Here is a 57,671-nt window from a genome sequence, read left to right as displayed (position 1 = left end):
TGTTACGTACTTTGATGTCAACAAAAATGGGACCTATCTTAATCAGGAATGGACACCTGATAAAGATCCTTTTACCGGCGACGCGATGAATGCTTATAATGATGGGTCTTTAGCCGATGGTAGCCAAATGGGGCCATTTTATGAAATAGAGAGCGTATCGCCGGCCGCATTTTTGAAACCGAAGGAAGAAATGAGTCATCAACACTATGTTTTCCATTTTACAGGTGACGAACAGGCTTTGGATGAAATTGCCCAAAAAGTGCTGGGGATTTCTTTGAAAGAAGCACAATTTAATTAGCCAATTAATCAATTAGCCAATGTAGGTTTAAAAGAGACATAAGACATAGTTAGCAAGACGTAAGACTGCTGAATTCATCCGTTGGTTTTTAAGAATGTCTTGATACTTGATACTAACATCTTGATACTAAATTTTAAATAAATGAATAAATATCCCAAAATAGGAATTCGACCTATTATCGATGGCCGTTTAGGAGGAATCCGTGAATCATTAGAAGATACTACTATGAAAATGGCGCAGGACGTTGCCGCGCTGTTCCAGTCGGAACTGCGTTATCCTGATGGAAGCCCGGTGCAGTGCGTGATCGCAGATTCTTGTATAGGTGGGGTACAAGAGGCTGCCGATTGCGCGGAAAAATTTGATGTAGAAAACGTAGGGGTTTCACTATCGGTTACTCCTTGCTGGTGTTATGGTTCAGAAACAATGGATATGAATCCTTTAATACCAAAGGCCATTTGGGGCTTTAATGGAACGGAGCGTCCGGGAGCTGTTTATCTAGCAGCAACATTAGCGGCACATAACCAGAAGGGTCTACCTGCTTTTGGTATTTACGGCGAAGATGTGCAAGATATGGGTGATCGAGCAATTCCTGATGATGTAAAAAATAAACTGCTAACATTTGCTAAGGCGGGTTTGGCTGTTTCGTTGATGCGTGGAAAATCTTATTTGGCCATAGGCTCCGTCTCAATGGGTATTGTTGGTTCTATTGTTGATCCAGACTTTTTCCAATCTTATCTGGGTATGCGAAACGAATATGTAGACTCTTCCGAAGTTTTAAGGCGCATTCAGTTGAATATATATGACCAAGAGGAATACGGAAAGGCATTAAGCTGGACAAAGAAATATTGCCTGGAGGGTGATGATTTTAATCAGAAGCACAAAGTAAAATCAAGGGAAGATAAAGATAAGGATTGGGAATTTGTGGTAAAGATGACGCTTATCATACGGGATCTCATGATTGGGAACAAGAAATTAAAAGATATGGGTTTTGCAGAAGAAGCGCACGGACATCATGCACTTGTTTCGGGTTTTCAAGGGCAGCGGCAGTGGACCGATTTTCTACCCAATGGCGATTTCTCGGAAGCCTTGTTGAATTCATCTTTCGATTGGAATGGCAAACGTGCCCCATATATGGTTGCGACGGAAAATGATGCCTTGAACGGGGTTTCTATGTTATTTAATTATTTGCTCACTAATAAAGCACAAATATTTGCCGACGTGAGAACCTTTTGGAGCCCGGAAGCAGTGGAACGCGTTTCGGGATGGAAACCGGATGGTGTTGCAAAGAATGGGTTCATTCATCTTATTAATTCCGGTGCGGCTACTTTAGATGGAACAGGGAAACAAAAGCTGCATGGAGAATCTGTAATGAAACCATTCTGGGAAATAACAGACGCTGAGGTGGACGCATGTTTGGAAGCGACTACCTGGCACCCGGCAAATCTTGATTATTTTAGGGGTGGTGGATATTCTTCAAAATTTTTAACCGAGGGAGGGATGCCTGTAACGATGTGTCGGTTAAACTTAGTGAAGGGGATTGGTCCGGTTTTACAGCTTGCGGAAGGGTGGACAGTTGAATTGCCCGAAAATGTGAATAAGCTATTAGATGAACGTACCGACCGTACGTGGCCAACTACTTGGTTTGTCCCTAAAACGACTGGGAGGGGGGCGTTTCGAGATGTGTATTCGGTGATGGCCGCATGGGGTTCCAATCATGGCGCTATTAGTCACGGTCACATAGGTGCCGACTTAATTGCGCTTGCTGCTATGTTAAGAATACCGGTTTGTATGCACAATGTTGAGGAAGATAAAATATTTAGGCCGAGCGCGTGGAACGCCTTTGGTATGGATGGTGAGGGGGCTGATTATAGAGCCTGTGCGAGTTACGGACCTTTATATAAATAGCTAGACATGAAGCAAAAAAAAGTAGCATCTCTCTTTCGCGCCGATGGCCGGAATTATCTAATTCCTTTCATTTTTATCTGCAGCCTTTTCTTACTATGGGGTTTCGCCCATGGACTATTGGATGTGTTGGATAAGCATTTTCAAGATACACTTCATGTTTCCAAGGCGCAGTCAGGCTTTGTTCAATTTTCACTTTACATTGGATACTTAGCTATGGCTGTTCCTGCGGGTCTATTCATGAAACGTTATGGTTATCAGAAAGGTATCATTTTAGGATTGGTCATTTTTGCGATAGGGGCTTTTCTATTTTATCCTGCAGCCAAATTCGAAGCTTTTATTCCCTTTTTATTAGCCTTATTTGTCATCGCTTGTGGTTTGGCATGCCTAGAGACGGCTGCTAATCCTTATTCAACGGTATTGGGCTCACAAGAAGAGGAATTTGCGGCAAGAAGAATTAATATTTCCCAATCGTTTAATGGCCTTGGCTGGATATTAGGACCATTAATGGGGGGACTGTTCATTTTTGGTGCAGAGCAACAGGATGGTGCTGAAAAATTTGACTCACTGGTTAAACCCTATATGGGTGTAGGTTGTGTAGTGGTGGTGGTAGCCATTATTTTCATGCTAATTAAATTGCCCGACATTGAAGAAAAAAGTGAGGAAGAAGCAGAAGATAATCCTAATATGGGCAGGCTGTTAAAACATCCGGCGTTTATTGCGGCTGTCATTGCTCAGTTTTTATACGTCGCAGCGCAGACCGGTGTAAACTCTTTTTTTATAAATTATGTTACAGAGGAAATTCCGAATGTAACTGCACCCGTGAAGGATATCATGCAGCACTTAGGGTATTTAGGGGAAGTCTTTATGCCAAAAAATGCCGAACAGGCAGCCTCTTTAATTTTGGCTATTGGTGGTATGGGGCTATTTTGGATTGGAAGGATTTCTGGTTCTTATCTCATGAAATTTTTTAAACCAAAACGCCTACTTGCAGGCTATGCTATTATCAATACCATCTTAATGGTATTTGTGCAATTAGCACTTGGCTGGGGGTCTGTGATTGCGCTCTTTTCTTGTTACTTTTTTATGTCGGTTATGTTTCCAACCATCTTTGCCTTGGGTATTCATGGCTTGGGATCACTCACTAAAAAAGGATCTTCTTTTTTGGTGATGGCCGTTGCTGGTGGAGCATTTTGTCCGCCAATTATGGGTGTAGTAGCAGATCATTCAAGCATGTCGGTAGCCTTCTTTATCCCGATGCTATGCTTTGCTTTCATTGCCTGGTATGCCATCTGGGGAACAGGAAAGATAGAACATGACAATAAAATAGTGTTACATCATCATTGATACGTTAATAAGTGAAGTAGTTGAATTGTTAAATAGTTGAATTAGCCAACTGGACAATGTTGAGTCGTCGAATCGTCAAGTAGTCGAATCGTCAAGTTTTAAGTAGTGGTCAGTAATTTTAGGACTTAAAACGAAGATTTTAATACTCACAACTCGCAACTCACAGCTCACAACTAATATAGTCTTGCTACTAACAACCAATAACTAACAACTAAATAATGAAAACTGATTACTGCATTGGAGTGGACTTCGGTACAGATTCTGTCCGATCAATTATAGTCGATGCCCATACGGGTGAAGAAAAGGCTAGTGCAGTACATTTTTATGCACGCTGGCGGGATGGGTTATACTGTGATCCTACAAAGAATCAATTTAGACAACATCCACAAGATTATGTTGAAGGACTGGAGCAAAGCATAAAGAAATGTTTAGCGCAAGCGGGTAATACCGTGCAGGCTAATATTGTGGCCATATCTGTAGATACAACAGGTTCGACACCCGTTGCCGTGGATGAGTCAGGAACACCACTTGCGTTATTGCCTTCTTTTTCTGATAATCCAAATGCCATGTTTGTGCTCTGGAAAGATCATACAGCGGTGAAGGAAGCCGCCGAAATTAATGAACATGCCGCGCAATATGGCGGGGATTACCTACGATATGTTGGAGGGGTATATTCCTCTGAATGGTATTGGGCAAAACTATTGCATACATTCAGAGTAGATGAGGGCGTTTATCAGGCTGCGTATAGTTGGGTAGAACATTGTGATTGGATTCCCTTTTTGCTTACCGGTGGGCAGCATGCCAACACGATAAAAAGAAGTGTGTGCACCGCGGGGCATAAAGGTCTATGGGCAAATGAGTTTGGCGGGATGCCACCTAAGGCATTTTTTTCATCTCTGGACCCAAGATTGAATAAGATAGTAGAACGCTTCCCCAAAACTGTTTATGCCGCTAACCAACCTGCTGGAAGGATTAGTAAAGAGTGGGCTGAACGACTGGGAATCCCTCGCACGACTATAATTGGTATTGGAGCGATGGATGCCCACATGGGCGCGGTTGGAGGGCAGATAGAATCGTATTATTTAAGTAAGGTCATGGGCACGTCCACTTGTGACATGTTAGTTGTGCCCAAAAATGAATTCGGAGATAAGATTGTAAAAGGTATCTGTGGCCAAGTTGATGGCTCTATTATTCCAGGTATGGTTGGTTTAGAAGCGGGGCAGTCTGCCTTTGGAGATATTTACGCTTGGTTTAAACAATTGCTGTCCTGGCCTTTACAGCACATGCTTATCAAGTCGGATATAGCGGATGCGGAGGTGACCAAGAAACTGATGGTAGATATACAGAATGGCCTATTGCACGAATTAAGTAAACAGGCAGCGGCATTGCCCTTATCTGAGCATGCCGAATTATCTGTGGATTGGCTGAACGGAAGAAGAACACCCGATGCGAACCAAACATTAAAAGGTATGATCAGCGGTTTAAGTCTGGGGAGCAATGCGCCTAGTATATTTCATTCACTAGTTGAATCAACTTGCTTTGGCGCACGAAAAATTGTAGAACGATTCCAGGAAGAGGGCGTTCCGGTAAAAGGTTTGATAGGAGTGGGAGGTATTGCGCAGAAGTCACCATTTGTGATGCAAATGCTGGCCGATGTGATGCAGATGCCTCTTAAAATACACAAATCGGAACAGACTTGCGCACTAGGAGCAGCGATGTTTGCGGCAACCATTGCAGGAGTCTATCCATCGGTAGAGCGTGCTATGGAAACGATGGGGCCCGGTTTCGGACAAGAATATTATCCCAATAAAACTAGAAAAGAGCTATACGATAGGCGATACCAGTTGTATAATCAATTAGGGGATTGCTTAGAGAAGAACTAAAACCAATAGTATATAAACCTAAAGTATGCACTATGCAACAGAAAAAAGATAGAAGAAGTTTTATACGAAACTTAACCCTCGGAACTGTCGCCGCCACTACTGCCCCCTCAGCACTTTTTGCCTCTTCTCAGGCCCAAGATGTAGAAACGACGAAAAAGATTCAAAGTAGCGAAGAGGAGGGGGCTTCAGCAAGAGCTTTTAATAGCGTTTACCGTGGTGAACATCTAAGTAAAATTGCCTTTCCAATAGGCGGAATAGGCGCTGGGATGTTCTGTTTAGAAGGTTCTGGAGCCATATCGCATATGTCAATCAGACATAAACCCGAATTATTCCATGAACCCACTACGTTTGCGGCGATAGCGATTAAAGGTATGGCAAATGGGGCCAAAGTGCTAGAAGGCCCAGTACCTGAGTGGAAACTTTTTGGTTATAAAGACTATGGTGGCGGTGGTTCTGGTACAACGTACGGATTGCCGCGTTTTGAACAAGCTGCGTTTACTACAAAATTTCCATTCGCATCGATCGAATTGACGGATAATGATTTCCCCTTAAAGGTGACTATCGAGGGCTGGAGCCCTTTTATCCCTACCGACGAGGACAATTCCAGTCTGCCTGTAGGCGCGTTGGAGTACAAATTTGTCAATACGGGTAACGAAAGAGTAGACGCCGTTTTTTCCTTTAATAGCCGGAATTTCGTGGTGCAACCTGATGGGGTAGGTGTTATAAAAAAAATGGACAAAGGGTTTCTCTTATCGCAGGATAAAGTGGAAGGAAAACCCGTATTAAAAACAGATTTTGCCATTTTTACGAATAATGAAGATGAAGTAATAGCCGATTATTGCTGGTTTAGAGGAGCGTGGTTTGATCCTTTAACCATGGTTTGGAATACCATTAAAGATGGTAAAAGCAAGGCAGTGGATCCTGTTGATAAGGACGCACCGGGTGCTTCTCTCTTTATTCCAATTCAACTAGATGGGAAAGAGGAAAAAACAGTTCGAATTTTAATGGCGTGGTATGTGCCCGAATCCAATGAAAAAGCTGGAAAGACAGCGCCGGATGATAAGCAAGGAAAAGAAGCCTGTTGCACAACACCTTCTGCCCTTGGTTTGAGTGAATCAATGGCGATTCCCGAAAACTACAAGCCCTGGTATAGCGAGAAATTTAAAGATATTAACGAGGTGAGTGCTTACTGGAAAGAACAATACAGCCTGCTACATAAAAATTCATTATTGTTTAGAGATGCCTTTTATACTTCCTCTTTGCCTCCAGAAGTCATGGAAGCTGTTGCCGCCAATTTAAGCATTCTTAAAACACCTACCGTAAGACGACAGCACGACGGACGATTATGGGCCTATGAAGGTATTTTTCCACATAATGGTTGTTGTGATGGCTCTTGTACGCATGTATGGAACTACGCGCAGGCATTGCCACATCTTTTCCCTGCATTAGAGAGAAGTTTGCGTTTAACCGAATTCTGTGAAAACCAAAATATTGAGGGACATCAAGGTTTCAGAGCAAATCTACCTATTAGTCCCTTAAAGCATGATTTTCATGCGGCCGCTGATGGTCAGCTTGGCGGGATTATGAAGGTTTTTCGGGATTGGCGGATTTCCGGCGATGATGAGTGGATGATAAAGTTATACCCCATGGTACAGAAAAGCCTTGATTATTGTATTCTTACCTGGGACCCAAAAGAAAAGGGTATTGTGGAAGAGCCGCACCATAATACGTACGATATCGAGTTTTGGGGTCCAAACGGTATGTGTACCAGTTTTTATTTGGGGGCTTTAAAAGCGCTCATCGAAATGGGAACCTACCAAAAGAAAGATATGAAACGCTATGTTTCACTGTATAAGAAAGGGAAGAAATATTTGGAGAGCGACTTATATGATGGGGAATATTTTATTCAGAAAATCCAATGGACCGGCCTGAAAGCACCAGATCCCACTAAAGCGCAATCTTTTCATACGCAATATACACCCGAGGCAGTAGAAATACTTAAAAAAGAAGGGCCTAAATATCAATATGGTACAGGCTGTTTGTCTGATGGTGTGCTAGGATCTTGGATGGCTACGATGTGTGGATTAGAAAACCCACTCGATCAGGAAAAAGTAAATAGCCATCTAAAAGCTGTACATCAATATAATTTGAAAGATGATTTGAGCGATCATATTAATCCCCAACGTCCTACTTACGCAATGGGGCATGAAGGCGGTTTGCTTTTATGTACCTGGCCCAAAGGCGGTATGCTTTCTTTACCATTTGTTTACAGTAATGAAGTCTGGACAGGAATAGAATATCAGGTTGCTTCGCACTTAATGCAGATTGGTGAAGTAGAGAAGGGCTTGGAAGTTATTCGTGCCTGTAGAAAAAGATATGACGGGCGTGTAAGAAATCCTTTTAACGAATACGAGTGTGGTAGTTGGTATGCACGGGCAATGGCGAGCTATGCTTGTTTACAGGGACTTACAGGCTTACGCTATGACGCCGTAGATAAGATATTATATATCGATTCAAAAGTTGGTGATTTTTCAGCTTTCTTGTCTACGAATACAGGTTTTGGTCAAGTACACCTGAAATCAGGAATACCGAGCTTAGATGTTGTTTATGGTAATATTCCTGTGAATGATGCATTGGTTTCGGGTAAAAAGCAAAAGCTAAGCTAGCGAGGAAGTGCCAATGGTAAAGCTATAAATATCCATTAAATAAAAAGAGTATGCACGTAAATATTTTGGGAGGTTTTTTAGGAAGCGGAAAAACAACTGCCATCAATCAGGCTTGCAAGTTATTGCAGTCGGAAGGCAAACGCGTTGGTGTTATCACCAATGATCAGGGAACGCAGTTGGTTGATACCGCATTTATAAATCACAATGGAATCGCTACTAAAGAAGTAACGGGGAGTTGTTTCTGCTGTAACTTCGAAGCCTTTGAAAGGAATATTGCCCAATTGGCAGAGGGCTTTCAGGTTGACGTGATTTTTGCAGAATCCGTTGGCTCCTGTACTGATTTAGTTTCCACTATTTTAAACCCATTGAGCATATATCATCAGGAGTTAAAGGTAACGCTCTCCGTCTTTGCTGATGCGGCAATGCTGCCTGTACTAATCGGCCAATCAAAATTATTCAAAGACAGTGTGAATTATATTTACCGGAAACAGTTGGAGGAGGCAGATATTATAGTCGTAAATAAAATAGATTTATTATCAAGTGATAGGCTCCTCGAGCTACAATATTTAATAAAAAATAAATTCCCTCATAAGGAGATCATTTATCAGAACTCATTGGACGAAAAATCGATTTTGCAATGGTTAGACCAAATAGGGAAATTTAATTACACGGCCGAGCGAACATCATTAACGATTGATTATGATCTCTATGGTGAAGGAGAGGCGGCTTTGACATGGCTAGATTATTTACTGATCATTGAGTCAGATGATAACACGCATAAAGCTTGTGAACTCCTCATGGAGCAGATCTACAAGCAAGTAAATAGCTACGCGCTTCCTATAGGTCATCTTAAATTTTTAATAACGGGGAAAGATCTGGTGCGAAAAATCAGTTTTACTGCACGGTCTTCTCAAGAAAATGAACAGAAGATTGATAATTGGCAGGAAAACAGCGTCGAAATGTTAATAAACGCTCGAATTCAATGTGATCCGATCATTTTGAAAACCATTGTAAACGATGCTTTATCAACTATTGAAATGGAAACTAACGTGCGCATTGAAATAAAGGCAGCTGACGTTTTTTTGCCAGGTTATCCGAAACCTACACATCGTATAATTACTTGACCATGAACCGTCTATGTTTATCCGCCAGCTGGCGGATTCATCACACAAGGAAATGTAAATTTTACACATGGTAAGTTCCATCTGACCGATGGATTAGAATTATTTACAGATGAAAAAGTCTCTTAATATCAAGAAATATGTAGCGGAGTTTATAGGAACATTTATGTTGGTCTTTTGTGGGACGGGAGCCATTATTATTAATCAGCAAACGCATGGGCTTATTACACATGTAGGCATAGCGATTACGTTTGGTCTTGTTGTGATGGGGGTTATTTATGCATTTGGCAATTTATCCGGGGCTCATATTAACCCAGCAGTAAGTATAGCTTTTGCGGTGAACGGTTGTTTCTCCAAAAAATTAATCATCCCTTATATTTCTAGTCAATTGGCCGGAGCATTTGCGGCAAGTTTAGTCTTGAAATTTTTATTCCCTGCTGATGAGATGCTTGGTGCAACCGTTCCATCAGGTTCTTCCTTACAATCTTTTACAATGGAATTTTTGCTTACTTTTTTTCTAATGATTGTTATCATGCGCGTTGCCAAAGGAAATAAAGAACAAGGAATGTTTGCTGGATTAGCAATAGGAGCAGTAGTGGCACTCGAAGCAATGTTTGCCGGCCCTATAAGCGGGGCTTCTATGAACCCTGCGAGGTCTTTGGCACCGGCTGTCATTTCTGGTCATTATGAACATATTTGGGTATATGTGATAGCAACGATATCGGGAGCCTTGGTAGCGGTTCCTGTAGTTTCTTTTATGAAAACAGGGGTTGTAGAGAAAGAAGAAGAAATACCCCGCATAAAACGAGCGATGTAATGCGGATAGAGTCGGATAAAGTAGTAACACTACGTTATAGCATGTTTAACGGTAAAGACGAGCTAATTGAAAATATGTTAGCGGGGCCTGCTATACGTTATATGCATGGAGCTGGTAAGATTTTACCCGCATTAGAAGATCAATTGAATGGAATGCTAGCAGGAGAAGAGCGCACGATCTGGTTAAATAAGGATGATTATCCTGGTGAACTTGATGATGATTTCCGTGTGGAGATTATTATAGATGAGGTAAGACCCGCTACAGATGAGGAGTTAAAAAATGGAATAGCCGAACAGACTGTTAGGGAAGATGTTTGTGGAGACGATTGTATTTGCTGACGCTCAGTATCATAATCCAATATGCTTCTTTTAAACTGGAAATTATAAATAACCTAAATAATAAAAAGAATGTTACGACTTGAGAAAATTCAATTTGTATTAGTATTGTTTTTTGCCTTTTCTTTATTTAATCAAGTAATAGCAAAAGGACAAAATAAGGCAGAGGAAAATATGCAAGTATGGCTAACAACCTCTTTAAAGCGTATTTTTCCACAATCACCGGCGGATAATTCTCCCATCTTGGAACTTGATGTAGCGCGAAATAGTAAAATTTCCTTTCAGGTGGGTTTTCACAGCAATATGAAGGATCAAACGCAGATTGCATGTACCATTGAAGCAAAGGAGCTCAAACCTTTGGTACGTTACGTAGGTGTCGTGCCGCTGCGCCATTTTAATACGGATGTTAGACAAGAAGAACTGGATGGCATAGGATATCTGCCAGGCTTGCTGCCTGACCCGCTGTATCCATTAACAAAGGTAGATGCTAATCCTTTTGCCAGTAGATCGTTTTGGATAACCTTAAACATTCCATCCAATATGGAGCCTGGCGAACATAACTACGGGGTTAAATTAAGTTGGAAAGAGGGTAAAGAAGATAAAACAAAAGACTTGACACTTAAGCTACAGGTAAGTCCTTTGGTTATTAAACCCCGACAAAATTTCCATGTAACACATTGGTGGCGTGGTGAGGCGACTTCTCTTTATTACAAAACTGATCTTTATAGTGAGCGCTGGTGGCAGTTGACAAGGGCACAAATGAAAAACCTAATAGAACATGGTAATGACGTGGCATTTATCCAGAATTTATTTGAATTGAGAGAAGTCTTTAAAAATCCTTGTCAGATGCTAATTGTTAATGAAACGAGCCCTGGTAAGTACACTTTTGATTGGTCTATTATAAAGCGGTTTGTAGGTATGTGTAAGGAGTTGGGATTTAAAAAGTTTGAATGGGGCCATTTGTGGTTATATTGGGGGGTAGAAGATGCGATGCATGTGTATACAAAACGAGATGGGGAGTATAAACTTTTATGGGATAAAGACTTAAAAGCAACCTCACCCACTTACATCAACTTTTTGGAGCAATATTTACCGGAGCTTCACCGCTTTCTACAAAACGAAAAGATATTAAAGGATTCCTATTTCCATCTTTCTGACGAGCCCTGGTCGGAACATGTGGCCAATTACAAAAGGGCAAGAGATATATTGCGCAGGATAGCACCTTGGATGAAGGTGATGGATGCGTTAAGCGATGTGCGATATGGAAGAGAACATTTAACAGATATTCCAGTACCCATCATCAGCTCTGCTCAGGATTATATAAAAGAAGGAATTCCACATTGGGTTTATTATTGCACGGGTCCGCGCGACAAATGGCTGAATAGACTATATGACACGCCTTTAGCGAAGATAAGAATGTCTGGCTGGTTATTTTATCGTTTTAAGGCACTTGGATTTCTACATTGGGGATATAATTATTGGTATAAGTTAGATAAGGAAGAGGCATTGGATCCCTTTCAAGAAGGGGCAGGCTACGCCTATCCAGGAATTGCGGCGGGCGACCCTTTTATTGTTTATCCGGGCCCCGATGGACCATATGACTCGGTTCGATGGGAAGTTTTTGCTGAATCGTTACAGGATTATGCGATTTTACAAAGTGCGGGAATTGATCCGAATGATTTACTGCTAGACCCCTTAAAATCTTACGCAGATTTTCCAAAAACGGAAGATTGGATAAAAGAGGCACTAATTAAAGTGTTACGCAAAAATTAATAGCATGTATAACAGGCAATTTGTTAAGAAGATATTATCGATTATGGTAATAACGATTGTTTGGTTAGTGATATCGTGGCCACCTGTGTTTGCGCAAGAACAAAGTAGCGAACATGCCTGGATCCGACCAGAAAGCGACAAGGATGCTGCTCTTTGGGGTATACGCAACGGAATTGTATTTAGCCTTTGGCCTTACGGAATTGAAACAAATAAAGGTTTATTTGGTGGCGGTCCTAGGGGCTTAATCCGATTGGGGATCGAACGAGGGGGTAATATGTACCTTTTAAATTTCTTAGCGATTGAACCAATAGTAAATGGAAAGATCGAATTTAGTGAAATATCGCCTTCGCAAATTGATGAGAAATGGGGGAAACTGATGTGGGCCAGTAGTGAAGAAAAAGAGAACTCGTTTTATCCAACTGCAAATACGAGCGGCATCATTTCACATCCCGATCCCAACCATCCGAAGGTTGAAGAACTTTCTTTATATGTGTTCATGGAGAAGTTTATTTCTGGTGCACATCCTTATCTGAAACTTTCCATTCGAAGCGATCGTCCACAAGAGATTTGCATACAAGTTTTCAATAGAGCGGATAGTGAGCAGATGGATTATTGCAACATAACGGCCACGATGGGAAATTATGCCCGTTTACGTCAACTACATTTTAACGATGAGGTTATTGACGCCAGAACACTTTATAAGGGTTATGAAGGAATTGATTTCATTGAAAAGGACACATATCCTGCAGCAAGACTTCTGCGCAGCAAACGTGGAGATCGTTTTGCATTTGCCACTACTAATGAAAATTTAGAAGAGTTGGGGAAATGGCCTACAGATTCACTGGCAAATGTGAAAAGGAACTGGTATTATAGGATTCCGGTTAAATTAACACAATATTGGCGCAAAGAACAAGTTGCGGAAAATGCGCAGTGGCGTGTCAGGGTAAATGGGCGTGCAAAATATTGGAGTGGAGGAAGCAGGGATGCTAATAATTATCTGGCAATTCCCGGAGGACCAGCATTTGAAAATTTCGAATTGCAAGAAAAATATTTACCGGGACAAAAGTCTTTTTTTGGTATTACAGAAATGTCTCCAAAAGAAATTATGGATGTATTTAATAGCCAAACTTTTTAAGTGTTGTTTTCGCCTAATTAAAATTTTAACTTAATCGTTTAAACATTATATTGCGAACAAATAAATGATGATTATAGGATTTATCTAGAACGTCATGTAGAGCGTTCAGTTTTTTGCAAACATATTGTAGAGTTAATGACATACAAGATACCCGTCATATCGAGTGGAGCGAAGCGGAATCGAGATATCTTAAGATCTGTCCAAACATAATTCCGTAGAAAAAAAACGAATAAAATAGACAAATGAATAAAAAGGTTTCACTAAAGGATATAGCAAAAGCTGTAGGTGTATCAACAGCTTTGGTTTCTTATGTGCTAAATAATAAAGAAAAGGAAGCCCGGGTGGGAAAGCAGATAGCAGAAGTTATCCGGAAAAAGGCAGCAGAACTGAACTATCAGCCAAACCAGATCGCAAAAAGTTTAAAAAGTGGGAAGTCATTTACTATCGGTTTAATAGTGGCTGATATATCCAATCCCTTTTTTGCCAATATTGCACGAACAATTGAAGACGAGGCAAAAAAGAACAATTATACGGTGATTTTTGGTAGCTCGGACGAGAATGCGGAAAAATCACAGGATTTAATGGATGTATTGATTAAGCGACAAGTTGACGGATTTATCATTGCTCCAACCGAGCACACCGAAGCGCAGATAAATTACTTAAATGCATCGAATATCCCCTTTGTGTTAATTGATAGGTATTTTCCAGAGATCAAAACAAATTATGTTATTACCGATAATTTCAAAGCAGCTTATCAGGCTACTAGCCATTTAATTAATAATGGATATAAGCGGATTGCGATGATTGCCTACAAAAGCAATTTGATCCACATGCAAGAACGCATTAAAGGTTACACAATGGCAATTAAGGATCATAAAGTGAAATCAGTTAAGCCCCTACTATTTGAGGTTGCATATGATCACGCTGAGCTAGAGATACAAAAACAGATAGAATCATTAATAAACGGGGGACAGACAATTGATGCACTGTTTTTCGCTACCAATACGCTTTCCATATACGGTCTGAAATTTCTAAACAACAAACGTTTAAAGATACCTGATGACGTTGCCATTGTTTGTTTTGATGAAGGTGACGCTTTTGATTTTTTTTATTGCCCGCTCACTTATGTGAAACAACCATTGATTGAAGTAGCGCGGCAAGCCGTGAAAATTTTAGTAAATCAGATAAGTCATCCGAAACAGGACGAAACACAAGTTTTGCTAGACTCTGACCTTATTATAAGAGAATCTAGTCGAAAAACTAAATAGTTACTTGTCAAAATAGCTCAATACTATGCTAAAATAACTACATGTAATATAGGTTGGGATGCGTAATTATGTACAAACTAAATTATGTTATGAGAACCTGTATATTATATCTGTTATTGATGACGTGTTTATCCTTAGGGAATGCACAAGCACAAAGTAACGCTCCGGAGTGGGCGAAGGAAACCAAAGAACAAAAAGATAAGCGGATGGCCTGGTGGAGACACGATCGCTTTGGTATGTTTATTCATTGGGGGCTATATGCAGTACCCGCACGGCATGAATGGGTGCAGCAGCAAGAACAAATTAGTACCGAAGATTATAAAGCGCGCTATTTTAATTTGTTCGATCCAGATCTATACAATCCGAAAGAGTGGGCAGCTTATGCTAAAAGGGCCGGAATGAAATATGTGGTGATTACGGCACGGCATCATGAGGGATTTAGCTTATGGGATACCAAAGTAAGTGATTATAAAGCGCCGAATACGCCGGCAGCGAGAGACTTATTGAAACCATTTGTGGAAGCTTGTCGCGCTGAAGGATTAAAGATAGGTTTTTATTACTCCTTAATAGACTGGCACCACCCAGATTTTACTGTTGATGGTACGCATGCTATGCGTAATAATAAAGAAGCAAGGGAATCTAATAGTAAACGTGATATGAATAAATATCGTCAGTTTATGAAAGATCAGATTACGGAGCTCTTAACGAACTATGGAAAGATAGATTTATTGTTTTATGATTTTTCATACCCCGGTAAAGATGGAAAGGGACATGAAGATTGGGACAGCGAAGGGATCCTTATGTTAACCAAAAAGTTGCAGCCAGAGATCATTGTTAACGATCGGTTAGACTTAAACGAGGGTGATTGGGGATGGGATTACCGAACACCAGAACAATTCATGCCAAATAAATGGCCAGAGGAAAACGGAAAACGGGTTGCTTGGGAAACTTGTCAAACTTTCTCAGGATCGTGGGGATACCATAGAGATGAAAACACCTGGAAAAGTACCAATCAGCTAATCGCCATGTTAATAGAAGTGGTAAGTAAAGGTGGAAACCTACTCCTAAATGTCGGACCGACTGCTCGAGGTTATTTTGATGATAGGGCGACTGAAAGACTGGAGGGTTTAGGAGATTGGATGAAGTACAATAGTAGATCTATTTATGGTTGTACAGCTGCTCCTGAAGAATTTAAAAAGCCAGACAATTGCTTTTTAACCTATAATCCTGATACGAAACGTTTATATGTTCATCTTTTACAATGGCCATTTAAAACGCTGTACCTTCCGGGGCTTAAGGGAAAGGTGAAATACGCGCAGTTCTTACATGATGGTTCTGAAGTCAAGTACACGTCGAGAACGGAACCTGGCTCACATATGACCATTACCGCTGGAGAATCGGATCTGATTATGGATTTGCCGGTAGTAAAACCCAACGTTGAAATTCCGGTTATAGAATTGATATTAGAATAAATAGGCTGTCTCAAATTTGCTTCTTTACGTCACCTCGACTTAAATGGAGAGGTCTATATGTCTGCACAGCAATGAAATAGATTTGTAATAATGAGCCCGATATCCCGTCGGGCTCGTTATTACCGAATACCCCTTCTTTTTTATCTCCTATGTCCGTCTTCCCTGTTTATAGCAAAAAATGAAGTCTTTTGTTGGAATAATTCTATGAGACAAATTGACGAACTATTGACACAAAAACAGCCTAAAATCTCGTTGCTAAATCGTTTTCTTTGAATTGCTAAGAAAAAACTAATAAATAACTGAATATGATGATCTGCCTTGCTAAATCGTTTTTCTAAAAATGCGTTAGAACAAGCTGACTGATTAATAAAAAACCAATTAACTTATAAATTCTTATGACGAGAAAGATACGTTATCATGCACGTAGTTTATTCTACAGATGGTGTTCTTTAAGAAAGCCTCCCCTCATTTTTCGATTTTTTAAATTTAGTATTTCTGATTTTGTACAAACCAGAATGAGTGAGTGCATTTTTTTACAAAAGGGGCTTTCCTTAATGCCAAGTTTAAGCAGTCGACTATGTAAATTTTCCTGCCTGCTTATATTTTTAATAGGGACGAATACAGGTGCATTCGGATATGCGACTTCTATTGAGCTAGCTCCCGCGGACGAACGTCGGCTGCAACAGCGAGAAATAAAAGGTGTAATCTTGGACGAAGCAGATCAGCCCATCATAGGGGCGAGCATTAAAGAAAAAGGTACCAATAATGGAGCGACCACTGATAGTAATGGTGCGTTTATCTTGACTGTTAGTACGAACGCTATATTAGAAGTTACTTATATAGGTTATGTAGCACAGACGATTACCTTGGGAGAAAGTAATGAAGTAAGGGTTACCATGAAACCGGATAATCAATCTTTGGAAGAAGTGGTCGTTACAGGGTTTGGACTCTCTCAAAAGAAAGCCACTTTGACAGGGGCCATTGCAACAATCGGATCTAAGGATATTGCTCGGTCTTCTGCTCCCACCGTTTCTGGTGCCTTGGTAGGTAAGGTGGCAGGTTTAAATACACGGCAAACAGATGGCCGTCCGGGTTCTACAACGCAGATTCAAGTCCGAAATATGGGAAATCCCTTGTATGTAATCGACGGGATACAGTCCGACGGGGGACAGTTCAATAACTTGGATTTTAACGATATTGAGTCTATCTCGGTATTAAAAGATGCTTCTGCTTCTATTTATGGGGTCCGTGCGGCTAATGGGGTTATCGTGGTCACTACTAAGAAAGGAAGTACAAATTCAAAGAATACGGTATCCATCAACAGTTATTATGGTATGCAGGACAATTTTAAGTTTGTCGACCCAGCCGATGCCAAAACGTATGTACATAACTATGTGCAGGGAGAAACATTGAGAGGCGAACAGCGTAGCTATTCTCCGGAAGAATATGAAAAATGGATGGCTGGTACAGAGAAAGGATATCAGGGCTTCGATTGGTTAGATTATATCTGGAAGTCTGCACCACAATATTATTTAAATGCCAATTTTACTGGGGGCTCGGAGAAATCCAATTACTATATCTCGGTAGGTCGGCTACAACAGGATGCAACAATAAAAAATTATGGCGGCTTTGACCGGACGAATGCTCAGATGAACGTGGAATCGCGTATCAATGACCGTCTCAAGGTTGGTTTTAGAATGAACGGACGAATAGAGCAACGTGAAAACCCAGGTGTGCCAGGTGGTGACGACTATTGGTTACCTCGCTTCGCAGTGCTCAGGAATCTACCTACAAGAAGGCCATATGCTAACGATAACCCTCTTTACCCGCAACGTCCTGGCGATGATGTACAAACGAATTTCGGCGTTTTAAATTACGAAAACTCTGGCCGTATGACCGACACTTGGCGAAATATTCAATTGCAAGCAAATGCAGAATATGAAATTATGCCTGGATTGAAGGCTAAAATGTTAGGGGGTTATTATTATGCGACTAGAAAGTTTGATAATCAGGAATTTACATATAATCTCTATCGGTACGACCCGGCAACTGATACTTATCCTGTCGATTATACCATGTCGGATCCTTACCGGGAACGTATTTATGCGCAGGTAGAAGAAATCACCTCCAATATCCAATTAGCCTATGATAAAACGTTCGGAGGTCATGCCGTTAATGCCATTGTTGGTATGGAAACGATTAAGCGTAGTGATCCGGAGGGTAGGATCGTTAGTAGACCTACATCCAATAACCTGAACCTAATAAATTTTGATGAATTTAGATCATTTGATGATCGTGGTAATAATACGCAGGCACGTATCGGTTGGATGGGGCGCTTCAATTATAACTATGAAAGTAAATATCTATTGGAGTTATCTGGTCGATATGATGGCTCTTGGAAATACCCACCCAATGATCGTTGGGGATTCTTTCCTTCTGCTTCAGTTGGTTGGCGAATTTCGGAAGAAAAATTCTGGAAAGGACATGGGGTGAATAATCTAATTGATAATTTAAAAATCAGAGGATCTTATGGTTTAGTAGGGGATGATAACGTGGATGGTTATGACGCTTTTGATTATTTACCAGGGTATGATTATAGAGAAGGAGCCTCCGTAATTGATGGTGAATATGTCATCGGATCTAAACCTAGGGGCCTGCCTGTTACTACTTTATCTTGGACAAAATCAACCATATTAGACGTGGGATTGGATATCTCCATGTTTAAAAGTCGCTTAACTGGAGAGCTTTCTTTCTTCCATCGCAGAAGGAATGGTTTGCCTGCGGCACGTTATGATGTGTTATTGCCCTCTGAACTCGGTTTTCTATTACCTAATGAAAACTTGAATTCTGACGTAAATAAAGGCTTTGATGCCGCGATTCGTTGGTCTGATAATATCAATGAACTTAATTATAGTATTGGTGGAAATGTCACCTACGCGCGTTTCTATGATTGGAAGCAGTATGATAACCGACGTAGCAATTCTTGGGATGAGTACAGAAATAGTATTTATCAGCGTTTCGGCCACTTGAATTGGGGGCTGGAGGCAGATGGCCAATTCCAGAGCTGGGAAGAAATAGCAAATTATCCCATTGATAATGACCGAAAAGGAAATACCACTTTGATGCCTGGTGACATAAAATATAAGGACTTAAATGGCGACGGTGTGATTAATAGTATGGACGAAAGACCAATTGGATTTCGTGAGGATGCGACACCTATCTTAAATTTTGGTTTAAACTTCGCCTTTAATTATAAGGGCTTTGATCTGGCTTTCGACTTTTCTGGCTCAGCCCTTTCTTCTTGGTACCAACGATACGAACAAGCCGTACCCTTTCAGAATAATGGCAATAATCCTAAAAACGTATTCGAGGATGCATGGCATTTGGCAGATATATGGGATCCTAATAGCGAAATCATACCTGGCAAATATCCAATGGTGCGGTTGAACCAAGGTGATCACAGTAATTATTGGAATAGTACTTTCTGGAAACATAATGTTAGTTATGTCAAGTTGCGTAACTTGGAGTTTGGGTATAACCTGCCTAAAGATTGGTTAAATAGAGCAAAAATATCCAGCGTTAGGGTGTATGTTTCCGGACAAAATTTATTTGCTATTAGTAATGTACAAGGGGTCGACCCAGAGCAACAAGATCAGAATGGCTTGGGATTTCCTACCATGCGTATGTATAATTTAGGTTTGAACCTTCAATTCTAGAACAATGAAAAGAAAATATTTTTATATAGTGGGTTTAGCCTGCATACTTTTAGGCAACGGATGCAGTGATTTTTTAGAGCAAAAGCCAGATACAATACTTCCTAATGATGAAGTTTATAGTGATCCAAACCTCATCAAATCAGTCTTAGCCAATTTTTATGAGCGGCTCAGTCGTGGGTTAAAGCCCAATACGACCGATCAATATTATCAATGGGGGCAAAGAGCCGGTGGAGAACAATATGACTATACGACGATAGACGAGGCGATTAAATATGACTTCGATCAAGTGAATACTTTTGACCGTAACCGTTGGCGCGTATACGATTATGAGCTGGTTCGTAATATCAATCAGTTTTTGCAGGGACTGAATCAAACCACTGTCCTATCTGACACGGAGAAGGCTCCTCTACTCGGGGAGGCACGGCTGATTCGTGCTTGGTACTATTTTAATATGTGCCGAAGTTTGGGGGGAATGCCATTAGTTGGGGATGAAGTATTTGATTTTACACCAGGAGACGATGTAACAGCATTACAACGTCCGCGGGCCACAGAGGCTGCAACGTATGATTATATCATTAGCGAATGCCATGCTATCGCGAGTCTGATGACGAGCGAGAAAACTACCAATTCGGCTCGAGCTAATAAATGGACGGCTAAAATGTTAGAAGCGCGCGCTGCTTTATATGCTGGGTCGTTGGCAAAATACAACAGTCAGATGCCTGCACCCATACAGACCACCGGAAGAGAGGTAGGAATTGAGCGGAGTAAGGCGGAGAGCTACTATCAGCAGGCTTTGGATGCTGCTACAGAAGTTATCGAACAAGGCCCTTATGCTTTACAAGATAAACGCCCGGACGACAAAGCCCGAAATTTTTACGAAGCGGTTTGCATGAAGGATGCTAATACAGAAGTCATTTGGGCCAGAGATTATATTTTTCCTGGTCAGACACACGGCTTTACCACAGGCAACTTACCGGCATCCATGGCACAAGATGCGAACACAAGTTATTTATCCGTATTGTTGAATTTAGCAGAAGAGTTTGAACTCATTAACACGACAACTCCGGGAGTAGGTAGCAAATTTGATGTGGGAAGTCTTAGTGGGACACCAAAATTCTTCAATACAGCTAGTGAGTTATTTGAACAGCGAGATCCGCGTTTGGGTGGTACTATCTTGTATCCCGGATCTGTATTTGCGAATACCGAAGTGGTGTACCAAGCTGGTCAATTGAATCAGCAGGATGGTCAATGGATTAAACGCGAAGGGGCAGCAAATAGCAGTGATGCGCAAGGAAACTTAATCACTTCCGCCAATGGCCCTGTTTTTAGCTCATCGCTACGCTTAGTGAATAAAACGGGTTTCGGCATTCGCAAATTCTTGGATGAAACACCTGGCGCTGGTACGATCGGAAGAGGTTCTGAAATGTGGGAACCCCGTTTCCGTATAGCCGAGGCTCATCTCATTGCTGCAGAGGCCGCATTTGAATTGAATGGTGGAAGTAATGCTGTATCACTGGCAAATATTAATGCGGTACGGACGCGGGCCGGAGTACAGCCTTTGACGATACTGACCTTCGAAAACATTGTACATGAAAATCGAGTGGAATTTGCCTTTGAAGATCATCGCTATTGGGATATGTTACGTTGGCGTTTAGCTGATAAAACTTGGTCGGGTGGTTCAAGCAACGAAAAAGCTGGTCGCAGAGGCTTATGGCCTTATCGTGTGGTAGCTCCCGGAAGCCCAGAGAACGGTAAATGGGCTTTTGAGGTAAAAAACATGAACTTTATTTATCCGAATCCACTGAATTTTGAAGTCCGTCATTATTACAGTGAATTGGATAACAGCTGGTTAAACAACAACCCTAAATTAGTTAAGAATCCATATCAGTAATACGAATAAAATATGAAAAAGTACGTAATAAATTGGGTTTTCTGCATCGTGTTTTTGTCTCTGTTGGGATGCGGTAAGGATAACTACGAGGCACCGGAAGCTACACTCTCCGGAAGAGTGGTCTATCAAGGGCAGGCTTTGAATGTTAGGGGAACAGATGAGCGAGTACGTTTGCAGCTCTATCAGGACGGTTATGCCAAACGGGACCCCATAGAGGTCTTTGTTGGGCAAGATGGTAGCTTTTCTGCCAAATTGTTCGATGGGCAATATAAGTTAGTTACCAGAGATGGAAATGGACCATGGGTAAACAGTCGCGACACTACCGTGGTGGATTTAAGAGGATCTACATCCATTGATCTGGAAGTCACACCATTTTTTACCATCTCAGATGCAGCCATTTCGTTAGCAAGCAATACAATGAATACTTCTTTTACGATCAACAAGATTGTGGATAACGCCGAAATTGATCGCGTATTATTATTGCTTAATGCTACTGCTTTTGTAGATGATGGCTTTAATCTGATGCGAAAAGAATTTACAACTGATCTAACAACCGGTCCTGTTAACTTAAGTGCCGAATTTGCAGATAATGCGAAGGTTCTCGAAGCAAAAGCACTATTCGGGCGTGTTTGTGTTTGGGCAAAGGGAGCCGATCAAGGGATCTATTCGCCTGTTATTAAGTTGAAATAAACAATGGAATATTGATGGTTTGCATAATTTCGAAGCTTCCGCAAGCCTATATTTTTATCTTTGTAAGCATGTTGGATTTCTAATCCTCTAGGATTTTAATCCAACATGCTATCTGGTTCAAATTGTACGGCCGAAATCCTTATAACTAAAATATGATGTATAAAACGTTTTTTTCTTTAATAACCGCAATACTTGTTCTGAGCGCCTGCAGCAGTAATCATGAAGAGATCACGAATGTAGATCGTCCAGATACTGCTATAATCAACAGTAATTATGTAGTCAATAAAAAGCCTTTAAAAGCGCTGAATTTTATTAAACTGCCAGTAGGTAGCATTCAGCCTAAGGGTTGGTTAAAGAAATACCTATCGCTCCAACAGGAGGGGCTAACAGGTCACTTGGGCGAGATAAGTGCGTGGTTAGCAAAAGAAAATAATGCATGGTTAAGTAAAGATGGCACCGGTGATCATGGCTGGGAGGAAGTTCCTTATTGGTTAAAGGGTTATGCCAATCTGGGGTATATATTGAACGACAAAAAGATTATTGATGAATCAAAGGTATGGCTAAATGCTGCCTTGGAAAGCCAAAGGGAAGATGGTTATTTTGGACCGGAAGTACTGAAGAACGGCAAACCAGACCTTTGGGGTAACATGATTATGTTATGGTGCCTGCAATCTTACTATGAGTACAGCAAGGATGAAAGGGTACTGCCTTTCATGGAAAAATATTTTGCCTGGCAAAATCAATTACCCGATAGTTTGTTGTTAAAAGACTATTGGGAAAACAGCCGTGGTGGAGATAATCTATATAGCATTTACTGGTTGTACAATCGTACGGAAGGAAAGGAATGGCTCCTCGATTTGGCCAATAAAATTCATAAAAATACGGCCGATTGGCGTCAGCCAAATAATTTACCTAACTGGCACAATGTAAATATTGCACAATGTTTTAGAGAGCCGGCAACTTATTATTTGCAGACTGGAAACAAGGCAGATTTAGAGGCAACTTATAATGACTTCCGGTTAATACGTGCCAAATATGGGAATGTACCAGGCGGTATGTTTGGGGCAGATGAAAATGCCCGCGAAGGTTATACCGATCCACGGCAGGGGGTAGAAACCTGCGGCATGGTGGAGCAAATGGCATCCGACGAAATCTTAATGGGCATTACGGGTGATCCATTTTGGGCAGACCATGCAGAAGACGTGGCTTTTAATACCTATCCGGCTGCGGTAATGCCCGATTTCAAGGCCTTAAGATATATTACAAGTCCTAATATGTCTATCAGTGATAGCAAAAATCACCATCCGGGTATCGACAATAATGGTCCTTTTCTCATGATGAACCCTTTCAGCTCAAGATGTTGCCAACATAATCATGCGCAAGGTTGGCCTTATTATGCCGAACACCTCTTTATGGCTACGCCAGATAATGGCGTAGCAGCATTGCTCTATAGTGAAGCAAGTATACATGTTAAGGTTGCAAATGGTCAAGAGATAACGATAGACGCTACTACACATTACCCTTTCGAAGATAAGATTGATTTCACTATCCACACGAAGGATGAGGTGGCTTTCCCTTACTACCTGCGCATACCCACTTGGTCTGAAACAGCCAAAGTGATGATCAATGGAGAGGAAAGCAAAGAGACGTTTAAGCCTGGTTCGTATGCTAAAATAGTGCGAAACTGGAAAGATGGAGATCGGGTTACATTGATTTTACCTATGAAAATGAAGGTAAACACATGGGAGAAGAATAAAAATAGTGTGAGTCTCAACCACGGGCCATTAACCTATTCGCTGAAAATTAAAGAGAATTTTGTTAAAAAAGATAGCAAGGCTTCGGCAATTGGCGATTCAAAATGGCAAGAAACGGCTGACCCCGATAAATGGCCATCTTTCGAAATCCTGCCCGCCTCACCTTGGAACTACGGATTGCTTTTCGATCAACATAAGCCTGAAGATAGCTTTAAAATAGAACGTAAGGAATGGCCCAAAGATGATTTCCCCTTTTCGCAAGAAAATGTGCCGGTAAGCATCAAAGCGAAAGGGAAGCGCCTACCTGAATGGAAAATTGATCAATATGGGCTTACGGGTGTATTACCGCAAAGTCCGGTAACGTCAGCATCGCCTGAAGAAGAGATAACACTTATTCCCATGGGCGCTGCAAGGCTAAGAATCGCTGCTTTTCCTGTGTTAAATAACTGATTTTAATAATGAGGCTGATCAGAAAACATTTTTTAGGTTTTGTAACGTTGTTGATTGCGGCGATGGGCAGTAACGCGTATGGACAAGAAACGAATCATGTAGCACCAGCTCCTTTATTTCGTGATCCTATTACGGATGGTGTGGCAGATCCGACGCTCATCTACAATAAGGATGAAAAAGCCTGGTGGATGCTTTACACACAGCGCCGAGCGAATACAGATGCTGCCGATGTTGCATATTGCTATGGAACCGCTATTGGCATTGCTTCGACTTCGGATGAAGGCAAAACTTGGGTTTATCGGGGAACACTTGACCTTGAATTTGAAAAAGGCAAAAATACCTTTTGGGCACCCGATGTAGTGTATCATGATGGGAAGTATCATATGTACCTGGCTTACATAAAGGGGGTGAGAAACCATTGGGGTGGACAAGCAAAGATGGCTCATTACGTAAGTACAAATCTATGGGATTGGGAATTTTTAGATTTTCCAACGCTCACTTCAGAAAAGGTAATCGACGCTAGTTTGTTTAAAGATCGCACAGGCTTGTGGCGAATGTGGTATAAAGATGAAGCAAACCCCGCTGGAAATATGCTCATGGCAGAAAGTAGTGATTTAAAGACATGGAAGACAAATCGGAAGCCTATTTTTCCAGGAAAAGGCCAGGAAGGCCCGAAAGTCTTTGCGTATAAAGGCTACTATTGGCTGTTAACTGATGAATGGGCTGGAATGCGTGTATATCGTTCAAAAGACTTACAGCATTGGGAAAAACAGGGGAGAATATTGGATACGAAGGGAAGTAGGCCAGACGACACACCGACTGGGGCGCATGGTGATGTCATTGTACTAAAAGATAAAGCCTATGTCTTTTACTTTACCCATCCTGGAAGAAAGGAGCATAGAAAATCGGATAATAATGAAATCGGCGTGCTGCCTTACGAACTGAGACGGTCATCCGCCCAAGTAGCGGAGCTAAAATTTGAGAATGGAACATTGACTGTAAATAGAGATGAACCATTTGATTTTATCTTATCTGCGCCCACAGACTAGTTGGGTAAATGGGGCGAAAATAAAATAGGCTAATCAACAGGTACCATAAATTTACATGGATATAAAGATACTAAAACAAAAAAATGATGAATAAAATAACTTTTAGTTGCTTTTTGATAGGGCTAGGTGTACTCGTCAGTTGTACGAACAGCCCGACAAAACAATCTTCTGAGAAATCTGCAGAGTCTACGTTGAGAGCACCTGCGTATCCCTTGATAACGCATGATCCTTATCTTAGTATATGGTCTTTTGGTGATACCTTAAATACGCAGCAGACAAAGCATTGGACAGGTGCAGATCAGCCGCTAATTGCACTTGCTCAGGTAGATGGGCAAATCTATCAGTTGGCGAGCAAGCCACTTTCCGTAATAGAAGATATAGTGCCAACAGCACAAAAGAAGCCATACTCGGTACGTTATACCTACAAGCAGCCAGATGCAGGTTGGGAGAAGGGCGATTTTGCCGATCAGTCATGGAAACAAGGGGAGGCGCCTTTTGGCGATAATTCTGGTGATAATCCTATGAAACCTGCTTCTTTATATGATAAAGAGATTTGGTATCGTAGAGAGTTCACGCTGGCGGAGATCGAAAATGACGTGAAGCTTTTGATAAGTCATGATGATGCGGTAGAAGTTTTCTTAAACGGTGAGCGGATTTATGAAGATGAAAACTTTTTATTAGATTATACCCAAAAAGATATTAGTGAAGCAGGACGGAGAGCATTCAAAACAGGAAAAAATGTGCTAGCCGTTCATTGTAGAAATGATCGTGGAGGCGCATTCATTGATGTGGGATTGGTGCGCGAACGTCAATTACTAGATACTAAATTGGCGGCACAAAAAGCTGTTAAATTAACCGCAACACAAACGGCTTATACATTCGATGCAGGCGCCGTAACACTTGATTTAACATTTACTTCTCCTTTATTAATAGATCAAGTGGAAATACTTGCGAGGCCTGCTTCCTACGTTACCTTTAAGACTGCTTCTTCAGATGGTAAGCAACATGATGTAAAGCTCTGGTTTGCAATGTCGGGCCTGATTAGTTCAGACAAACCAAATCAGGAAGTGAAAACAGCTTTGGAAAATGGGGATAATCAACTGATACAATCGGTTGGAACCACCAGTCAGGCAATACTAGGCAAGAAGGGTGATAATGTACGGATTGATTGGGGTAAGGCTTACCTTGCAGTAGACAAGAAGCCAACGGTGAAAGCTATGCCTAATAACTTACAAGACTTTGTAGCGGCTCTTGCAGGTAAAGGAAATAAATCAGGTGCATCAAGCGGTTATGCGGGTGACATATTGGTTGGTGTAGAAATGGATTTAGGTAAAGTTTCGGATCCTATATCCGAACATGTTACGGTTGGTTATGACGATGAATATTCGGTACAATATTTCGGGAAAAACCTGCGGCCATGGTGGCGCAGAGATGGAAAGACGACCGCATTAGATATGTTGAATGCGGCACAGCAGGATTATGTTAAGCTCATGGAGGCATGCAAAACATTTGATGCAAAGTTAACGGCAGATGCCAAGAAAGCTGGTGGAGAAAAGTATGCCGACTTATGTAACCTGGCCTATCGTCAAGCGATTGCAGCGCATAAAGTGGTAGCAAATACAAATGGAGAGTTATTGTTTTTTTCCAAAGAAAATTTCTCCAATGGATCTATTGGAACGGTGGATATAACATACCCATCCGCACCGATGTTTTTATTGTATAATACTGAATTGGCTAAGGGGCTACTACGGTTTATTTACGAATATTCCGAAAGTGGGAAGTGGAGTAAACCTTTCCCCGCCCATGATGTAGGCACTTACCCACTGGCTAACGGACAAACGTATGGGGAGGATATGCCAGTAGAAGAGGCGGGCAATATGCTTACGATAACTGCTGCAGTTGCTGTTAGAGACGGTAATGCGGATTTCGCTGAAAAGCATTGGAAAACATTAACTACCTGGACCGATTTTCTTAAAAAGGAAGGGTTAGATCCAGCAAATCAATTGTGTACAGACGACTTTGCTGGTCATTTAGCAAGAAATGCGAATCTCTCCGTAAAAGCTATCATGGGTATTGCATCCTATGCCAAACTAGCCGAAATGCTACATAAAGACGATGTAGCGAAAGAGCATTTTGAACTAGCGAGAACCATGGCAAAGAAATGGATGGAACTGGCCAATGACGGGGACCATTACGGGCTTGCATTTGGACAGAAAGATACCTGGAGCCAAAAATATAACATGATATGGGACAAATTGTTGAAATTGAATATCTTTCCTAAGGAAGTAGTGGAAAAGGAAATTGCTTATTATAAAACGAAGCAAGAGCTTTACGGATTACCGCTTGATAGCAGAAAGACTTATACGAAATCTGATTGGATTTTGTGGACTGCTACATTAGCCCCCGATGCAGACTTTCAAACGTTCGTAGATCCGGTGTGGAAGTATGCTAATGAAACGACGGATCGTATTCCTTTGAGTGATTGGCACGAAACAACCGACGGTAAGTCGGTAGGATTTAGAGCACGCTCGGTAGTAGGTGGGTACTTTGTGAAGATGTTGCAAAAAGAGATGGAGTAAACTTTTTGATTGGTCAATTATAGGTAAGAAGGCGGTATTGTCAGGAATTTCCTAGGCAATCCGCCTTTGTTTATGGCTTTCCATTTTTGGCCGCAAAAATGGAGCAAAACTCGCTGCTGTACCTAGCTGCTACAACGGTAGTGCTTCCACCTGCACGCCGCAACTAGCTAAGGCAGCATTTCACCCGAAACGGAGTGCTATTGCGAGCAAGTAACCGTTTCGAGTCACGGAGTAGTATAAAGTTGCTACAGATCAGAAAACGGGGCTCTGGAGCGTAGGACAGGGTGGCCTCGCAGAATGAGCGGCGAAAAATGGTTTCGGTGGGTGAGGTTAGTTCTATGACAAGTGAAGCGTAGCGAAACGGCTCCATGGAACAAGTCGGGGAAACCATTTTTAGCTATTCTGTGTAGCCTTGATTTTTGCTCAACTTTTGATCAAGCAAAAGTGATAATAAAACGATATTGAGACAATATATAGAAAGATTGAAACGCTACATTTTTGTATTCTTTATCAGATTTGCTTTCTTTGAAAAAGTTGAGGTTCATTGAATGAACTTCAGGTCAATCGATAATCAATTAAAACTTTATGAGAATATCTGCATTAAAATTATGTCTTCTTATAGCAATTGGCATCTGTTTTATCCGTTGCACATCGCAAAGTGAAAAAAAGGCACATCAGAATGAAGACACGATAGCCCAACGTGTTAAATGGACGACCGAAGAGGCAAATAAATGGTACGGAGGGGAGGATTGGCCGATAGGCAGTAACTTTAGCCCGAGTACGGCCATCAACCAGTTGGAGATGTGGCAAGCAGAAACTTTTGATACCTTAACGATCAATAAAGAATTAGGCTGGGCTGCAGATTTAGGCTTTAATACCATGCGTGTATATTTACACGATCTGTTGTATGAGCAGGATAGTGTAGGGTTTCTAACAAGAATGGACGTTTTCCTAGAGATAGCCCATAAGCACAAAATTAAGCCACTTTTTGTGTTTTTTGACTCCTGCTGGGATCCTTTTCCAGCTTTAGGAAAGCAACGCGCCCCTAAACCTCATGTTCACAATTCGGGATGGGTACAAAGTCCGGGTGCAGATGTATTAAAAGATTCAACACAGTACCCCAGATTGGAGCGCTATGTTAAAGGAGTTGTGCAGCATTTTGCAAAGGATGAGCGAATTCTGGGATGGGATGTCTGGAATGAACCGAACAACCCGAACACAAGTTCCTATGGAAAAGTGGAGTTAAAAGATAAAGAGAAGTATGTACTTCCCTTACTAGAGAAAAGTTTCAGTTGGGCAAGGGCCGCAAACCCTATACAGCCACTCACTTCGGGCCTATGGGATGGTGGAGATTGGTCGGACGAAGCGTCTTTAACCGCTATACAAAAGGTACAGCTTAATGAATCTGACATTATATCTTTCCATAATTATGAGGATCCCGCTTCATTTGAATCACGCATCAAACAACTGCAAAAATACGGAAGGCCATTACTGTGTACGGAATATATGGCACGGCCAAATAAGAGCACATTCGAAGGCAGTCTACCAATAGCCAAAAAATATAATGTGGGTGCATACAATTGGGGTTTTGTGGATGGCAAGACGCAGACAATTTATGCCTGGGATAGTTGGAAAAAAAGCTATAATAGCGAACCTGCAACATGGTTTCATGATATTTTGAGAAAAGATGGAACACCTTTTAATGAACAGGAAGTTCAATTCATAAAGTCATTAGCAGCAAAGAAATAACAAACATATATACTCTTAAATAGATACAAGCATGATCCGGAAGTTACTGATGATAGTAGTACTGGCAGTACCATTTCAATTAACAAAAGCACAAACAACTACTTGGAAGCCTGTTGCTGGCAAAATTATGTCGCCTTGGGCAGAGCAGGTAGATCCTTCAAAACCTTTGAAGGAATATCCACGGCCGCAAATGGTTCGAAATAACTGGCAGAATTTAAATGGAATTTGGGAATATGCTATTACGCCTAAATCAACAAATAATTTGCCTGCCAAATTTGATGGGCAGATTCTAGTGCCTTTTGCTGTTGAGTCAGCCTTATCGGGTGTAGGGAAAACGGTAGGAAAAGAGCAAGTACTGTGGTATAAAAATACCATTGAATTAGCAAAATCTGTTAATAAAGATCAGGTTTTGCTGCATTTTGGAGCGGTAGATTGGCAGTGTGATGTTTACGTAAATGGCAATAAAGTAGGAAGCCATGAAGGTGGCTTTGATCCTTTTTATTTCGACATCACAAAGCAGTTAAAAAAGGGTAAAAAGCAAGAGATCGCTATCCGGGTCTGGGATCCAACAGATGACGGTCCACAACCAAGAGGTAAACAAGTTAAAAATCCTGAAGGTATCTGGTATACTCCGGTAACGGGTATCTGGCAAACTGTATGGGTGGAGAGCGTACCTAAAACCTTCATTGCTCAAACGAAACAAACGCCCGATGTTGATCAGCAGCAACTTAAATTTTCTGCAATTGTAGAAGGTGGTATGGCTGGCGATCAATTAAAAATAGTTGCACAAAACGCTGGGAAAACTGTAAGCGAAAAGACTATTGAAGTGGGTGCGGAAGCAAGTCTTCCAATAGCAAATGCTAAACTGTGGTCGCCTACCAGTCCTCACTTATATGATCTTAAAATCTCTTTAATAAGAAAAGGAAAAGTAGTGGATGAGGTAACAAGTTATTTTGCCATGCGGAAAATTTCTATGGCTAAAGATAGCAAAGGTATTCAACGTCTTTTATTAAATAACAAGTTTGTTTTCCAATATGGTCCGCTTGATCAGGGCTGGTGGCCAGATGGTCTTTATACAGCACCAACAGATGAAGCCCTTTTGTTCGATGTTATTAAAACGAAAGGGATGGGCTTTAATATGATCCGTAAGCATATTAAGGTAGAGCCTGCACGCTGGTATCGTCATTGTGATAGCTTAGGTATGCTGGTTTGGCAAGATATGCCAAGTGGCGACTTAGGAGGGAACCGTTGGGATAACCGTGTTGGTCAAATTTCTGGATTTAATTTAGACAAGGAGCGCTCTGCCGAATCGGAAGCCTATCATAAAAAGGAATGGAAATCAATTATGGAGGCTTTGCATAATTATCCGAGTATTGTTGTTTGGGTACCTTTTAATGAGGCTTGGGGGCAGTTTAAAACGAAAGAAATTACGGAGTGGACTATGCAGAACGATCCTTCTCGTTTAGTAAATAGTGCAAGTGGGGGTAATTTCCTAAAGACAGGACATATTTTAGATATACATAACTACCCTGATCCTTCGATGCCTGATCCCGAAATTTTTGGAGACAAGCAAGTATTGGTATTGGGCGAGTTTGGTGGTCTAGGATTGCCAGTGGAAGGGCATACTTGGCAACAGAAGGATAACTGGGGCTATCAAAATTTTAAGAATAATGACGAATTATTGAAACGCTATACCCGACTCATGGATGATTTAAAGAAACTTATTCCATTGGGACTATCAGCCGGTGTTTACACACAGACCACAGATGTGGAGGTGGAAACAAATGGAATGATGACCTATGACCGGAAGGTTATTAAAATACCGGAAGCAACATTGAATCAATTACATCAGTCACTTTATCAAGCGACACAATAAATTGATATGTAGGAACAGTAAAGCGATCGTTCGACCGAACGATCGCTTTACTGTTCCTACATATTTATGGTTGAAAACGATAAATACAAGCTATGAATAGTATTAAATTTTTGGGCTTAGCTGGAATAATTTTCCTTGCTAGCTGTAATGGGAGCAACGAAAGGAAAGAAAGTAATGACGACACAACGGCTACCGCATTAGCAACCCTAGACACCGCTAAATTTGGTGGGTCTTTTGATGGGAAAGCTGTCAAACTTTTTACGATCAAAAATAATGCTTTAACGGCCTTGATCACCAATTATGGAGGAAGATTAGTAGGGCTTACGGTTCCTGATAAAGAGGGTAAACCTACAGATGTTGTATTAGGTTTTACAAGCGCCGAAGGTTATAAGACTTCAACTGAACCCTATTATGGAGCAACTATTGGGCGTGTAGGTAACAGAATTGCCAAAGGCAAATTTACATTAGATGGTAAGGAATACACCATTTTTACCAATAATGGACAGAATGCCTTACACGGTGGAAAAAAAGGTTTCCAAGATGTTGTTTGGGATGCAGAACAAACGAGTGACTCCTCGCTGGTATTGACATATCATTCGCCTGATGGAGAAGAGAATTTTCCAGGTAATCTTGATGTCAAAGTTACTTTTACTGCAACGGCAAATAATGGAATACGCTTTGACTATGAAGCAAAAACAGACAAAAGGACTCCTGTGAATTTAACGAACCATGCCTTTTTTAATCTCAATGGGGAAGGTAATGGAAGTATTAATGGCCATTTATTACAGATAGATGCTGATAATTTTACACCGGTGGATAGTACGCTGATACCATTAGGAGAGAATAAATCGGTTGTGGGTACACCCTTTGATTTCACTAAGACCACGACGATTGGCAGTCGGGTAGAGGAGCGTAATGAGCAACTGACTTTCGGCGGTGGATACGATCATAATTTTGTGCTGAAGAAAGGTGCTCAATATGGCTTGGCTGCAACGGCGATAGGCGATAAAAGTGGCATTGTGATGAGCATTTATACTGACCAGCCTGGCCTGCAGTTTTATGGAGGCAACTTCATGAAAGGTGAAAATACGTTGAAAAATGGCGTGAAAGACGACTATCGAACGGCTATAGCATTGGAAACACAACATTTTCCAGATGCGGTAAACCAACCCGCTTTTCCTTCTATTATATTGGATCCAGGAAAAGTATATAAAACGAGTTCTGAATACGTCTTTTCGATTAATCAATAGTAAATATGGGCCTTCGTCAGAATAAGCGCTTTATGTTGTTGGTTCTTATGGGGTTTGGTATGGCTTGTAAAGCAGGAACTGTTGAGCATAACAACAAGCCCGATACTACAAATAAAACCTATACTAATCCCGTTTTTGAACCTGTTTTAGCAGATCCTTCTGTTATCCGTGATTTAAAAACGGGAATTTTTTATGCATTTGGTACTGCTGATGATTGGGGAGATGGTCAAGGTTTGCGTTTAGTACCCATGTTGAGGTCTAAAAACCTCGCGAGCTGGAGTTATGTTAAAAATGCATTGACCACAAGGCCCAAATGGAAAAAAAAAGGAGGAATCTGGGCTCCGGATGTGAATTTGGTGAATGGGAAATATTATATGTATTATGCTTATTCTACTTGGGGAGATCCTAATCCGGGAATTGGATTGGCAATAGCTGATTCGCTTAATGGAGATTTTATTGATCAAGGAAAGGTTTTTCTGAGTGCTGAAGTGAATGTGCCCAATTCGATCGACCCTTGCTTTTTTGAAGAGAAGGAGAAAAAATATCTTTTCTGGGGCAGTTTTAGTGATTTGCCTACCCAAGGGACGTACGCCATTGAGTTAACTGCTGACGGAAAGGCTGTTATTGATAAAAAGAAGAAAACTAAGATAGCAGCAGGTGATTGGGAGGCGGTTATGATTCATAAAAGAGGTCAATACTATTATTTCTTTGGATCAAAAGGCTCTTGCTGTGAGGGCATAAATAGTACCTACCACGTTCTTGTTGGACGTTCAGAAACGCTATTAGGACCTTATTTAGATAAGGAAGGTCATCCTATTACAGAAAGAGACAAAGGTACTTTGTTAATTAAAGGGAACGATAAATTTGTGGGTACCGGGCACAATGCGAGGGTTATTACAGACGATGAAGGCTCTGACTGGTTTTTGTATCATGGCTTTCGTGCAGATAAGGGGAATCTTTCGAATGGAACAGACAGACGAATTCTATTGGTGGATAAACTGGAATGGAACGATGGATGGCCTGAAATTAAAGGTAAAGGAGCCTCTTTTGAAGGGCAAAGGGCACCGGTGTTTAAATAAGAACTTTTTCGTGTCACTTTTATTCGTTAAATGCTTGTTTGAAGGCCCTCATGCTACTTTGTGGTTTCCGCAAAAGTAACGTAAAACCGAACCCGAGAATTCGGGGGAGCTCATGAATACCTTTAAAAATCAACAAAATGTGAATAACTCATCGCTTTGAACTTTGCTTCATCGGTAGTGCATCAACGTGCAAATCGCAAATTTCCTAGGTGATATTTTAAGCAAAACGGAGGGACTATCCGGGCAGGCTTAAAGGGTAGAGTGGAGGCAGAATGGCCTTGGAGTGTAGAAAGGGACGGCCTCGCAGAACGAGCGTTAATAAAATGGTTTCAGAGCGTGATGTTCGTTCTGTGACAAGTGAGCGTAGCGAAACGACTTCACGGAACAAGTGGGGAAACCATTTTTAGCGAGGGCTGTGTAGCCTTGATTCTTTGCTCCTTTCTTATCAAGAAGAAAGGAGATGAAATTAAAGCTTCTTTATGATACGCTAAGAATTATTGAGTATCTATAGTCAAAAAAACTAATTTTTTCGATGCTAATTTAAGATGATCTTCGGCCCCCTCTTTAATGAATTGTAACTTTACAAGAGCTGTTTTTCTTGGTGAAACCTTATCCTTCGAAGAATGTGTATGTAAAACGTATTGAAGCTGACCATTTTTGTCTGTAAATAGGTCGCCATGGCCTGTACCATTAACGCCCAAAAGTTTTTTGCTAATGAGGGGATTATTTGTACTCTTTTTCCAAGGCCCTAAAGGGCTTACAGCAGTTGCGTATCCAACAGCATAGTCTGGATTTCGAAAATCATTAGCGGAGTATAGAAGGTAGTAAAGGTTTTTATGTTTTATGACTGTAGGGCCCTCGGTGACCGGCCATGTGGCCTTGGCGGTATTCTCCCAAGGTTCAATTGCCTGTAAGCAAGGGGTAATGGTTTCTTCTTTAATTTCTTGTAGGTTAGCACTTAGCTCGGCAACGTATAAGCGATTTCCTTCTTTTAACTTTACAAAATATATATAAGCTTTTCCTCCATCAAAGAAAACATACGGATCGATCTGTTTTGTATCTCCATTTAACGCTCTTTTTTCGGCTTGTTTAAAAGGACCTAGCGGACTATCACTTTCTGCTATTGCTAGCTGTTCATCAGCCGTATAAATCATGTAGAATTTGCCTTGGTGCTTAAAAACTTGCGGAGCCCAAAAGCCATTCGTTCCAAAAGCATCGCTTTTGTGAAGAGCGTAGCCATCTTTTGTTCCGGCAGGACCTCGCCATGTTTTTAGATCAGATGAAGTGTAAACAGTGAAGCCATTCTTAGCCCCTGTTCCATATAGGTAATAGATGCCTTTATCAAAGAAGATGGTGGGATCAGCTAGGGTTAGCGTATCTAGCTTGTCGTGCTTAACCTTTTCTACTATAGTAGGCCAGCCCTTCTGATATACGATGGGTTTTATGAGCGCAACCCGCCCATAAGCATCGGGTTTTCCTGTATTTGAATTAATAGGTATAGCGTGATAAGCAATATAGGTCTGCCCATTTGCATCACGGAAAATAGAATTATGCCCTGGCGCCAGCCAGGCACTATCTTTTTCTAAAATCACACTACTGTTAGATGAACGACTGGCACCTAAACGTTCAAATGGGCCATTGGGATGCTTTGAACGAGCAACAAGGACAGCATAACTGGCCTCCACACCACAACAATTATCGCCCGAATAATAGAGATAATAATAGCCTTTGTGGAAGTCTACCCACGCACCTTCAATCAAATTGTCGTATTTTTTTTCCTGGCGAGGGTATACAATATCCTGCGCGAGGGAACCTTCTTTGAAAGCAGACCAATCATCTTTCATTTCCTGCACTTTGATTGCCTGATGATCAGAGCCCCAATAGAGCAATTTCTTTTTGCTATTAGGGTCAATAAATGCCATAGGATCTATATTGACGAAGCCGTCACCACATAACAATGGTTTCCCCATATCTATAAAGGGGCCTTCGGGTTTGTTTGCATAAGCAACGCCAAGACATTTTCCCTTGCCTGATTCTCCGGAATAAAAAAGCACATATTTGTTAAGAGCACTATCGTACAAAACATGTGGTGCCCAAAAATCACGGTTTGCCCACGTTGGTTTCGTAGGGAGTGCGTCTCCAAGGACGGTCCAATCCTGTAAATTTTCGGAGACCGCTACTTGTATATGCGCTAATTTACCGCGAACAGTACTGTTCGTGGCATAAGCATAGTACTTGCCATTAAATGGAACGATGGTAGGGTCAGGAAAGTCTTTATTGATGATGGGATTCTTAATATATGGAGGTGCCTGTGCTTGCAAATTTGCAGTTAACAGACATAGAAAAAGCAATGAAAGAAGTTGGCAGCGCATAGTCGACTATAATTGGTTCTTGAACGTTCAAATTACGACAATTCATTGTATTGTGGTTCTTAATAATGTATCAATTTTTCTCTTCTTTTTCTCAAGGGAATAAACAACGAGGGTTTTGATTCCAACTTACAGGCAAACAACATATCTATTAAATGTGAAAACAAATAAATCTTGTTCGTAAATAAATAGGAGTTTTTTCGCTTTTATCCGAACAAGGTCCGAATAAGCTCCGACTAATGTCCTAGTAAAATCCTATTTATTTTGCTCGTTGTTTGCCGATTAATAGCTCTTTAGGGCTATCAGGATGAATTGCTTTTGCGCTTGTTTAAAAGAAATATTATGTTTGATGATCCATTATGATAAAAGAGCTAATCTGTGTAATCTTTATTTGTTTTTTCGTAAAGCAAAGCTATTCTCAACCTTATTATTTTAAACACTATCAGGTTGAAAATGGACTGTCAAATAACGCGGTGATCTGTAGCTTGCAGGATAGTAAAGGGTTTATGTGGTTTGGAACGAGAGATGGATTAAATCGTTTCGATGGCTATACCTTTAAAGTATTTAGGCATGATACGAACGATTCTTTGAGTATAGGCCATAATTATATCCATAGCTTATTTGAAGATAAGCAAGGAAAGATCTGGGCAGGAACGGATTTTGGAATTTTTATTTACGATCCCATAACAGAAAGCTTTACGCATTTTCAGCACGATAGAGAGGCGGTAGTGGTAAACATCCAGTCGGATCAAGATGGAAATATATGGTACATCGCTAATTTCTCTTCCTTGATACAATACCGTCCGCAAACAAATGTTTATAAAGAATTTACTAACTTAAAAGTAAGTTCCATTGATGCGATGGTGTTGAGTAAAGCGGGGGTATGGATTGGATCCGGTACAGGCGAAATAAAATTCTTAAATCCGATATCAGGAGATATTAAATCCTATGATATTTTCAAAAATTCTCCTCCGCTTAGAACAAAATCAGTTATCTGTTTAACTTGGGATGAACAGTTCAACCGTCTTTGGATAGGCACTTCAAAACAAGGGGCTAAAGTATTGTATCCAAAAGAGAATCGTTATGAAGATCTGGTTACATTAAGTGACGACGGCCAGCCTCTCTTTGTCCGTGATATCAAAAAGATTGGAAGCAATCAGTATTGGTTTGCAACTGAATCCGGTGTCTTCATTTATCTGGAGGAAAAGAAGAAAATCCTACAGCTGAGAAAACAAGATAACAATCCGTGGACATTAAGCGATAATGCGAATTATACCTTGTGTAAAGACCGTGAAGGGGGCATTTGGGTAGGGTCATGGTTTGGAGGCTTAAGTTATTATCATCGTCAACATACCTTTTTTGAAAAATATTTTCCTTTGAATGAGAATAATAGCTTATCTGGAAGTGCCGTAAGAGAGATCGTGGAAGATGATGCCGGGAATTTATGGGTGGGCACCGAAAACGGCGGATTAAATAAATTTTCATCTAATCAGAAAAAAATTGAACATTTTACGGCCTCAGGAAGGTTAGGTGACCTTTCTGGTTCCAATATCCATGGGCTCTTGGTAACTGGAGATACGCTATGGGTTGGTACATTTCATCAAGGATTAAACTTAATGAGTATTGCAACTGGTAAGGTCTTTAAGCAATATTATGCGGGTAATGGTAAGCATAGCTTGAAAAGTAATTTTATCTATACCATGCTCCGATTAAGAACGGGAAAAGTCTTATTGGCAACAGATCATGGTATTTATCAATATTTATCCGAGGAAAAAGCATTTAAAAAAGTAGAAGGCTTTCCGGAGTATATTTTTTATACGAGTTTATACGAGGATAGCGACGGAACAATATGGGCAGGAACCTGGCGTGATGGTTTATATTTCTATAACCCAAATACAAATAAAAAAGGTTTGTATACACATATGGAGGGCAATGATAAGAGTTTGGCAAGTAATCGTATTACGAACATAAAAGAAAGTCGTAACAAAGAACTATGGGTGGGTACTGAGGAAGGATTATGTTATTTAAATAAGGAGAAGGATAACTTCATAAGATATAATTTTCAGCGGTCTTCAGAAGGTATACTGGTATGTGCAATTCTAGAAGATGAACAGGAAAGCTTATGGGTTAGCACTTCTAAAGGCTTAATCCAGTTTAATCCAAAATCTGGTTTCACAAGATCTTTTAGTATGGCAAATGGACTGCTAAGTAACCAGTTTAACTATAATGCTGCGTATAAAGCAAAGGATGGAATACTTTATTTTGGTAGTGTAAAAGGATTAATACGGTTTGATCCGGGTGGCTTAAAAGAAAAAAACTTTGTTCCACCAGTATATATAACAGGTTTCCAGGTTTATGATCGTGATCTTGAGATAAACGGACAAGGGTCGCCGCTAAAGAAATCAATTACATTTACTGATACAATTTTGTTAAAATATAATCAATCATCCTTTAGTATTGATTTTGCAGCTTTAAGCTATGTTTCCCCTAATATGACAGAGTATAGCTATAAAATGGAAGGTTTAGATCCTAACTGGACTTATTTACAAACTAATAGAAAAGCTTATTTTACCGAACTTTCACCTGGGAAATATACTTTTAAAGTCAGCGCAGTGAACAGTGAAGGAAAACGAATAGGGAAAGGGGCTGTTTTATTCATTCATATCTTACCTCCATTTTGGGCAAGTGGGGCTGCTTATGTCTTATATTTTATATTGTTGGTATGTTTGATATACTATATTATTAATACTTACCACCAGCGAGTCAAGGAGAAAAATCGTATAAAATTAGAACAACTTGCCCATCGCAAAGAAGAGGAAACTTATCGCGCTAAAATCGATTTTTTTACACAAGTAGCACATGAAATTAGAACACCATTGACCTTAATAAAAGGACCGATGGAAAAAATCATTAAACAGGTAGATGAAGTTCCTGCTATAAGGAAGAATCTGCTTATCATGGAAAAGAATACAGATCGCTTATTGCAATTGTCTGGGCAATTGTTAGATTTTAGGAAAACGGAAGAAAAAGGATTTCGTCTTAACTATCAAAAAATAAATATAACACAGTTTCTTAAAGAACAGATTGAACGGATAAAGCCAACAACACAGGAAAAGAAAATCAAGGTAAAAGCTGAATTTTCTAAAGAACCGATTTGGGCTTTTGTTGATGTAGACGCCCTTGATAAAATAGTTAGTAATCTTTTAAACAATGGATTGAAGTATGCTGCTAGTAAAATATATGTTGATTTGGAATTAAAGGATAGCAGTTTTCATATCGCGGTAGCGAGCGACGGCAACTTAATACCAATAGATTTAAGAGATAAAATTTTCGAACCGTTTTACAGGTTGCAAGGAAGTGAAAGGCATCTGGGTACCGGTTTGGGTTTAGCTTTAGCAAAATCTTTAGCGGAAATGCATGGTGGGCATTTGATTTTGGATACTGAAAATATGCAAAACTTTAATACTTTTGTTTTATCATTACCCGTTAACCAATAACAAATTCGAATGATGATGACCTCAACGCAAATATCTAGCAACAACAAACCCTGTGTGCTTTTAGTAGATGATCATAGTGAAATTTTAGATTTTTTAGCGGATGATCTTCACGAACAATACAACGTTTTTACGGCTTATGATGGGAAAGAAGCTTTGAGTAGGCTGGCTGATGAAGCTATACAGCTCATTATTAGCGATATCATGATGCCCGTTATGGATGGATACGCTTTGTGCGAAGCAATTAAATCTAATGTAGAATATTGTCATATACCGGTGATTTTACTTACGGCGAAAAACACGTTACAGTCCAAAATTTTGGGTTTGGAATTTGGAGCAGATGCGTATGTTGAAAAACCCTTTTCCCCACAATATTTACAGGTACAAATAGCGAACCTGCTTGCTAATCGTAATAAGATAAGAGAGTATTTCGCTTCATCACCCCTAGTACATATCAAAACGATGGCTCATTCAAGGGCTGACGAGCTCTTTTTAGAGAAACTGGATAACCTTATTCAGATGAAATTGGATAATCCAAATTTGGATGTAGAACATTTGGCGGAATTAATGTGCATGAGTAGACCAACTTTGTATAGAAAAATAAAGGCCATTTCTGATTTAACACCAAATGAGCTAATCAATATTGCTCGTTTAAAGAAAGCTGCAGAATTACTGGCCGAAGGATGTTTTAAAATTTATGAAATAGCTGAAATGGTTGGGTATAGTTCTCAAACGCATTTCGGCAGAAATTTCCACAAACAATTTGGAATGTCTCCTTCCGAATATATTGATGTTTTGAAAAAATAAAAAGTCATCATATTCCGTTCTGTTATTTTTTGGACTTCTTGCTTTTATTGTATTAAGCAGAAGAACGTACAAAATGTTCTTTGTATTATTTACGATACAAAACAGCGAAATATTGATACTTTACGTTTAGCTTCCCTTCGTATTCTACTACTACCTTTGATTCTATTATAGGAGCTCTTCGCTCTTAATATAACTAACCAATAGATTCTATGAGAGGTATTCAATTGTTTGCGGCAAATCGAGTTTTGCAAGGGATTATAACGACAATTTTCTTTTTTTTCTTCCTTATAACGTCCTTACACGCTCAGACCACCATTAGTGGTTTAGTCAAAGATGAAACAGGGGCGCCGATGCCCGCTGTTAGTATTAAGATACAAAATACAAATACGGGAGTTTCTACCGATCAGAATGGACGGTATCAAATTACCGTTCCAAACGCAACGGCAGTACTCGTGTTTTCTTACGTAAGCTATGTTACGCAAGAAATTAATGTTCAGGGTAGAACCACGTTGGATGTGGCCCTTCATCCGGTAGAAAATGCATTGGATGAAGTGGTGGTTGTAGGTTATGGAACCCAGCAGAAAAAAGACCTTACGGGAGCGGTGTCTGTCGTCAAGACATCCGAATTAACGAAGCGGCAGGTAACCACCATGGGCGAGGCCTTACAAGGCTTGGCTTCGGGGGTGAAGGTGCGTGGAGGAGGAAGGCCCGGCTCAGAGGCAAGGGTGGAAATCCGAGGATTGAAAAACTTGAGTGGTACGAATCCGCTTTATGTTATTGATGGTATGATTACGACTGCCAATCGGGATTTTAATCCTAACGATGTCGAATCGGTTCAAATTTTGAAAGATGCCTCAGCTGCGGCTATTTATGGGTCTAGGGCAGCAAATGGTGTCATTATCATTACTACGAAGAAAGGTGCAAAAGGACCAATGAAAGTGCAGTTCTCGGGAACCACCAGTATGCAAACTACACCGCGCTACAAATTGGCGCAAACAGAAGAATTTGCGCGGCTCAATTACATGGCCTATGACAATGCGGGGGCGGCACGGCAAGATTTGGATTTAAGTCAAAACACTGATTGGCAAGACGCGGCTTTCCGCACGGGGAACATGCAAGATTTGAACTTGACTTTCTCGGGCGGTGGAGAGAGCGGTAATTATCTAGTGTCCGGGAATTATTTCAAAAATGACGGGACAGTCATCAGCACAGGGTTTGATCGGATTAGTTTTAGGGTCAATACCCAAGGTACAAAAGGTATTTTTAGTATCGGTGAAAATCTAGCCATTAGCAATGGAAAAGCCGACGAAATATCTGGCAATCCCATTGCGGATGTCGTACGGCTTTTGCCAACAATACCAGTTTATGATGCTGCTAATCCAGGCGGCTATGGTTATGGAAACGAAAGAAGAGCGCGAACTTTTGGTAGTAATCCGGTCGCAATAGCGGATCTAAATGATAGTTATAACGAGAATCTACGAATAAGGGGGAATGTCTGGTCGGAACTTAAGCCGGTTGAGTTTCTTAAGTATCGATTTAATATGGGCTATGAAACCAGTAGCGACCACTATGCCCATCTGAGAAAAGAGGGTAATTGGTCATTAAACCAAGAGTTTCAACCATCAATTGCCGACGAAAATCGAGCACGTTTTCAATCGCTATTAATTGAAAATACCTTGTCATTTAATAAAGAGTTCGGGAAGCATGCTGTCAACGCGGTAGTAGGTCAGACCTATCAGCGGGATCTTTACGCGCGCATATCGGGTATGAAAAGAAACTTGGTTCCGGATGGAAAAGGCGGCTATTATAGCGAGTTGGACCAGGGGAATGAGCCTCAAGCAGGAGGTTACCGACAAGAAGCTATTATTTTATCTTATTTGGGACGTATTGAATATAGTTATGACAATCGTTATCTATTGAATGCAGTTATCCGTCGTGATGGGAGCTCACGTTTAGGTCGGTCCAATCAATGGGGAAACTTTCCCTCTATATCAGGTGCCTGGAGAATCAGCAATGAAAAATTCTTTCAGAAAAATTGGATCAACGACCTTAAGCTAAGAGCTAGTTACGGAAGGCTTGGGAATAGCACTACAAGTGCAGATCAAGTTGGAAACAGTAGCGCGAATTACTGGGATTACCTTGCGGTTATTAACACCTTTTCAACCATTGCTATGGGCAAAGATCAGTTAATCTATCCGGGTGCAACCCAGGTGGCGCTGGTTAATCCGAACCTTCGATGGGAAACATTGACACAAAAGAACTTCGGGATCGATGCAACCTTGTTCGATAATAAAATCACGCTAACGGCTGAATATTTTATTGCCGATACAAAAGATGTATTAACCGCGATGCCTATTGCATTGACAACAGGGCATGATGGTAGACCACCCATAGCGAATGCCGCGAGTCTTAAAAATACTGGCTTTGAGCTTTCTTTAGGCTATAACGAAAGTAGTCGCGAGTTTAAATACTATGTAAATACGAATATTACAACGCTTAAGAACAAAGTGACGAGCTTAGGTTATGGTCGAAACAATATTTTTGTAGGAAACACGGTAACTCAGGTTGGCCAGCCTGCGGGTATGTGGTACGTTTTGCAAACGGATGGGCTTTTCCAGTCACAGGAAGAAGTTGACAATTACAAGAACGCAGAGGGAACGGTTATACAGTCTTCGGCCAAACCTGGTGATATACGGTTTAAAGATAATAATGGCGATGGACAGATTACAAACGATGATAAAGTAGTAGTTGGCTCTCCTTGGGCAGACGTTGAATTGGGCCTTAATTTAGGTGCGTCCTATAAGAATTTTTCACTTACAATGAACTGGTTTGGAGCTTTCGGTGCTACGGTTTACAATGGTTACCATAGCTTGGTTGACCGTTTTGATGATAACTCAAATTATCGGGCAGGTATACAACCATGGACGCCTGAAAATCCGAATACCGATGTGCCAAGAATGTACTATGGCTCTACACTCAACTCACGTGGTGATACCGATCGCTGGTTGGAAAGCGGTAGTTTTATGCGGTTGAAATACCTTAGTTTATCATATACACTTCCGGAGAGTTGGTTAAAACGGGTTGGTTTTCAGAGTGGACAGGTGACCCTATCGGGACAAAATCTATTGACTTTCACTGGCTATAAGGGACTCGACCCGGAGTTCAATAATACCAACATATACGAACGTGGTTTTGATAATTTTAGTTATCCAAGCCTAAAGACTTATTCATTGGGATTGCAGTTTGGTTTTTAATTACATAAGGATAAAACAGATGAGACGTAATTTGCACTATATAATAATAATTTCCTTTTTTACCCTATGCACTGGCTGTAAAAAGGATCTCCTAAATATCGAAAATCCAAACACACCGACGACGGATGTGTTCTGGAAAACGGAAGATGATGCCCAACGTGGCGTTAACGCTATTTATGCCATGTTTTACAAGCCGGCCTTATGGTCTCGATGGATTTATTTTCGTTTGGATTTAACGTCTGACGAAGGGTTTAGTAAAAGTCCTTGGGTAGAATTGGGTGATTGGACGCGTTTTCAGTATGTGAATTATAATTTTGGTGAAGGGAATGTCTTTACTTGGAAAGATACCTATAAAGCTATATTTAGGTGTAATCAGGTGTTAGACAATGTGCCCAATATTGAATTTGCGAATCAGGAAGACAAAGATAAAATTCTAGGGCAGGCTAAGTTTCTCCGAGCGCTCCATTATTATTACGCTGCCTTACTTTGGGAAAATGTGCCGCTGGTGTTAAAATCTTCCCAACCTGATGATTTGCCTTTGCAAAGCACTTTGCCGGAAGTATGGGCCCAGATTGAGAAAGATCTGAAAGAGGCATTGGAAGTGCTTCCTGTTGCATGGGATGATGCAAATTTAGGACGACCTAATAAGGGTTCGGTAAATGCCTATCTGGCGCGGATGTATATGCAGCAGCATAAGTGGGCTGAAGCCAAGATTGCACTAGATTATTTCTTTACGGGTGAAGGAGCAGGCCGATATAGTTTGGTGTCCAATTATCAAGATAATTTCACGCATACAAATGAGAATAATAGTGAATCGGTATTTGAAATTCAGTTTTCAGATGTAAATAAAACGCCGGAAGATGCTGATGGGCCAAGCCAGATAATGAGTAGCCAGCGTGCTCAATTCTTTGCACCGAGAAGCATCGGTTGGTCAGATGGCCAGGCAAGATATTGGATAGTGGGCGAGTTTAAAAAAGAAAATACTGTTGATGGAAACCTGGATCCGAGGCTTCGTTATACCTTGTTTTATCCGGCCTTAGAAGCTGATTTTGGTGATAAGATTTATGGAAGGAGTTGGGATTGGGATGCTGATGAAGCTTGGTTTAGGAAATATGCACGTGATTATTTTCGGAATAATGAGGATTACTACGCGCAAAATAATTTCCGACTTGTTCGTTTCGCTGACATTCTTCTCCTATATGCAGAAGTGTTAAATGAACTTGGCAACACGGCTGACGCTGTACAGTATGTTGATCAAGTAAGAAATCGAGTAGGAATGCCTGCGTTGGCGGTTAATCATGCGGAGGCTTTGTTGGGTCAAGATGCATTTAGAGAAAGGCTCAAAGTAGAAAGAGAACTTGAGTTATGCGGAGAAAGTGTGCGATGGGCAGATCTTAAACGCTGGGGTGATTTGGATGACGCCGGAAAGGTACAAGCCGTGGCGGAAAGAGATCCAGATTTCAAAAATTTCGTGGTTGGCAAACATATCCGCTTACCGTTGCCACAGATAGAGGTATTAAACAATCCAAATTTAAAGCAAAATTCCGGCTATTAAACAGCTTCTTAATATGAGAAAAAACAGATGGCTCGTCCTTGGTATTAGTGGTAGCTCGGTATTGTTTTTCTTGAATGTATTGCTGGCCTTCCGAGACAGTACGGTAGTGGAATGGGGAAAACGTGTGGTAATCAGAGAGGTCGCTGTTTTTAAAGATAAAGGGACGGTAGTGGAGGTTGGCGGAACGGTATTGCGATCGTCAGGAAAATATGGTGCGCAATATGGGCGTTTACTTAAGCTTAAAACGGGTGAGTGGTTGGCGGCCTATACTGTTTCTTTAACTAATGGATATCAGCGCGATGCAAATGGTGGTTTGGAACTTGAAGTCGCTAAAAGTGCTGATGAGGGCAGAACATGGCAATCTGTTGGCCGCATTAAAGATCCCGGAAGGGATCTAGATAATGCTCAAATGATCCAACGAAAAGACGGGGCGATCTTACTGGCATGCCGTTCGGTAAGATGGCAGGAGTCCTATAAGTTGCCGGTGTACTTTAGCGACGATCAAGGCGGAAATTGGAAGTTGCTTAGCGAGATCGATCGTCATGAAGGAGGCGTAGGTGAGTTGGGTAATCCCGACCAAGGTGTATATGAGCCCCATATGGTTTTTTTAGATGATGGACGCATCGCTGTCATGTATGCGAATGAAAAGTATGCAAAGCTAAATCCGGGCTATAGCCAAATTATTTCGCAAAAAATTTCCGACGATAATGGTTCTTCATGGGGTAAAGAAATAAAAGTTGTGTATGATGATAATCATCGGTCTTCAAGACCCGGTATGCCTGTTTGGACAAGAATGAAAAATGGAAAATTTATGGTGGTTTATGAGATCTGCGGACCAGAAAAGTGCAACATCTATTATAAAATAAGTGAAGATGGTATTCAATGGCCGAAGGGTTTTGGCAATCAAATTCCTGAACAGCTAGGTGGGCCATATTTATTCTCGTTAAATGACGGTCGCCTGCTGGTAACCTCCAATAAAAGTAATATGTCAGTTAGTAATGACTTTGGCAAGACCTGGCAACTGATAAACTCCGCTTGGGACAAAACATTGTGGCCATCTATCTATCAGATAAATGAGAAGGAAGTTGGCGTAGTGAATAGTGTGCCCCGTGAAATTGGAGGTAATAACATTCAGGTGCGTTTTGGAAAAATAATGAAATGATGCAGGATAACGGAAAGATAGCCCTTTTCTTCTTTTATTTCTTGTTCATTTCCTTTTGTGAAAGTTTTGCACAAAAGAAGATTGAGTGGGATCAACAGTCGCTACAGAAAATTTCTTCCTCTCATGATGGTATGCGCTATTGTGGTTATGCACGGATGAAGGTGCTAAAGGATGGTTCTTGGCTGTGTGTATATGAAGCCGACGGCAGTATCATTGTTGTTAAGAGTAAAGATGCCGGTGTTACTTGGAGCTCGCCCCTCGTGGCTGCACGAAAGACCAAAGAAATTAATATGGCTGTGCCTGAATTGCTAGAGACAAAAGATGGGTCGATTTTATTAATGTACAACTTAAGGCCAACGGTGACAGGAAAGCAATATTATTTTGCCATAAAAACAAAAAAAAGCTACGACGGTGGTCTCACGTGGAAAAATGAAAAAGTGCTGTATGAAGCAGGAAATGAGTTTAAGAATGGTTGCTGGGAGCCAGTTGCTTTGCAATTACCAAGTGGAGAGATACAACTCTTTTTTGCGAACGAGGGAATATATACCAGGTCTGAAGAGCAGAATATTTCTATGCTAAAATCTTTTGATAATGGGGTTACTTGGACCAAGATGCCCCAGATAATTTCATTCAGAAGCGGCAGTAGAGATGGAATGCCCGTCCCTCTATTGTTACCAGATAAAAAAGTGTTACTCGCTATCGAGGACAACGGGAATAAAAATTTTAAACCTTATATTCTTCAAAGCCTGTCAGGGGAAACATGGGGGAATACTATTGATGCCGGTAGTGATCGGAGAAATTATGCTTTGAAAGAACCAATACCTGATTCTATTTATGCGGGAGCGCCATATTTATGTAGGCTAAAGAATGGAGAAGTGCTCCTTTCTTATCAAGGTACGGAGGGACGTAGAAATAAAATGAAGTATGCTGATATGAAAGTTGTAATAGGAGATGATAAAGGGCAGCATTTTGATAGTAAATCGGTGCCGTTTAAGATTCCTGAAGGGAAGTTTGCGCTGTGGAATAGTTTAATGGTTACACCAGATGATAAGATCGTTGCATTAACAAGTACAAACGCATACAGCGATGGGAAGACTGAAGTTTGGATGATTAAAGGAAGACTACTATCGGAATAGTAATTTATGTGTTATTGATTCAATTTTTTGATAAATATTCTTAGCTTTAGGCTATTTTTAAAGAAAAAAGCACGTTTTAAGATGGCAAACGATCATTCACGTAGGAAGTTTATCAAAAAATTAGGCGGTTCAACACTTTTCGCAATAGCAGCACCTACAATTATCGCAGAGGCTGCAAATGTTAAAGATAAGGGTGTACAAATATTAAAACGCAGAAGTAAGGTGCCCGCCAACGATCGAATTAACATCGCGTCTATAGGTTTAGGTATTATGGGCTTTGGGAATTTGAAAGCGGCCTTAAGTAGAGAGGGAATAGAATTGGTTAGTGGGGCAGACTGCTATGATGGTCATTTACAGCGGTTGAAAGAATTATATGGTACTGATATAAAGACTACACGTAATTACGAAGAAATTTTAGAAGATCCCACCATTGATGGCGTTATCATTTCTACACCCGATCATTGGCACGCAAGGCAAGCAATTGCTGCAATGAAAAAGGGAAAAGCGGTTTATTGCGAAAAACCAATGGTAAAAAAGATTGAAGAAGGGGACGAAATTATAAGCACACAGAAGGCCTCGAAGCTTGCTTTCCAAGTGGGTAGTCAGTGGGCAAGTTCTATCGTGATACAAAAAGCAAAAGAATTATACGAAACAGGCGCTATTGGTCAGTTAAATTTTGTAGAAGTTTATACCGATCGTTTTGATGCCAAGGGAGCATGGCAATATTCAATACCGCCTGATGCTTCCGCACAGACATGTGATTGGAAATCTTTTCAGGGAGGTGTGACGAATCTTCCTTTTGATTCGACGCGGTTTTTTAGATGGAGGAACTATCAGGACTATGGAACGGGTATGGCAGGAGATTTATTTGTTCATCTCTTTACAAGACTTCATACCATTACAAGTTCGTTTGGTCCAGAACGGATTTATGCTACGGGAGGGTTAAATTACTGGAAGGACGGCAGAGATGTTGCCGATTTAATGTTGGGATTATTTGATTATCCAAAGACAGATAAACACCCAGCTTTTAATCTTTCACTGCGTGTTAATTTCGTGGATGGTTCTGGAGGAGGGGATAGCATGCGGCTGGTTGGAAATGAAGGAGAAATGGTATTAAATGGAAACAGTGTGACTATTAGGAACAAAAAGTTGCCATTAGCACCCGGTTATGGTGGATGGGACACTTTTGGTACATTTCCTGAAAATACACAGAACGAATTTGTAAAGGCTTATAATGAAAAATATAAGGAAGTAAAGCCTCAAGTATTACCGGTTGGAGAGCTTGTTTTTCAGGCTCCAACGGGATATGATATGCGTGTGGATCATTTCGATAATTGGTTTAATGCTATCCGAACAAATGGGGTGGCTAATGAAGGACCTGAATTCGCGATGAGAACTACAGGTCCTGCTTTAGCGGCAAATTTAAGTTATCAGGAAAAAAATATTATACATTGGGATCCAGTGAAGATTAGACGGAAACAATCTTCATAACCTCTTCGCATCGTGTTGCAAGCCAATTATAATTGGTCTCGTTAGGAGGTGTCTCAAACAATTTTGAACCCATTCCAACGGCGGTAACTCCCGCATCAAACCATTTATTTATGCTTATTTCATCGGGATTAACTCCACCAGTAGGCATAAATAATGTGTTTGGAAATAAAGGTTTGATTGCCTTGAGGAAATCTGGGCCCAGTGAACTGCCCGGGAAAAGTTTTACTAGTGGGGCACTTATATCTTCGGCGATACTAATCTCGGTAGGGGTCATACAACCGGGAATCCATAAGATATTTTGCTTTAGCGTTATTTCGGCAATACTGGGTTTAATGATAGGACTCACAATGAAGTCTGCTCCTAATGCTAAGTATTCTTTCGCTTGCTCTGCACTTTTTATAGTGCCGATTCCCAGATGCAACGCTGGTAATTGTTGGTCACGATAGGCCTTCAGCGCCTTGAAATTTTCTAAGGCCTTACTGCCCCGACTAACAAATTCAAACACTCTAATACCTCCTCTATAACAAGCATCAACGATATCGATACACGTTTGTAGGTCGTCGTGATAGTAAACAGGTATAACCGGATATTTTTTTATTTGTATAATACTTTCTTCAATTGTCTTCATTATAATAATATTAATAAATGGTGGAATAGCTATCTTGCTACTTATGTCTTGCCTCTTGATACTAATAAATTAATAACTTCCATCGCCTAAATCGCCTTTTACGAATAATTTTTTAAAGCCAGCTGAGGTGGCGATATTAATAATCTCTTGTTGATTTTTATTGTTGGTTAATGCATAAATTAAGCCTGCCATAAACGAATCACCGCTCCCGATTCGATCAACTACTTCATTCGTTTCATATACTTCCGAAGAAAGGTTTGTTGAACGTGTATGATAGGTTCCATAAAAAAGATTATGAGATGGAGAGTCCATGAATCGGAAAGTGTAGGCTACATGTTCACAATTTGGATATTCCTGCAATAATGCAGCTGCAGAGTCATTTGCCGCATTTAGATACACTTCCTTGGGTGTCCCTCGATGAAATGTTGGATCGACAGGAATACCTAACATGGTGTTTGCGGCCCAAATATTTCCCATAACCACGTCACAATAGCCTACTAATTCAGGCATAATATCGATCGGCAATTTGCCGTAATTCCATAATTTATTTCTGTAATTAAGGTCAACAGATATGGTTAATCCTTTACGTTTAGCTACTATTAATGCTTCGCGACAAATTTCGGGCATATGTTCATTTAAGGCAGGTGTAAGGGCTGTCCAATGAAACCACGTATGTCCTTCTAATAAAGTTTCCCAATCTATATCGCCCGGTTTTAAAAGACTAAATGAAGAGTATTTCCTATCATATACTACCTCTCCTTTACTAAGTCCGTTTGCAGAAAGAAGAAAATAAACTCCCAGACGGTCTCCTGTAATGAGACACTGATCGGTTTTAACGCCTCGTTGTTGCAGGCTTTCAAGTGCTTGTTTGGCTAGTTGATTATCTGGGATGCATGATATGTAGGAAACTTGGTTATGCATACCTGCCAAGGCTGACGACACATTTGCTTCGGAACCACCGGCGTAAATAGAGATTCCCTCTGAACTGTTTATAAAATTACCGGTTTGAGTGCTTACCCTAAGCAGAAGCTCGCCAAAAACGGCTATTGATGAGTTTGATTTTTCAGTCATTATTATTGAAAATGGCTAGTTTTTTGTCGAAAGTAGGTATTTTATTACTTTTTTAATAAGAACAGTATTATAAATTACGCAATCGATATCGTAAATTATTTGGGTTAAAATAAGCAAAAAAGTATTTTAATTTACTAAAATTGGTGTTTAGTTAACCATAGGATATTAATCTAGTCAATTTTTGCGCTTTATTGATTAAAGCAATTTGAAAATAAACTTAAAATAAGATGAGTAATAGATCTCCTTTTTCTTTGGAAAGTAAAGTTATTGTCGTCACGGGCGCGACCGGTGTTTTGGGTAAACATTTTTGTATGGCGATAGCTGAAGCAGGTGGGAAAGTAGTGGTAATGGGACGGAATAAAGACAGGGCCGAGGCATGTGTAGCGCAGATAGAATCGATTGGTGGGGAAGCGATGCCTTTGCTAGCAGATGCGATGGATGAAGCGCAACTATTAAAAGCGAGAGATGAGGTCTTGGAGAGATTTGGAACAATAGATGGATTGGTTAATGCTGCTGGTGGGAATATTCCTGGAGCAACGATTTCTCCCGATCAAAATCTGTTCGATACAAAAATAGAAGACACCAAAAAGGCTGTCGACCTGAACCTATTTGGAACAGTGATTCCTACCTTTGTGTTTGGAAGAGTGATAGCTGAAAAGGGGAGGGGTTCTATTGTGAATATATCGTCATTGTCGGCTCACAGACCTATTACAAGGGTAATGGGTTACACAATGGCTAAGACAGCTATTGAGGGCTTTACCAAATGGATGTCTGTTGAACTTGCTCAACGCTATGGTGACGGAGTAAGGGTAAATGCCATTTCACCAGGGGTGTTTTTGACAGAACAGAATAGGACGTTATTAACCAATCCGGATGGATCATTTACTGATAGAGCTAATAAGTTTATTAATGGTACGCCTTATGGCAGACTTGGTAATCCAGAAGAATTGAAGGGGACACTTGTTTACCTATTAAGTGATGCTTCTGCTTTTGTAAATGGTACCAGTATTTTGGTAGATGGGGGATTTAATACCTATTGCGGTGTCTAAGTTATAATTACGACTGAAATGAATAGAAAATTATTACAGAGTTGGCGATGGTACGGGCCAAATGATCCTGTTTCTTTACAGGATGTTAAACAAGCAGGAGCCACGGGCATTGTTTCTGCTTTACATCATATTCCGCATGGTGAGGTTTGGCCGCTTGAGGAAATTAAGCTAAGAAAAAAAATAATTGAAGATGAGGGATTGTTATGGTCTGTTGTGGAAAGTGTGCCAGTGCATGAAGCGATTAAAACAAATAGATCCGATGCGGCACCTTATCTGGAAAATTATAAACAAACCTTACACAATTTGGCGGCTTGCGGTATAAAAACTATTTGCTATAATTTTATGCCGGTACTTGATTGGACTAGAACACAACTTGATTTGGTCATGAAAGATGGTTCAAAAGCCCTTTATTTTGATTGGACAGATTTAGCGGTGTTTGATCTGTATATTTTAAAAAGAAAAGGTAGCGAGCTTGATTATCCGCCAAATATCGTTCAAAAGGCGGCTGATCGGTTCAAGACTATGACGAAGGAATCGTTGGACAGCTTGAGCGAAGTAGTATTGATGGGAATACCTTCAGAAGATCCAATTGGTTTAGCGGATCTCCAAAATAGTATTGAAGTATATGAAAAAATAGGGATAGATGGTTTAAGGAAAAATTTATTACACTTTCTAGACGCTATTGCAGATGTATGTCAAGAGAATGGTATTCATATGACTATTCATCCGGACGATCCGCCTTATCCAATCTTGGGGCTGCCACGTGTAGTAAGTACGAAAGAAGATTTAATCTTTCTTATAGAAAACGAGCAGCGGGATTTTAATGGTATCTGTTTTTGCACAGGATCTTTAGGAGCAGGTGTGGCAAATGATGTTCCTGAAATTCTAAAACATGTCAAACACAGAGTACATTTTGCGCACCTTCGTAATGTGAAAAAAGATGAGGAAGGGAATTTCTATGAGGCTGACCATTTGGGTGGGGATGTAAATATGTATGAGGTAGTGAAACTTTTATGTGAAGAAAATCAGACGCGATCTGAAGCTATTCCTTTTAGACCTGATCATGGGCATCAGATGTTAGATGATCTCCATAAGGTTAGCAATCCTGGTTATTCTGCTATCGGACGTTTAAGGGGGTTGGCAGAATTACGCGGTTTGGAACTAGGTATCACGGGAGAATATTAAACATACTAAAGGATCTATGAGTACAGCGAGCTTTTTAAATGATAATTTTCTATTGCAATCCACCCTTGCAGAGGAGTTATATCATGAATATGCCAAACAATTACCGATAATAGACTATCATTCTCATTTACCACCTGAAACAATTGCGGCAGACCAAAACTTTGAAAATATTACACAATTATGGTTGGCAGGTGATCATTATAAATGGCGCGCACAACGCGTGCTTGGTATTGAAGAATATTTTATAACGGGAAAGGCATCGGATAAAGAAAAATTCCAAAAGTGGGCGGCATGTGTACCATATACGCTAAGGAACCCACTTTATCATTGGACACATATGGAATTAAAGAATCCTTTTGGTTTTGATGGCTTACTTAGTGGTGAAAATGCGGATGAAGTATATGATTTTACAGGGAGCCAGCTGAAATCGGCGGCCTGTAAACCGAGAAGCCTTCTGACGCATTTTAATGTAGAAATGGTGGGTACAACGGATGACCCCTTGTCTGATTTAAACGAGCATAAAAAAATTGCTGCTGATAACTTTCACATAAAAGTACTTCCTTCTTTTAGACCCGATAAAGTTTTCAATATTTCTCATGGTGATGTTTACCGTGCTTATATACGAGCCTTAGCTGAGATTTCTAACGTCGAAATCAGCGATTTAGATAGTTTATTGCAGGCACTACAACAACGGATAGACTACTTTCACGCGAATGGCTGTAGGATATCGGACCACGGACTATCGTATATGCCGATAATGGTTTTTTCGCCGACTGAACTAAATAAGACATTCCAGGAGGTGATGAATGGAATCGACACACAAGCTAGTGATGATCAGGATGCTTTTACGGGATATATATTAAGCGAACTATGTAAAATGTACCATGCAAAAGGATGGGTGCAGCAATTTCATCTTGGTGCGTTGCGGAACAATAATACCAGAAAATTGAGTGAGCTGGGGCCCGACACGGGCTACGACTCCATTGGCGATTTTCAGCAAGGAACACGTTTGTCGGCATTTTTTAATTTCTTGGAAGGCTCCGATAAGCTTGCTAAGACTGTTTTATATAATCTTAATCCTGCAGATAACGAGTGCTTTGCGGCGATGACTGGTAATTTTCAGTCGGAAGGGATAATAGGGAAAATTCAATTTGGATCGGGGTGGTGGTTTTTAGATCAATTGCAAGGAATGACCAACCAGATGAACAGTTTGTCTAACATCGGACTAATTTCTTGCTTTATAGGAATGCTTACGGACTCTAGAAGCTTCCTGTCTTATTCCAGACATGAGTACTTTAGAAGGCTACTTTGTAATTTATTTGCAGAAGATATTAAGCGTGGATTATTACCTAATGATATTAAATGGACGGGAAAAATTATAAAGGATATTTGCTATTATAATGCCAAGAATTATTTTCTGCTATAGGTTTTTATGACTGACTGAGATTAAATAGCCTTGTGCTTGGATTTGCTTGATACACGCTCTATAAGAGTGGTTTTCAGCTTTATGACCTTATTTTGGTCGAAGTGCTTTTTTTCTATGATGTTAAGTAGTTGGGTAGCCGCTTCTTCGCCAATTTCAATGGCAGGCTGATAGATCGTACTCAATGGAGGGTCTAGCGATGCGGCTAAACTTGTATTGGTAAAACCTACGAGCGCAATATCTTCAGGTATACGGTAACCTAATTTTTTTATAATACCAATGCTTTGGGTTGTGATCTGATCGCTTGTGGTTAAAATTCCGTTAGGAGGTTCATTTAAAGCCATTAACTGGTTAATGGCTGTCAAAATGCTTTCTTGTAATAGTGAGGTGTTTTGAAAGTCGCAGGGTTTTATATAGGCCTCGTTGTAGGGGATCTTATAAAATTCAAGCGCATTTTTATACCCTTCTAGCCGTTCAATATTAATGTTTAAGCTGGTGTTGCTATGGAGCAGAGCTATTTTATCGTAACCGTTCTTTATAAGATGTTCCGTTGCCTTAAAAGACGCTTCGCTATTATCAATGCTCACTTTTGGTATATCCAAATCGTCACTGAAGCGATCAAAAAGAACGATAGGTAGGTTGGCATTGATTATTTTTTTTAGATGGTCGACATCAGATGTTTCGTAGGCCGGTGAAATTAATAAACCATCCACCGCTCTGGCATGGAGCAGTTCAATGCATTTTATTTCTTGTTGATGTGACTCCTTGCTTTGCATAATCATGATGCTATAACCGCGATCATTGCAAACGCGATCAATACCATTTAACATTTGAGACACAAACGTGTTGTCTATGGAACAAATAACCACTCCAATTAATTTGCTTTTACCTTCTTTAAGAATTTTTGCAATAGCATTGGGATGGTAGCCTACTTTTTTTGCATAATCCATCACCATTACTTTTGTTTTTTCTCCTATTTCATAGCTATCTCTTAAGGCTTTTGAAACAGTTGAAGTCGATAGATTTAACGCTTCAGCTATATCCCGTAAGGTGGTGTTGCTATTTGCCATTTTTAATAATTTATTATGCAGATAAAATGAATGTTAGAGGTTTAATATACGCCACTCTTTTGGATAATAGTTGTTGATACGATGAGATAATGCCTTAACCCAACCAAGAGCAAAGCCTTGGTAGCACGCCAGTGCCCAGCCATTTGAACGCGATGGAAGAGTAAGTTCTGCTTTTCGCAAATATTGTAAGGCCTCCTCTAATGATAAGTCTAACCGTTGAATGTGATTACTCTTAGCATTGCTCAATGCTAATTCATGGTTCGGAATGAGCTCTTTTTGACCTTTTTTTCCAATGATCGTCCCGGCCTTTTTAAGGTACAGCACATGCTGTATACTTTTAAAATCTAATTCACTTCGTTCTGGTATTATAAGAATATCATCTTTAAAGTTTATTGGTGAAATATTGATGTCTTCTGATAACCAATTGTTGAGGATTGATTTGTCAAAAGCTTTACTATCCGATTTAACTTTTTTTCGACTAAAAGTGTGCTGTGACGCCGTTTTGATAAAACACGATATAAAAAAACCTTCGCCTTTGAGTTTATTAGGATAAAATCGATAGCCATGACACTTATGCCGAGGTGATTTGGTTTCTTCAATTCCCCAGGAAGCATCTATTGGAATATGCAAGGTTTTCATACCATGTTCGTCTATAAGCCAGTCAGCTATCTGTTCGTTTTCTTCAATTGAATAAGAGCAGGTTGAGTATAATAATATACCATTTTCTTTTAAGGTACTTAAGCTATCTGCCAGAATTCGTTGTTGCCGCTGACTGCAAAGATTTACAGCATCTGTGGACCATTCATCAATTGCATGATTATCCTTTCTGAACATGCCAGACCCTGAACATGGGGCATCTACCAGTAGGAGATCAAAAAAGCCTGGAAGACGGTTAAAAGAAGAAGGATCGTTATTGGTGACAATTGTATTATAGTTGCCCCATTTAGTTAAATTATTGGCTAAAACATTAACCCTTGTTTTGATGATCTCATTAGCAACAAGCAAACTGTCGGGATGTAAAATACTATTTAATAAAGTACTTTTACCACCTGGGGCTGCACATAGGTCGAGGGCGAGTAAAGGTTCTTGTGAGAGATGAAGCGTTTGAATGATGTGCGAGATAAACATAGACGAAGCTTCTTGCACATAATAAGCACCTGCATGAAATAAGGGGTCTAAAGTGAAACTAGGCCGCTCATCTAAATAATAACCCGTTTGACACCAAGGTACTTTTGGTAAATTTTCAAACTGGTTCGTCTTTTTTGCGGGATTTATTCTAACAGATGTAATCTGTTCACCCGACTCGTGGACGCCAATGAATTCTTCTGCATCAATATTGAAATCGTGTTTTAAGGCAGAAACGAGTTTAGAAGGCAAGAAATTACTCATAGTAATTACAAACCTAAGGTGAAAATGTGAGATTTGGTTAAAAGAAAATTAAAAATATAAAATAAGGGATAAAAGGCAGAAAGAGGTTATAGGGGCTTTGAATAGGCGAAATTTATATTCGGGCAAAAAATAATCTTATTGGAATACAGCTTTTTACGTTTTGGTTTAAAAAAAATGGTTTGATGAATTTGGAGAAGCGGAAAAGGTGCGTATCTTTGCACTCCGCAAACGAAGGGATGCGGGGAGTTGTTTGAAGGGGATACGGGTGTTAAGTGTTGAGGCGCAGATGTTTGCGAGAGGAAGAAAGTGGGGAGAGCAGCACATCCGATGACCGAAGTAAGGGAGGAAGAAGCTCGAAAAATATTAAAAAAATATTTTGGAAAGGCGGAAAAGATTTCTACCTTTGCAGCCCCGCAGGGGGAAACCGGAGGCGCGATGCCGATGGGGATGAAAGAAAAGAGGGTTTCGTGCAGTGATGTGACGGGATA

Annotated in this window: 38 protein-coding genes (1 of these 38 running past the window's edge); 33 read left to right on the top strand and 5 right to left on the bottom strand. The window is 40.5% G+C overall.

Annotated features, from left to right (window positions below; all coding sequences use genetic code 11):
• The 22 genes from BMY50_RS16690 to BMY50_RS16585 all read left to right on the top strand — a co-directional run.
• On the top strand, nucleotides 1-298 hold the final stretch of the coding sequence (locus BMY50_RS16690) for a DUF6786 family protein (RefSeq protein ID WP_093327061.1). Its footprint begins 947 nt before the window's first position; the window shows 298 of its 1,245 coding nt (coding positions 948-1,245); the start codon falls outside the window, past its left edge; its stop codon occupies nucleotides 296-298.
• Between the two features lie 141 nt (nucleotides 299-439).
• Entirely contained in the window at nucleotides 440-2,203 is a 1,764-nt protein-coding gene (locus BMY50_RS16685; RefSeq protein ID WP_093326554.1) for an L-fucose isomerase, read from the top strand.
• Nucleotides 2,204-2,209: 6 nt separating this feature from the next.
• Nucleotides 2,210-3,547 (top strand): L-fucose:H+ symporter permease, encoded by a 1,338-nt coding sequence (fucP, locus tag BMY50_RS16680; RefSeq protein WP_093326553.1) that lies wholly within the window; start codon nucleotides 2,210-2,212, stop codon nucleotides 3,545-3,547.
• A 218-nt stretch (nucleotides 3,548-3,765) separates the two neighbouring features.
• A complete protein-coding gene (locus tag BMY50_RS16675; RefSeq protein WP_093326552.1) occupies nucleotides 3,766-5,430 on the top strand; it encodes a ribulokinase in 1,665 nt (554 codons plus the stop codon).
• 32 nt (nucleotides 5,431-5,462) lie between these two features.
• Nucleotides 5,463-8,096, top strand: a complete 2,634-nt coding sequence (locus BMY50_RS16670; protein ID WP_093326551.1) for a GH116 family glycosyl hydrolase — start codon at nucleotides 5,463-5,465, stop codon at nucleotides 8,094-8,096.
• 50 nt (nucleotides 8,097-8,146) lie between these two features.
• Entirely contained in the window at nucleotides 8,147-9,220 is a 1,074-nt protein-coding gene (locus tag BMY50_RS16665) for a GTP-binding protein (RefSeq protein WP_093326550.1), read from the top strand.
• A 109-nt stretch (nucleotides 9,221-9,329) separates the two neighbouring features.
• The gene (locus BMY50_RS16660; protein ID WP_093326549.1) at nucleotides 9,330-10,034 is read left to right on the top strand and encodes an MIP/aquaporin family protein; all 705 of its coding nucleotides are present in this window, start codon (nucleotides 9,330-9,332) and stop codon (nucleotides 10,032-10,034) included.
• Complete coding sequence (locus BMY50_RS16655; RefSeq protein ID WP_093326548.1) at nucleotides 10,034-10,372, top strand: peptidylprolyl isomerase; 339 nt, start codon at nucleotides 10,034-10,036, stop codon at nucleotides 10,370-10,372. Before BMY50_RS16660 ends, BMY50_RS16655 begins: the two co-directional genes overlap by 1 nt.
• A gap of 69 nt (nucleotides 10,373-10,441) precedes the next feature.
• Entirely contained in the window at nucleotides 10,442-12,142 is a 1,701-nt protein-coding gene (locus BMY50_RS16650) for a DUF4091 domain-containing protein (protein ID WP_202907868.1), read from the top strand.
• A gap of 4 nt (nucleotides 12,143-12,146) precedes the next feature.
• The gene (locus BMY50_RS16645) at nucleotides 12,147-13,277 is read left to right on the top strand and encodes a hypothetical protein (protein ID WP_139202277.1); all 1,131 of its coding nucleotides are present in this window, start codon (nucleotides 12,147-12,149) and stop codon (nucleotides 13,275-13,277) included.
• Nucleotides 13,278-13,519: 242 nt separating this feature from the next.
• The gene (locus BMY50_RS16640) at nucleotides 13,520-14,545 is read left to right on the top strand and encodes a LacI family DNA-binding transcriptional regulator (protein ID WP_093326546.1); all 1,026 of its coding nucleotides are present in this window, start codon (nucleotides 13,520-13,522) and stop codon (nucleotides 14,543-14,545) included.
• Nucleotides 14,546-14,634: 89 nt separating this feature from the next.
• On the top strand, nucleotides 14,635-16,017 hold the full coding sequence (locus tag BMY50_RS16635; protein ID WP_093326545.1) for an alpha-L-fucosidase: 1,383 nt from the start codon (nucleotides 14,635-14,637) through the stop codon (nucleotides 16,015-16,017).
• A gap of 515 nt (nucleotides 16,018-16,532) precedes the next feature.
• Nucleotides 16,533-19,733, top strand: coding sequence for a SusC/RagA family TonB-linked outer membrane protein (locus BMY50_RS16630; RefSeq protein WP_202907867.1), 3,201 nt, complete (start codon nucleotides 16,533-16,535; stop codon nucleotides 19,731-19,733).
• Nucleotides 19,734-19,737: 4 nt separating this feature from the next.
• Entirely contained in the window at nucleotides 19,738-21,624 is a 1,887-nt protein-coding gene (locus BMY50_RS16625) for a RagB/SusD family nutrient uptake outer membrane protein (protein WP_093326544.1), read from the top strand.
• Nucleotides 21,625-21,636: 12 nt separating this feature from the next.
• Nucleotides 21,637-22,314, top strand: coding sequence for a DUF3823 domain-containing protein (locus tag BMY50_RS16620; protein ID WP_093326543.1), 678 nt, complete (start codon nucleotides 21,637-21,639; stop codon nucleotides 22,312-22,314).
• Between the two features lie 152 nt (nucleotides 22,315-22,466).
• Entirely contained in the window at nucleotides 22,467-24,518 is a 2,052-nt protein-coding gene (locus tag BMY50_RS16615; RefSeq protein ID WP_093326542.1) for a beta-L-arabinofuranosidase domain-containing protein, read from the top strand.
• A gap of 8 nt (nucleotides 24,519-24,526) precedes the next feature.
• Nucleotides 24,527-25,567 (top strand): family 43 glycosylhydrolase, encoded by a 1,041-nt coding sequence (locus BMY50_RS16610; RefSeq protein ID WP_093326541.1) that lies wholly within the window; start codon nucleotides 24,527-24,529, stop codon nucleotides 25,565-25,567.
• Between the two features lie 83 nt (nucleotides 25,568-25,650).
• Nucleotides 25,651-28,146 (top strand): glutaminase family protein, encoded by a 2,496-nt coding sequence (locus BMY50_RS16605; RefSeq protein WP_093326540.1) that lies wholly within the window; start codon nucleotides 25,651-25,653, stop codon nucleotides 28,144-28,146.
• Nucleotides 28,147-28,731: 585 nt separating this feature from the next.
• On the top strand, nucleotides 28,732-29,895 hold the full coding sequence (locus BMY50_RS16600) for a cellulase family glycosylhydrolase (protein WP_093326539.1): 1,164 nt from the start codon (nucleotides 28,732-28,734) through the stop codon (nucleotides 29,893-29,895).
• A 31-nt stretch (nucleotides 29,896-29,926) separates the two neighbouring features.
• Nucleotides 29,927-31,771, top strand: coding sequence for a glycoside hydrolase family 2 protein (locus BMY50_RS16595; protein ID WP_093326538.1), 1,845 nt, complete (start codon nucleotides 29,927-29,929; stop codon nucleotides 31,769-31,771).
• Between the two features lie 92 nt (nucleotides 31,772-31,863).
• A complete protein-coding gene (locus BMY50_RS16590; protein WP_093326537.1) occupies nucleotides 31,864-33,021 on the top strand; it encodes an aldose epimerase family protein in 1,158 nt (385 codons plus the stop codon).
• Between the two features lie 5 nt (nucleotides 33,022-33,026).
• Nucleotides 33,027-34,100: a family 43 glycosylhydrolase gene (locus tag BMY50_RS16585; protein WP_093326536.1), complete on the top strand. Its 1,074-nt coding sequence runs from the start codon at nucleotides 33,027-33,029 to the stop codon at nucleotides 34,098-34,100.
• 494 nt (nucleotides 34,101-34,594) lie between these two features.
• On the opposite strand, the gene BMY50_RS28480 is transcribed toward BMY50_RS16585, so the two are convergent.
• Complete coding sequence (locus BMY50_RS28480; protein WP_238383796.1) at nucleotides 34,595-36,472, bottom strand: family 43 glycosylhydrolase; 1,878 nt, start codon at nucleotides 36,470-36,472, stop codon at nucleotides 34,595-34,597.
• A gap of 356 nt (nucleotides 36,473-36,828) precedes the next feature.
• Here BMY50_RS28480 and BMY50_RS16575 point away from each other — a divergent pair, with 356 nt between their 5' ends.
• The 7 genes from BMY50_RS16575 to BMY50_RS16545 all read left to right on the top strand — a co-directional run bounded on the left by BMY50_RS16575 (nucleotide 36,829) and on the right by BMY50_RS16545 (nucleotide 49,368).
• Complete coding sequence (locus tag BMY50_RS16575; protein ID WP_093326535.1) at nucleotides 36,829-39,966, top strand: ligand-binding sensor domain-containing protein; 3,138 nt, start codon at nucleotides 36,829-36,831, stop codon at nucleotides 39,964-39,966.
• A gap of 9 nt (nucleotides 39,967-39,975) precedes the next feature.
• Nucleotides 39,976-40,770: a response regulator transcription factor gene (locus tag BMY50_RS16570; protein WP_093326534.1), complete on the top strand. Its 795-nt coding sequence runs from the start codon at nucleotides 39,976-39,978 to the stop codon at nucleotides 40,768-40,770.
• A 209-nt stretch (nucleotides 40,771-40,979) separates the two neighbouring features.
• Nucleotides 40,980-44,024, top strand: a complete 3,045-nt coding sequence (locus BMY50_RS16565) for a SusC/RagA family TonB-linked outer membrane protein (RefSeq protein WP_238383795.1) — start codon at nucleotides 40,980-40,982, stop codon at nucleotides 44,022-44,024.
• Between the two features lie 19 nt (nucleotides 44,025-44,043).
• Entirely contained in the window at nucleotides 44,044-45,579 is a 1,536-nt protein-coding gene (locus tag BMY50_RS16560; protein WP_202907866.1) for a RagB/SusD family nutrient uptake outer membrane protein, read from the top strand.
• Between the two features lie 13 nt (nucleotides 45,580-45,592).
• The gene (locus BMY50_RS16555) at nucleotides 45,593-46,741 is read left to right on the top strand and encodes a sialidase family protein (protein ID WP_093326533.1); all 1,149 of its coding nucleotides are present in this window, start codon (nucleotides 45,593-45,595) and stop codon (nucleotides 46,739-46,741) included.
• Entirely contained in the window at nucleotides 46,738-47,877 is a 1,140-nt protein-coding gene (locus BMY50_RS16550) for a sialidase family protein (RefSeq protein ID WP_093326532.1), read from the top strand. The genes BMY50_RS16555 and BMY50_RS16550 overlap by 4 nt, the downstream gene beginning before the upstream one ends.
• An 81-nt stretch (nucleotides 47,878-47,958) precedes the next feature.
• Nucleotides 47,959-49,368: a Gfo/Idh/MocA family protein gene (locus BMY50_RS16545; RefSeq protein WP_093326531.1), complete on the top strand. Its 1,410-nt coding sequence runs from the start codon at nucleotides 47,959-47,961 to the stop codon at nucleotides 49,366-49,368.
• Here the strand turns inward: BMY50_RS16545 and BMY50_RS16540 are convergent.
• Nucleotides 49,346-49,996: a beta/alpha barrel domain-containing protein gene (locus tag BMY50_RS16540; RefSeq protein ID WP_093326530.1), complete on the bottom strand. Its 651-nt coding sequence runs from the start codon at nucleotides 49,994-49,996 to the stop codon at nucleotides 49,346-49,348. The genes BMY50_RS16545 and BMY50_RS16540 overlap by 23 nt on opposite strands.
• Nucleotides 49,997-50,065: 69 nt before the next feature.
• Nucleotides 50,066-51,067, bottom strand: coding sequence for a sugar kinase (locus tag BMY50_RS16535; protein WP_093326529.1), 1,002 nt, complete (start codon nucleotides 51,065-51,067; stop codon nucleotides 50,066-50,068).
• A gap of 227 nt (nucleotides 51,068-51,294) precedes the next feature.
• Here BMY50_RS16535 and BMY50_RS16530 point away from each other — a divergent pair, with 227 nt between their 5' ends.
• From BMY50_RS16530 to uxaC, 3 genes are read left to right on the top strand one after another with little or no spacing between them, the layout of a single operon-like run.
• Nucleotides 51,295-52,116, top strand: a complete 822-nt coding sequence (locus BMY50_RS16530) for an SDR family oxidoreductase (protein ID WP_093326528.1) — start codon at nucleotides 51,295-51,297, stop codon at nucleotides 52,114-52,116.
• A gap of 18 nt (nucleotides 52,117-52,134) precedes the next feature.
• Nucleotides 52,135-53,301, top strand: coding sequence for a mannonate dehydratase (gene uxuA / locus BMY50_RS16525; RefSeq protein WP_093326527.1), 1,167 nt, complete (start codon nucleotides 52,135-52,137; stop codon nucleotides 53,299-53,301).
• Nucleotides 53,302-53,317: 16 nt separating this feature from the next.
• On the top strand, nucleotides 53,318-54,727 hold the full coding sequence (gene uxaC, locus BMY50_RS16520) for a glucuronate isomerase (protein ID WP_093326526.1): 1,410 nt from the start codon (nucleotides 53,318-53,320) through the stop codon (nucleotides 54,725-54,727).
• Between the two features lie 20 nt (nucleotides 54,728-54,747).
• Here the strand turns inward: uxaC and BMY50_RS16515 are convergent, their stop codons facing one another.
• Nucleotides 54,748-55,794: a LacI family DNA-binding transcriptional regulator gene (locus BMY50_RS16515; RefSeq protein WP_093326525.1), complete on the bottom strand. Its 1,047-nt coding sequence runs from the start codon at nucleotides 55,792-55,794 to the stop codon at nucleotides 54,748-54,750.
• A gap of 33 nt (nucleotides 55,795-55,827) precedes the next feature.
• Nucleotides 55,828-57,183, bottom strand: coding sequence for a methyltransferase RsmF C-terminal domain-like protein (locus BMY50_RS16510; protein ID WP_093326524.1), 1,356 nt, complete (start codon nucleotides 57,181-57,183; stop codon nucleotides 55,828-55,830).
• Nucleotides 57,184-57,489: 306 nt separating this feature from the next.
• Here BMY50_RS16510 and BMY50_RS27950 point away from each other — a divergent pair.
• Nucleotides 57,490-57,671, top strand: a 182-nt coding sequence (locus BMY50_RS27950) for a hypothetical protein (protein ID WP_139202276.1), incomplete at its 3' end; no start/stop codon positions are given.

This window comes from Olivibacter domesticus (assembly GCF_900109575.1).
GTDB classification, from domain to species: domain Bacteria; phylum Bacteroidota; class Bacteroidia; order Sphingobacteriales; family Sphingobacteriaceae; genus Olivibacter; species Olivibacter domesticus.
The sequence above is the reverse complement of the archived record's forward strand: the minus strand, read 5'-3'. Positions and strand labels throughout refer to the sequence as shown.

Coding starts and splice junctions, on each gene's coding strand:
- fucP (WP_093326553.1), top strand. CDS start 2,210: ATGAAGCAAAAAAAAGTAGCATCTCTCTTTCGCGCCGATGGCCGGAAT.
- BMY50_RS16625 (WP_093326544.1), top strand. CDS start 19,738: ATGAAAAGAAAATATTTTTATATAGTGGGTTTAGCCTGCATACTTTTA.
- BMY50_RS16640 (WP_093326546.1), top strand. CDS start 13,520: ATGAATAAAAAGGTTTCACTAAAGGATATAGCAAAAGCTGTAGGTGTA.
- BMY50_RS16600 (WP_093326539.1), top strand. CDS start 28,732: ATGAGAATATCTGCATTAAAATTATGTCTTCTTATAGCAATTGGCATC.
- BMY50_RS16670 (WP_093326551.1), top strand. CDS start 5,463: ATGCAACAGAAAAAAGATAGAAGAAGTTTTATACGAAACTTAACCCTC.
- BMY50_RS16660 (WP_093326549.1), top strand. CDS start 9,330: ATGAAAAAGTCTCTTAATATCAAGAAATATGTAGCGGAGTTTATAGGA.
- BMY50_RS16635 (WP_093326545.1), top strand. CDS start 14,635: ATGAGAACCTGTATATTATATCTGTTATTGATGACGTGTTTATCCTTA.
- BMY50_RS16610 (WP_093326541.1), top strand. CDS start 24,527: ATGAGGCTGATCAGAAAACATTTTTTAGGTTTTGTAACGTTGTTGATT.
- BMY50_RS16510 (WP_093326524.1), bottom strand. CDS start 57,183: ATGAGTAATTTCTTGCCTTCTAAACTCGTTTCTGCCTTAAAACACGAT.
- BMY50_RS16685 (WP_093326554.1), top strand. CDS start 440: ATGAATAAATATCCCAAAATAGGAATTCGACCTATTATCGATGGCCGT.
- BMY50_RS16620 (WP_093326543.1), top strand. CDS start 21,637: ATGAAAAAGTACGTAATAAATTGGGTTTTCTGCATCGTGTTTTTGTCT.
- BMY50_RS16675 (WP_093326552.1), top strand. CDS start 3,766: ATGAAAACTGATTACTGCATTGGAGTGGACTTCGGTACAGATTCTGTC.
- BMY50_RS16535 (WP_093326529.1), bottom strand. CDS start 51,067: ATGACTGAAAAATCAAACTCATCAATAGCCGTTTTTGGCGAGCTTCTG.
- BMY50_RS16615 (WP_093326542.1), top strand. CDS start 22,467: ATGATGTATAAAACGTTTTTTTCTTTAATAACCGCAATACTTGTTCTG.
- BMY50_RS16590 (WP_093326537.1), top strand. CDS start 31,864: ATGAATAGTATTAAATTTTTGGGCTTAGCTGGAATAATTTTCCTTGCT.
- BMY50_RS16630 (WP_202907867.1), top strand. CDS start 16,533: ATGAGTGAGTGCATTTTTTTACAAAAGGGGCTTTCCTTAATGCCAAGT.
- BMY50_RS16565 (WP_238383795.1), top strand. CDS start 40,980: ATGAGAGGTATTCAATTGTTTGCGGCAAATCGAGTTTTGCAAGGGATT.
- BMY50_RS16515 (WP_093326525.1), bottom strand. CDS start 55,794: ATGGCAAATAGCAACACCACCTTACGGGATATAGCTGAAGCGTTAAAT.
- uxuA (WP_093326527.1), top strand. CDS start 52,135: ATGAATAGAAAATTATTACAGAGTTGGCGATGGTACGGGCCAAATGAT.
- BMY50_RS16540 (WP_093326530.1), bottom strand. CDS start 49,996: ATGAAGACAATTGAAGAAAGTATTATACAAATAAAAAAATATCCGGTT.
- BMY50_RS16605 (WP_093326540.1), top strand. CDS start 25,651: ATGATGAATAAAATAACTTTTAGTTGCTTTTTGATAGGGCTAGGTGTA.
- BMY50_RS16595 (WP_093326538.1), top strand. CDS start 29,927: ATGATCCGGAAGTTACTGATGATAGTAGTACTGGCAGTACCATTTCAA.
- BMY50_RS16550 (WP_093326532.1), top strand. CDS start 46,738: ATGATGCAGGATAACGGAAAGATAGCCCTTTTCTTCTTTTATTTCTTG.
- BMY50_RS16560 (WP_202907866.1), top strand. CDS start 44,044: ATGAGACGTAATTTGCACTATATAATAATAATTTCCTTTTTTACCCTA.
- BMY50_RS16585 (WP_093326536.1), top strand. CDS start 33,027: ATGGGCCTTCGTCAGAATAAGCGCTTTATGTTGTTGGTTCTTATGGGG.
- BMY50_RS16655 (WP_093326548.1), top strand. CDS start 10,034: ATGCGGATAGAGTCGGATAAAGTAGTAACACTACGTTATAGCATGTTT.
- uxaC (WP_093326526.1), top strand. CDS start 53,318: ATGAGTACAGCGAGCTTTTTAAATGATAATTTTCTATTGCAATCCACC.
- BMY50_RS16665 (WP_093326550.1), top strand. CDS start 8,147: ATGCACGTAAATATTTTGGGAGGTTTTTTAGGAAGCGGAAAAACAACT.
- BMY50_RS16545 (WP_093326531.1), top strand. CDS start 47,959: ATGGCAAACGATCATTCACGTAGGAAGTTTATCAAAAAATTAGGCGGT.
- BMY50_RS28480 (WP_238383796.1), bottom strand. CDS start 36,472: ATGCGCTGCCAACTTCTTTCATTGCTTTTTCTATGTCTGTTAACTGCA.
- BMY50_RS16645 (WP_139202277.1), top strand. CDS start 12,147: ATGTATAACAGGCAATTTGTTAAGAAGATATTATCGATTATGGTAATA.
- BMY50_RS16575 (WP_093326535.1), top strand. CDS start 36,829: ATGATAAAAGAGCTAATCTGTGTAATCTTTATTTGTTTTTTCGTAAAG.
- BMY50_RS16650 (WP_202907868.1), top strand. CDS start 10,442: ATGTTACGACTTGAGAAAATTCAATTTGTATTAGTATTGTTTTTTGCC.
- BMY50_RS16570 (WP_093326534.1), top strand. CDS start 39,976: ATGATGATGACCTCAACGCAAATATCTAGCAACAACAAACCCTGTGTG.
- BMY50_RS16530 (WP_093326528.1), top strand. CDS start 51,295: ATGAGTAATAGATCTCCTTTTTCTTTGGAAAGTAAAGTTATTGTCGTC.
- BMY50_RS16555 (WP_093326533.1), top strand. CDS start 45,593: ATGAGAAAAAACAGATGGCTCGTCCTTGGTATTAGTGGTAGCTCGGTA.